The following is a 57,671-nucleotide window of genomic DNA, read 5'->3' as shown; positions in this document are numbered from 1 at the left end:
CTCGAGGTCGATCACCCGGCCGGATTGTACGGTTGGTCCGATGTTCTTAAATTCAATGGCGTCGATCAGGGATGAGCCCGCCAGTGCTTTCCTTTTATCGAAACCGTCCAGTCGGGCCTGGGCCGGAGTAGCGGCCGGAGGCGTCAATTGAGCGGTAAGCAGAATGGTGAAAATTGAAATAAAAATAGCTGTGAGTGTAAAGCGTAGCATACTAATTTTGGTTTTCGATCGCTCAATTTCAGAAAGAATTTCAAAAGATTGAACTATTTTGCGGGAAAATGTTCGCTTATCCGAGTTAGTCTGCCTAGATTGGATATCCTGATATCATGAGAAAATTACATCTACAGCCAACGAAAAGAAAGTAGGGGAAACGATTGAGGTAGAGGTAGGATCCTGCTTTTGTCGGATTGAGATGTTCTAACCAAGCAAAGCTGAATTATGCTCTCGCGGGTTTGTATCCTCTGTGTTATTTTGTTTTTTTGCGGCGATATCACCGCTCAGGTTACCAGCAATGACCTGGTGCGGGATACCATAATTTACCGTACGAACTTCCTCAACCGGACTTATCTGCTGGACGGCAAACCGCTCACCCTACCCGTCATGGCCTTTTTCATGAAAGACTATCCTCTTCCTAACAATGAGATAAAGCTGGCGCAACTGACGGATCAGTTGTGCATTGCGGGCTACAGCATCGGCAGCCTTTTTACCATCGGCGGACTACTGGTCTCCCGTCAGAATAAGGATCTGGGAGGGGATCTGCTCCAACTGGGCCTGGTCGGAGTGGGCTCGGGACTAATTTTTCAGATCATTTCCGGGAGTTTCAAGCTCAGTGCGGTCCGGCATTACAACGAAGAAGTCAAGAAATACTACCAACAGAAGACGTCGGCGATCCGGTTTCGGGCGAGTGCGGATGGTGCGGGGATTGTTTGGTTTATACGGTAGAGGGGGAGGAGGTGTGAGGTTTCAGGAGCGAGGTGTGAGGGGCGAGGTGTCAGGGGTGACTTGGCGAGTGGGTGATTTGGAGAGTGGGCGACTTGGAGAGGGAAGTTTTTTCTGTCAGTACGGGCAATAAAAAAAGCCCTGATCTACCACTAGCGGTGAGATCAGGGCTTTTTGGTTTACCGAATTTTTGATCCGGTAGCTCGCTTTTTACTGGTCGAATTCATTGAAGTCGAACAGCAGGGAGAAGCGGAGCGTATTATCCAATGGGTTACGCTGGTTGGTAGTAGGTACCAGGTAAGAGAAATTGAGGCCGAAAATGTTGTATTTCAGACCTACACCAACGGTCAGGAATTTACGACCGCCCTTGGTAGCGTGCTCGCTGAAGTAACCGGCCCGTACGGCAAATTGCTGGTCGTACCAGTATTCCATACCGAAACTGAACATCAGTTCGCGCATTTCTTCTTCAAAGCCGTTAGGCGCATCACCGAAAGACTGGAAAGCCGCTGCGATGGAAGATTGCTCTTTGTAGTCGGTCTTCTGGTTGTTATCCAGATCACATTCTGCAGCACCGCCCAGACAGGGAGAAGGTACCAGCAGTTTATTGATATCCGTTGCGAAGGTCAGGGTGTTGTATTCATCCAGATTGAGGGTCCAGGCTGCACCCAAGCCGAGGTTGGCGGGAAGGAAGTCCCGGTCCAGTGACTTGGTGTAGGTGATCTTGGAACCGATATTGGAAATGGCCAGACCTACCGTCAGGTCCGAATCCGTTGCGCCCAGGTCGATCTCGTTCTGATAGGTGAAAGAGATATCGGCAGCGCCGGCGAGGCCCGCTTCGATCACCTCACCTCCTTCCAGTTGCTGCCCGGCAGCCAGGTTGGAGTAGATGAATTTACCGGTGATACCGGCAGAGAAGTTTTCGGCCAGACGACGGGAATAACCCACCGCAACTTCAAATTCGTTGGGCCGGCCTTCGTTCAGGTTTTCACCGTTTACGTCGGTGTATTGGATGTTACCCAGGGAAAAATACCGCAAACCGGCGGTAATAGCCTGGTTTTCATCGAGTTTCTTGTATCCGGTTAGGTAGGCCAGATAAACGTCGTTTAAGCCGAGGGCCTGCAGCCAGGGCGAATAAGAGGCAGCAATCGCACCTTCTTCTTCGGAAAATACCAGTTTCGAAGCGTTGAAGTGGATGGCGTTGGCATCCGGAGAAATAGCAATACCTACATCTCCCATTGCGCCGGAACGCGCATCGGAAACAATGCGAAGAAACGGAACCGCCGTTACGATGGTATTGATGCAGTCTCCTCCGTTCAGGCTGACGTATTTACCATCCGGACCTTGGACACATTGTGCCATAGCAGTCTGACTCAAGCTCAGCGCGCAAAAGACTACCATAAAACCAAGAAGTAAGTTCTTCTTCATGAGATTCTTTTATTTATTCAAAAAAGGAATGCAAATCTAGACTTTCTCTGTTAAAGTCCTTAACAAATTCCTTGCCAATATGAATACGCAAAAAAGAGCGGGATATTGTTGGAACGGTATATTTTAGCACAGGAAACGGTGGTTTGATGATCTGGAGATTTAATCATCAGATCATCCCATCATCAAATCATCAGATGATCGGATCATCAACCTATTCTCCGTCGTACTTCCACTGAGCCCCGTACTCTTCGACCAGAATATTATCGTAATAATCCGCTTTTTCGAAAAGGTGGGTGAAAAGTTCGAGGCCGGTCTCTACGTTCAGGTAGCGATCGTAGATCAGCAGCGAAAGGATGACGTCCTGATCTTTGACGCTGAACGTAAGGCTTTCCACGTCGTAGTTCTGCCGCAGCAAATATTCGTAGAGCGGTCCGATCTCCTTCTTGGGGAGGGTGCAGAGGTAGGCATCTCCGGTGATCAGTCCGTTCTTTTCGTAGTAAGCGATCGAGATGCGGGCGCTGCCCTGGCGGATATCCCAGTTGTTGGGACCCCGGCGCGACAACTGAACGTCGTGACCGGCTTTTTCCAGCATGGTCTCAATGGTCTGGGCCACACCGATGGGTTCGTAATCCTCGATCTGACTCGGCAGTTTGACCTTCGAACCGCAGTAGGGGCAGTACTGGCCGTCGATATTGCTTTCGTCCACAATATTCAGACAGGAGGAACAGCGAACGCCAATCTTCCGACCGCTTTTATTGAATTCCTCGATAGCTTCCACGAGGTAGTTGATCGGCAGCGAGAAGCCGATATTATTACCGTCCTTAACGATAAAGGTATTCACTCCGATCACGTCACCCTGCCGGTCGAGTAGGGGACCACCGCTGTTGCCCGGATTGAGGGCCGCGTCGATCAGGTAGTAACTGATGTCGTTGATCTCGTGGGAGGCATTGGAAATGATGCCCTGCGTGGAGGTATACTTGAAACCGAAAGGGTGCCCCAGGGCGATCACCTGATCGCCTTCGGAAAGCAGTTTATCGGTGCCCAGGTGAATATCCGGGAGGTCAGTCTGCACCGGCGCTTCGAGGAAAGCCAGATCGTGCTTGGGATCGCTGTAGATCACTTTGACCAGTTGCTTTTCGATCAGATGACCATCAATGACCACCTGGCGGTTATCCTGTACAACGTGGTCGTTGGTAACGATCAGATCCGCATCGCGCAAATAAAAACCAGTCCCTGTACTGTAAGGGGTTGCAATCTGGATAATTACGCCGCGAAATTGATCAATAACAGCTTTCATGCTTAGACTTTTGTGCCCCTTTTGATTTGGCACGCTGGCAAAAATACACTTCCAGTATCAATAATGGAAGTTTGAAGGCGGAAATATAGTAGTGGTCTCTTATACCGGTTTTCCGGGCCCAGGGCCAGGTAGCCTTTTGTTCCCCACCCCGGTTTGGGAAAATATCTCCGCCGACTGGATCTTAGCTGGTCGGTTGGGGTTTTCGATTGCTGTTTCCCAAACAATAGATTATGGGGTATTTTCTCAAAAAACCGAAGCGGAGCGAAAATTTGCTAACTAAAACGAACAAACGTTCGTTTTTGGCGATAATAATTTGTAGATTTGCCCCCAGACCTGCATGATTGAAGAAAAAACTCAGTCTTAACCAAGCCAAATCAAGAACCAAAGCAGATCAAAAAGCTCTTCTTAGCCAGTCTGAGAAGGGCTTTTGTCATATAGGGCTGCTGGAAGTTCCCTGTGGGGAAAGCCAGGAATCTAGAATACGCCCCGGAATTTCCCATTCTCCACCAGATAGGTATTACCACCAATATCGGTAAAGATCCCCTCGAAGGTACCGACTGCCCGGGAGTCGGAAAGGGAGCTCACCTCGATCTCCACATCCGCCACGTAGATCTGAGTGGTCGCATCCAGGGTAAGCAGTAGCGTGATCGTATTATTGGGATTGACGGTCGGGAAACTACCGGTGCCGTCAATTGGCGTGATAGTCAGTTCGGCCTCGTCGCTGGCAATATTTCCCACCTGCAGCAGGTCGTTGTTGTAACTGCAATCGGCGAGCATTCTCCAGCGGTAGGGGACCCCATCCACGCTGGCGGATATCTGACAATCATCGGCGGGTAGCATGCCGTCATCGTCCTTTTTGCAGGAAGATTGCAAAACGCCGATGCCCAGGCACAGGCAAAAAAGTAAAACGGGAGTTTTCATCGGTTCGGATTTTGGCTCAGAGGATCTGGAAGGTCGTATCGGCATTCAGTCCGTTGAGCAGCAGGCCCGAGATCTCCTCTTCCAGCTGCTCCATGCTGATACTTTTTCCCGGCTGGTACCAGTCGTAGATCCAGCGAATAGCGGAAAATATGGTGTACAGCGCGATATTGGCGTGGAATACCTTGAAAGAGCCATCCTTCATCCCGGCTTCGATAATGGACCGGAATCTCGATTCGTAGGATTTCCGCTGGGCAATAAATTCGCTGAGATGCGGTTCGGTAAGGTGACGCCATTCGTCATTGAAAGCCGTGATCGAAGTAATATCTTCGGTAGCAACCTGAATGTGGAGATGGATCAGTGCCCGTACTTTGGCTTCCGCGCTGTCTTCCCGGATCTCGATCTGATCCAGTTCCCGGTGGAAGCGATGTGCGTTGTTGAAACAGATCTCGCGCAGGAGACCTTCTTTCCCGCTGATATGGTTGTAGAGGCTGGAGGCTTTGAGGTCAACAGCCTGCGCGAGATCGCGCATCGATGTGGCCGTATATCCCTTCTCCCGAAATAGCCGGGCTGCTGCTTCCAGTATCTTTTGCTTTTTGTTCTTCTTGTTCTTGGCCACTATACTGTGAATACAGGTTGGTGTAAAGGCCCCAAGTTAATCATACTTTGGGGTACAGGCAAATAGTGAAGAGACAATCCAACGACAAAAGGGTATACCCATGAGCTACGGATATACCCTTTTTTGCCGTACGATTGTACCGAAATTGGCAAAAATATATAGACTAAGCGTTTTCCAGCTTATTTACGTGTATGGCCAGACTGCTTTTCAGGTTGGCAGCTTTGTTGTCGTGCCAGATATTGCGCTTAGCCAATCCATCGATCATGCTAGCTACTTTAGGCAAAAACTTGGCTGCTTCACCAGCATCTTCCATTTCCCGCAATTTCTTGATCGCAGTACGAGTTGATTTCTTGTAATAGCGGTTGTGCAGACGCTTTTTCTCGTCCTGACGAATTCTCTTTTTTGCTGATTTATGATGTGCCATAAAAAACTAATAATTTACGTTCTTCCAGGTCCTTATTTAAAATAGGACCGCAAAAGTAATGGAAATAACTCGAATAGAAAAGCTTTTGCTATATTTATTGCAGAGAAAAAGTAAAGAAAATGCCTGAAACACCTCAGCTATACGGCCTGCTGGTCGCTATAGACGATTATTCGCTCCCGGTACCTCCGCTCGGAGGCTGTGTTAACGATATTCGCAAAGTAAAGAACTATCTTGAAACTAAACACCAGGATCTGCAACCCCAGCTCCTGGTGCTCGAAAACGAAGCGGCCACCAAAGCCGCTATCGTAGACGGTTTCCGCAAACACCTGGCCCAGGCCGGGCCCGAAGATACCGCCCTTTTTTATTTCTCCGGTCACGGTACCCAGGAGGATGCGGACCCCGGTCTGTGGCCCTACGAACCGGACGGGAAACTGGAATGTCTGGTCAATTACGATGCGATCGTAAAGGAGGGCGAATCGACGACCTATAATCTTCTGGCGGACAAAGAACTCCGGTTCTTACTGCACGAACTGGCCGATACGCAGGCCCACATCATCGTCATTTTCGATTGCTGTCATTCCGGCAGCGGAACCCGGGATTTGGACCATTCGGAAGAAGGTGAAAAGATCCAGCCCCGCAGTTACGAGACTTCCAGACTGACCAAAGCCTGTCCGCAGCGCCCCTGGGAACAGTTCCTGTTTGCCGACCAGATCGACGCCACGGAACTGGCCAAAAAACCACTGCCGCGGGTGCTGCCCGCGGGGCAACACGTCATGATGGGGGCCTGCCGGAGCGACCAGCTGGCCTACGAGGTCAATGGTGGCGGGGTATTTACCAGTACCCTACTGTCGCTGCTGGAAGGGGAGGAGGCCACGATCAGTTATTTCGATTTGCGTAATCGGATCCGGTACATGGTGAAAAATGAATACCAGCAGACCCCGCAGGTCTACGTACAGGGACCCGATAGCCAACAGTTATTCAGCGGCTTTTTGGGGCGGGAGGTGAGTCGCCGGCTCAATGAAGGTAATGTAGTATACAATAAGACCGAAGGCTGGGTCCTGGATCTCGGAGCGATGCACGGTATTGCTCCGGATCTGAAATCGATCCATGTAGATGATGCGGAGGGAGAACCTTTTACCGCGCAGGTCAGTTCGGTAAAGATGTCCCATACCCGCCTCAGTATTTCCGATCCGGAAGTCATGACCCGCCTGAATCCCACGAAAGGTTATCGGACAGCTGTGCCCGGAGCTCTGGCTCAGCCCATCCGGGTTTTGCTGGCCGTCGAGGGGGAGGGACGATCCCACATTGAGCAGGAAATGGCCGGTTTCAAGGATCGCCTGTTGCTGGTAGATACCGAGCAAAACGCCGATTATGTGATCCGGGAACAAAACGACGGCTTTATGATCACCCTGCCCTTTGATCCGGTCCGGGCGGTAGTGCATCCAACCGACAACCTGTCCGCCAAAGCGGCGAAGAATACGATCATTTACCTGCGCAACATGGCCAAATGGCATTTCGTGCGGGAGCTGCACAATCCCAACGTTTTCCTGTTTGAGAAATCACCGGCCGAGCTCGAGATCTATCGGGTGAAAAATGATCTGTCGCAGGAACTCCTGCCTCTAGAGGGGGAAGAAGTCGTTTTGAACTTCCGGAAGGTACCCAGCGGCGACTGGGGGAACATGATCCGGATCAAACTAACCAACCGCTATTCCAGCCGACTCTACTGCTCGCTGATCTACCTTTCGGAAACTTTTCAAATCTATTCCGGCCTCCTGGGCGAACCGGTAGTATTTCTCGAACCCGGGCAGTCGGTCTGGGCCTACAGTGGTAATGAACTCCCGCTGGATTATGCCCGCCACATTCAGGTACAGAACTGGCCGAACAGTTTTTTCTGGCTAAAACTAATGGTGAGTACCCGGGAATTTGATCCGGCTACCTTTGATCAGTCGGCACTGCCGATGGTGACGGATGCGGTCAACCGGGGGATCGCCCTGTCTCTACCCGGTAAGATCGCCGGTTCGGACTGGACTACAGAACTGATCCGTTTCAGAATGCCGAATCCGGAATACCGGGAAGAAAGCGAACCGGAGCAATAGCATAGTTAGCATTTGTAGACTAGGAATTGTACCGTATAAAAGAAAACAGGCTGTAGATCAGAGCGCAAACCATGAAAATGGTCATGATAACCCTGAAGGCACGCATGAAGGTGATCTCACGGGCCAGTTTTGAAGAGTAGTTTTTTTCCAGAGCCTCTTCCTTAGCATCGATCTCCGCCCGGAGATACCGCATCCGGTAGAGCAGGACGGAGATCAGCAATACCGGAAACAGATCCATTAGCGGGTTGATGAGGTGATAGGGCATGGATGATCCTTGAGATTGAGCCTAGGTAGAAATAGTCCATGATCTTCGGTGCAAAGAGCTACTGGCAAGTTTTGGGATAAGGTCATAGGGCAATTGATCAGGCCTTAAATAACCCCCCGATTTCGCAACACCAGCAGGAAAATACACAACACAACTACCGTAGCCGCCAGGCCCATTTGTAGCCACAGCGCCTGGGTATGGCGGATCGTGCTTTCCAGATAATAAGGGTTGGGCAGGTTGGGTGAACCGGTGCCGGGGCGGAGTGCCCAGTTTTCCGGATCAGCATTATCGAGTTCCGGGAGCAGCAGACTCAGAGAGAAAACCGAATCCTGCGGCGGTACTTCGTAGCTGATGCTGTCTACCACAGCGCCGAGGCGCGAGAACAGGGCCAGCGTTTCCTTGCGTTTATTGATCCCGAAATCGGGGCCGACGATGACGTTATAGGAATTCGGGAACTGGGTGAAGAACTTAGCAGAATCCCGGCAGATCACCAGATAATCATTCGGGTCGATCACCGCGCGGGGAAAGGTCCATTCGTTTTTCAGGTCCGTCAGTACCCAGTCGGTGAGGGTAACCCGCTTGTTGGTGCTATTGTACAATTCGATCCAGTCGCCCGCCTTCTTATTGATGGGAGCTATTTCGTTGATCATCACTTTTCCGAGCAGCGGATGCGCAAAAGGCTCAAAAACGGCCTTAAAAACGTACTGTTTTTTCCGAAGCTGGATCTCAAAGGAACGCTGATTATCCTCCAGCGTAATCCCCTCCCAGTGGGAAAAGCGATAGCCGTAATCGGGAATTGCCCGGATGTGGACCGGATAATTTTCAAAGTAGATCCCATCGAAAGCCTTATCCTGCCGGACGCGGACATGCCCATTGATCACGACACTTCCGCCCGGCGTCGTTTCGGCGTGCAGATTGCGCTGCCCACCGGTATTGAATTTGTCCATCAGGTGCATCCGCACGTAATTGGGTCTTTCCGCAGCAAAAGCCCGCATACGATTGATCTGATTTTGCCATTTGCGGTCGCTCAGGCGCCAGCGATCCAGATGACGATCCATTTCCGGCGTGTAGATCTCCAGCAGGGAATCGATGCGGTGCATCACCCGTTCGGATGCAAAGGAGACATTCAGATGGTCGGCAAAGCGGTTAACAAACTCGCGTCGGAAGCCGTCATTCTCCAGAAGCTTGCGCAACAATACCGTACTCCAGGGAGGATTGGGCCAGGCGGGTCCGTCCGCTTCGGTATGGAAGGCCAAACTATTATTCTTGTAGGCATCGTGCTGATGCAGGCCAAAACCCCAGTCGGTATCAAAAAGGATCCAGCGCCAGCGACCTTCTTCCGTCTGGGGGCGCCAAAACTTGATATTACCTCCGGCATCCTGATTGTCGAAATAGATCTGCGCGATCTGGTGGTTCATATAGTTGTCGATCTCCATTTTGCCGGATACGTAGGCATACTGGTCCGGCTGCCGGAGGTCGCTCTGTTCGATATATTCGATAAACCGAAGGTATTCCCGCTTGCTGCCGCGTTTGAGCGTTTGGCGGTGTTCGATCAGGTCGAGGCTATCCTTGTCCACTTCATTGTGAGATTCAATGAAATAGCGGTTCACCTTTTCCCGGATATTGAAGATCCCCCAGTATTTACCGTTGATGTAGACGTGGGAAGCGCGGAAGGCCTGCTTGTCGATATCCCAGTCTTCCACCAGACCGGTCATCAGACCGTCGCGAAAGTGGGTTTTGCCAAAATCACTTCCGGAATTACGCAGCACGAGGTATTTAAATTCTTTGGGACCGTCCTCTCCGAAGATCGGATAGTCAAATCTTTTTTGGCCGTAGCGGTTTCGCGCCACCAGGGCCAGACTTTTCTGTGGGAACAGACGGCTCATTCCGCCAAACAAACGGAAACCACTCATGTTATTATACACGCAGCGACCATCGCTTTCGTAGATCTCGACCTGCAGGGGAAACTCCCGGCGGGTCCAGAAATTAGCGCCGGGCTTCTGCCAGAGGGAATCCACGGCCCGGCTACCCTGCATAAAGATCCCTTTGTAGGGGTCGAACAACAGGTAGGGCGTGATACCGAGGGAAACAATGGGGAAGTCCGTGTCCGGTTCGTCGATGAAATAAGTATTACCCAGCAGGTCGCTGGTGTTATCGGCACTGATGGCGATTGCGCGAATGACGGTCGTTTGCTTCAGGGTGATCGGGCCCCGGTAGGCCTTGCTGCGGCGGGTAGGTTTACTGCCGTCGGTGGTGTAAAAAATGTCTCCCTGCGGAGCGATCAGTTCCACTTCGACCTGCTGGTGGTAGAATCCACCCACCGGTACGAACTGTAGCTCGAGCGGCAGGTCTAGCGAATCTGTAGTCGGGTTTTGGGCCCAGGTAAACAGGCTAGCCAACATACATAATATGGCCAGTGTGTTCCTTTTCAAAGTAGTATCAGTGCAATTTTTCAAGTGTCAAGTTAATCATTTTCTATAACTTACTCATCGGCGGGGGAACAGTGTGTAGCTTTTGTTACAAAAGGAAAACGCAAATTCCCTGTTTTTTGTCTACTTTGAACTCGATTTTTGCTTAAGGGTTACTTATTTAGAAAACTTTTTTGAGACTTTTTCTTTTTAATATCAACTTATGATCCAGGCGGTTAGCAAATTTATCCTGAATACACTAGGCTGGCGATTGGACCTGCATCCAAAGCCCTGGCCGGATAAATACATCATCATCGTGATCCCTCATACTTCCAACTGGGACTTTCCGCTGGGCCTGCTGGTGCGCGAAGCCATGGATGAGGATATTCGGTACGTCGGCAAGGATTCCCTCTTCAAATCTCCTTTTGGTTTCCTCTTTCGCTGGTTGGGGGGCATTCCTGTGGATCGCAGCCGGCGCAATAAGTTCGTGGATGCCGTAGTAGATAAGTTTGAGGAATCCGAGCATATGAAGATCTGCATCGCTCCGGAAGGAACCCGTAAACGGGTGGAAAAACTGAAAACCGGGTTTTACTATATCGCCAAGGGAGCGGAAGTGCCCATTATTTTCTGCAAATTCGACTACGGCAAAAAGGTGATCGGTACCTCCGAGCCTTATTATACAACCGAAAGTATGGAAGCTGACTTTGCCGCCATATACGAATATTTCAAAGGCGTAGAAGGCAAAGTACCGGGGTACAGTTTCAATTAAGTCTCAAGTCCGAATCATTATTTTTCCGAGAAACTGCCTATTTACAGGAACCCTTTTCCCAATCGACTTTCCCTCCGCTCGGACCGCCATTTTTCCGGTTCACCTTGGTTTTTTTCCCATTCGGTTGAGCCGAATACCGGCCCCATCTCTAAATGCCTATCTTTAAGGATCGAGGTCTGACCGGAAGGCTATTGCTACAAAAATGCCGGATATTTGGGAACCCTGTTAAATCCTTTTTGCCGTTGATCAACGTAAATATACTGACCGAAGCGGTTGGAGAATATCCCATACCATTTTGCGTCGGGTATACGGCAGGGTGGTTTAGTTTCAATAAATTGTCATGCAATTATTCAATCGCAATAGCAGTCTGAATTACAACATCAAGGTAAGCCTTATACGCTAACAATTACCTTTTCGCCTGATCTTAAGGTATTGGATTGGTTACCGCTATTGAAATTGTAATTTTTGCATGCAACAATTTGAAAACTGAACGGTCCTCCGGCGGAAAGCGTAGGAACTTCTGTGCTTCCATACGCTGATTTCTGAGAGACTGTTTTATGAAATTTAAGGCTGTAGTGGTTGCCCTTTTCGACGGTACAGCTGATATTTTACGATCACGCTTCTATCTATTTCTCCAAATCAGAAAACCCATTCTTCTATGAAAATTAGAATGCTTTACACTGTATTTTCCCTGATCGCACTGGCTATTATTGGATGGAATGCCTCCGACGGCCCGGCAAAAGCTCAGAAGGCAGACCGGACCATGTCGCCGCTGAGTAACAATTCCTCCTGTAGTACCTGTCACACTTCCGGAAGTTATTCCCCGGCGCTGAATGTTCAGCTGCTCGACGGAGAAGCTGCCGTCACGACCTACGAACCGGGCAAAACCTATACCCTGCGCGTGGCGATCACCGGCGCTGATGACGCAGCGGGCTATGGTTTCCAGAGTGTATTACTCTACGGTGATGACAATCTGAATGCCGGCACCTTTGGCGCTGCGCCCAGCGGTATGCAGGTTACTCCGCTCAACGACCGCATGTACGCCGAGCACAGTGCCCGGAGCAACAGCAATGTATTTACGATCGACTGGACCGCTCCGGCCGGTGGGCTGGGAGATGTCCGGATCTACGCCGGGGGCAATGCGGTAAACGGTAACGGTTCGGTTAGCGGTGATGTCGGGACTTTCCTCTCGGATCCGTTGGTGATCACCGAAGCCGGTACCAGCAATGTCCGCGATCAGGAGCTTACTTTTGATGCCATCCGGATCAGTCCGAATCCCACTCGTTCGGGAGCCCTGCTCAGCCTGGATAATAGTCGGCCCGGCCGCTATTTGCTTACCGTCTACAATGCCGTGGGCCAACTGATCGAACAACAGTCATTGGATCTGGTCATGGGTGAGCAATCCCACTGGATCGATCTGGACGCACAACCCCGGGGCTTATATTTTTTACGCTTAACTAACGGGCAACAACAACTCACAAGAAAGATATTGAAGCAATAAGAGCCCGTAAAAACGAGAAACCGGTTCCCTCCAATCGGTTTTAAAGCAGCAAGCTCGTTTGGAAATTACCAGACGAGCTTTGCTGTTTAAAATGTGCCGACCAAGGCAGGTGGGTCCTGACGTATCATATTACACTCAGGAAAGCCACTTTGGATCGGCTATAAAGCGAAACTCAATTCTGTACCTTTTCGCCGGTAGACATGAGGGCAAAGTCCTCGATCACGACTTCCGGGATGTAACGGTTATTGCCTTCTTTATCCTGGTAGCTGCGGTAGGTGAGCTTACCCGTTACGGCTACTTCCTTTCCTTTTTTGAGCAAAGTGCCGAGCAATTCGGCGGTTTTGCCCCAGGCTACGATATTGTGCCACTGGGTGCTGGTGACCTTATCGCCATTACTGTTGCGGTAGATCTCATTGGTGGCCAGTGAGAATTTGGCCAGCGTTCTTCCGTTTTCAAATTGTTTTACTTCGGGATCTTTTCCTAGGTTCCCGATCAGGGTTACACTGTTGCGAACTTTGTTCATGATGTGTTGAATTTAATGGTTTAAAAAAAGAGCGCGTTTACGGAGACCGGTAGCCGCCGGGCCGGTGCCCTGAAATTCGGGCACCGCCGGGCGTTTACCGTCAACCGTTCATCAACATGAATTCGTTTACTACTACTTCCGAAAAGCGTTGTACCTGCCCGTTCGGGGCATCCAGGTATCGGTGGGTCAGTTTGCCTTCGATCGCCACCTTACGACCTTTTTTGAAAAGCACGTGCATGATCTCGGCGATCTTACCCCAGCCAACGAGGTAGTGCCATTCCGTATCTACTTTCTTTTCTCCCTGAGCATTTTTGTACACTTCCTTGGTCGCTATCGTTACGCGGGCGATAGCGTTGCCGTTGTCCAGTTGTTTAAACTCTACATCCTTGCCTAGATTTCCGATGAGTTGCACGCGATTTTGCAAATGATTCATGACCTTCGATTTTTAATTGTTAGAGAATAAAGCGCTGCGGTTTTGGAGGCAAATCTGAGTCGGTGCAGATCCCGCATTCGGAGCCTATCCGAATTTTGGATACCCGCTTATGCTGTATAAAAGCAGGTGTATTGCTGCGGGCTGAATGACTCTTAAGTTGCTCTCGATCAACCGTCTGGTACAAAGGTATGGGTGGAGCAAGGGGAGACTCGTGTTCTAAACGTTTAATTGCGTTTGTAAACGAATACAAACGTTTTTAAACGTTTACATACGATTATTTCAAATTTTGAGTACTGATATTCAGTGTTTTAGATCTGAGTGCGCCAAAAAATAAATTTCTTGCATCTTTCTAAAAAAGTTAACGATGCTCATAAAATACTTAGCTCTTTTCTTACTGATGACCGCCTTTGTGCAGGCGCAATCCGAATGGCCAGCCTATATTCCTGACCGGGATTTTGAGTGGAGGGAAGGTAACTGCAAAATTCAATTACCCGATAAGCGTATTTATCAAAAGGTAGAGATCGATCCCCGCTTCGGCGAGCTGGATCGCAATACATTTAAGGCGCGACTTTCGGTCCTGTCCGATCGTTTGGCACTGGAAGGAGGGGAGGAAGGCGTGATCAAATTGAAGCTGTTTTTTCCCCTGGAAGGGGCATTTTGTATTACTGGGATCGGACTGCAACAAATCCAAATAAACGAAGATCAGCGGCTCACCTTATTGGGAGAGCTGGCGGCAATGGGACCTTTCACTCCCGGCCAACAGCAGCGGGATGATTTTAGTTGTACCGCTCTGCTCTACCTTTATATTAAGCGTAGTAAAATTGTCGATTACCGGGCTAAAAATTTTAAATTTTCCGACGAGCCGGTGGAGGGGCGTTAGCGCTCAGCCGCGCTAAAGAGCAGTGCTCCATCCGGTGTGGAGAGGGTCAGTTGGTCTTCTTCCAGCGCAATCGTTTCTACCTTTTCCAAACTTTGAAAATACCTCGTTTCTACCTCACTGTGCTCCATACACATCATCTCCGTAGCGGCAACACCCAGAAAGGTTATCCTATTGCCCTTCATCGTATATTCGGAAAAGTAGCGGTTACACACCCCTTTCCCGGCAATCCGGTTGATCTCAAATTGCAGATTGATATCGACGCCGGCGGGCAGGCCTCCCGGCATCCGCTGCAGCGTCCAGGAAGTCCCCGAAAGATCGGAAGGATTGATGGTGGCCTGATCTCCACAGCCCATGCTCAGTTGCAACAGGAAAAGACCGCAGAATAATTTGAAAAGATTGGACATCGTATCAGGATTTAAAAGGTTACTCCGGTGATCGGTTGGCCTTATATGGCATTCATCGAACTATATGACCACTCACCGGATCCGGCGTGGAAGTACATTGATCGGACAGTAACTTTATGCAGAAATCACCCGATTGTATAATATGAACATGTTTAAGTTTTAGTAATTGGGCTGTGAATGCCCATTTTTCACTGACACTTCGTTAGAAAAAGCGGCTTGATAGCTAAGGCTATCATCCACTTTCTCCGCCTAGTTTCAGCCAAAAATGAACGATTCTCGCCTCAAAGACCAAAACATAAACATATTCTTAAAACCTCTTATCGTGATGCGGTATTGTCTCATCAGTTTACTCTTTTTATTCATTTTCAGCGACCGGTTACCGGCCGAAACCACCGATCCCCTTGCCATCGTCATTGGCGATCTGGCGGGAAACGCCGAACAGACTATTTATTTCCCCGGCGGTACTACGTTCCAGGTAACGAACGGCAGTCGACAAACACTGGAACCCCAGATCTCCACTCCCGGAGCTTTCGTTTACGAAGGAGATCTGATCCTGCAGGTCTTTCCCTCTTACCGCCCGGAGCAGGCCCAGGTTTTTGATTTGGAGCAGAAACGATTGCGTATATTTACTAGCGACGAGGCCGCGCGGGCCGCCGGGTTTGCCTACGAAGCCAAACGCCGCAATAACGCGAGCGGAATTACGGATGCCTACGGTCGCTACATCGGAGAGGTGAAGGCTAAGACCGAACTCACCCCGTCCGCCAAAGTACCCGGTACCTATCATCTGCGACTGACCTTCTCCAACGGTCTCGTTTTTACCTACGAGGATGGAACGGTCGGCGCTCAACTGGAGGGCGAGGCCTTGCCGGTAAAATCCAAATACATTATCCGGACTAAACTGGGTACGGCCAAGGTCAGTTTCGATCCGGAAGACGGAGAAGTCTGGTACGTTTTTGATCCGGCAGACCGTTAATGCGGGCGGTGGCGATTGCCGGGAAACTGTTTTTAGGCTAAATTCCCGGCAACCGCTTTCCCTGTCTTCCGGGCGCTTCCACTACTATTGCTAATTTTTGAGAAATGAAAAACTTCCTGCAAAAACGGATCTTCAACATCAGCATACTGGAATACCTTCTGGTCGGGCTGCTTTACTTTTTCTTTGCCGTTTGTTACCACATTACCCTTTGGCTCAACCGGTCGAACGAAGGCCTGATCTGGGAATACCTGTTCAGTCCGGAAGAATTCTTTGCACAGGCCGGACTGGGGTACCTGATCGAACTTCTGCTGACCATTCCTATCTGGTGGCTGATGTTTCGCAAACTGCGATCCTGGCCGCTGCTCTACCGGCTGCCGGTGCACCTGGTGCTGTTGCCGGTCTTTGCGTTTTCCTTCCAGCAGATCTACTACTTTACGGCAGAATCCTTGGGTTATAATCATTTGCAGGGTACGGGTAGTGTGTGGGATATTTTTATCCCGGCCATGTTCTACCTGTTGCAGTTCGGCATCTTTCACGCCTACGAGTACTACCTGGATAACCAGCGCAACCTGAAGTTGAAAGCCGCCCTGAGCGAGGCCGCTCTGAAAAGTGAACTGTCGGCGCTGAAAGCACAACTCAATCCGCATTTTCTCTACAATGTCTTTAATACGATCAGCGCTTCGGTCCCGCCCCAGCAGGAACGCACCCGGGAAATGATCGCTCAGCTTTCCGATCTGTTCCGATATCAGTTGAAAGCTTCGAGATCCGATCTGGTACCGCTGCGGGAAGAGTTGGAATTCGTGCAAAGTTATCTGGAACTGGAAAAGGCGCGTTTTGGCGACCGGCTTCGGGTGCGCATCGACGTTCCCGAAAAGCTCTACGAAGTGATGGTGCCGCCGATGATCCTGCAGCCTCTGGTGGAGAACTCGATTAAACACGGTATTGCTTCCCTGATCGAAGGGGGAGAGATCTCGATCCGTATTCGGAAAAACGGAAATGGTGTTGCCTTTGAAGTATCGGATACCGGGGTAGGAGTGGAGGATACCAGTCAGTTGTTCGATGTGGGACTGGGACTCACCAATACCAAACTGCGCCTGGAGAAACAATACGGCAGCGAATTGAAGATCTCCGATAATTCACCGCGTGGGCTAAAGATCGCTTTTGCTATTTAAAACTGATAAGTAGATCCTGGCCGGCGAACAATCGGCAATAGCTGTCGATTGTAACAATTAGATTTATTATCTATTCCCATATCCCTCAAAATACCAGGAACATGCCCAAAGGAGCTGATCACGGACCCAGTATCAAGAACGACGAACAGTACGAAGCCTTGCGCGAAAAAGGTTACAGCAAAGAAAAAGCCGCCCGCATCGCCAATACGCCGAATGCCGGTGAAAAAGGCGGGGAAGCTTCGAATTACGAAGACCGGACTTTTGATGAGCTGTACGAGCAGGCCAAAAAGGTAGGCATCGAAGGCCGCTCCAAAATGAATAAGCAGGAACTGATCCACGCCCTGCGGAATAATTGATCTACTTTATTAATCAGGCGCGATCTACTTCGCTTTCCAGCTTTAGTACCTGCTGGCCGTCCTCCTGCTCGATGAGCAGGGCCTTGTTGCCGGACTCCCCGTTGCGGGTGATCTTTTCGCCATCGATCACCTTTTCCGTTTTTTCGCTGTAGGTCTTAACGACCTTGCCGGTAGCCGTACCCTGGCCCCATTTCCATTTTACCTGACTTCCTTCCCGGATCATTTCATTTGGTATTGGTTAAAAATCTCTAGTAGAACACGGGCTCCCGATCTGTTGTTTGGGAAAAAAGCATATAGATGGAATTTACAGACATCCACCCGGACCGGGTGCAGGTTTTGAATGATCACGACCTTCAGTCGGATCGCTCCTACGTTTTGTATTGGATGCAACAAAGCCAGCGCGCGGAATGGAACCACGCCTTCGAAGCCGCTATACGTCTCGGTCGCCAACTGGATAAGCCGGTACTGGTCGGTTTCGGCCTGATGGACGATTATCCAGAAGCCAATATCCGACACTATACCTTTATGACGGAGGGGCTGGTGGAACTGGACGAAGCTTTCAAAAAACGCGATTGTAAGCTGGTGATCAAACTCGGACATCCCCGGGCCGTGATCGAAGCACTGGCTAAAGATGCGGCCGCTGTGGTGTGTGACCGTGGCTATCTCCGCCACCAGGAAGCCTGGCGTTCCGACCTGGCCAACTCGATCAGCTGCCCGCTCATTCAGGTGGAAAGTGATCTGATCATACCGGTAGAGGCCGCTTCCAACAAACGAGAATACGCCGCCCGGACCATCCGTTCCCAACTGCAGGAAAAGTATCGGGATTACCTGGAAAAACCGGCCCGCCTGATGCCGCCCAAAAGCTCGGTTTACCTGAATGTCACCGGAGAAGATATCGGAAGTGTGCCCGCCTTTCTGGAAAAATTAAAACTGGACGATTCGGTGCCGGTAGTCAGCGATCAATTCAAAGGCGGCACCTCGGAAGCCAAGCGACGCTTTCGCAATTTCCTGAAAAATCATCTGGATCAGTACAACGATGATCGCAATCAGCCCCACGAAGATCACGTCTCCCATATGAGCCCGTACCTGCATTTCGGGCAGATCAGCCCGGTCTGGCTGATCCGGGAGATCGAGGAAAACCACAGTGGAAAAGATGCGGAGAGTTATGTGGAAGAACTGCTGGTACGGCGGGAACTGGCTGCCAATTTTTGCTTTTACGAAAAGGATTACGACCGATTCAGCGCTCTGCCGGACTGGGCCCGGACCACCCTCAATGAACATAAGGACGATGAACGGAAATACCGCTATACCCGTGAGGAAATGGAAAACGCCGAAACCCACGACGAATACTGGAATGCAGCTATGCAGCAGATGAAAAAGCGCGGCTATCTGCACAACCACATGCGCATGTACTGGGGCAAACAGATCCTCGCCTGGACCAATACTCCGAAATACGCTTACCGCACGGCACTCTACCTGAATAACAAATATTTCCTCGACGGCAGAGATTGCAATTCCTTTGCCAATATCGGCTGGTTATTCGGCCTGCACGATCGGGCCTGGAATGAGCGCGAGGTATTCGGCAAAGTGCGCATTATGACCAAAAGCGGACTGGAACGGAAAACCGATCCGGATAAGTTTATCGATAAAGTGGAAGATTGATTGCCCTGGCTTTCATTGAAAGCTCAATTATGTTCCAAAAAGGCGATCCTTACTGTTCCTTATTGCCTAAAGGAGCGTTACGTGGATCAAAAATGTCCGGTTCTCCATCCGGATAATAGATTTCCGTCCGGAATTGGATCTGCTTGGCTTTGGCGTGCCGGTAGAGTTTCATTTTTATTTTGAAATAATCCCGAACAGGGAGTTCGGAAGAAAAGGCTACCAAGTACTTTTCATTTGGTTCAATTAACGTGATCCGACTACTATCCGACACGTTGTTAATGCTTAACAGCATTCCTCCATCCGAAAGAAATTCTTCTCGATATTGATAGTTTTCCGGCGGTGGTGGTGGAGGTGGATATTTTCCGGTCCGAAAAGCCTGTACATTGGTTTCCCACGGGAAAAGCCGGTAACTAAAAATTTCCCATGGCCGAAAATCTTTTATTTTACTTACCAGCGTTAGTTTATCCCAATAGATGAGCGCTAAATGTTTATGCAATCGGTCCAGTTCGGGCAGACTGATCTTTTCATCCACAAAAAGCAGCAGTTCCGCGTTTTTTCTTTTTCTGGTAAAAAAGAGGGGGAGTTCTTTAAAATTCAGTTGAATATCGTTGACCCGAAGTACCAGGTTCTGTTGGGAATCTTTATAATATTTCAGCGCATAGTCCCAGATAAAGTGTCTTTTGCCGCGGTCAGCGGATAAGGTATCGGTGGTGTTTATGTTCAACAGATCGTAGGTGGTAAGGTCCAGGCTGGCCATTTCCGGTTCCCGAAACAGATTCAGGCTATCATTTATCCGGAGGGTGTCAGCTTCCAGCTCTTGAAAAGGTAGATTGAACCGGGAATTTATGCCTGCCCGGATCCGGATCTCCCGATTCTCGATCTGGAAGGTACCCTTAAACAGCATACCATCCTGAGTTTTTATATAAGCGGTGGTTCCGTCCAGATACCAGTATCGAAAAATTTCCGTCGGTAATCCGTCGTGGTGGTAGTCAAAATCCCAGTACCCGGCCAGATCCTCTTCCTGGACCGCCTGACAGGAAACCAGACACACCCAGCTCACCCAGAACCAGTTAAACCGAAGAAATTTTAAAGGTCGAAAGAAAAGCGCCATTGCCGAAGATTTGATCTAAAGTAAAAGATGCCGCTTTCCCTCCGTGTGGCGGGTACTACAGCCGGATCAGCCGACCGTTCACGATCACATATTCCACCCGATTGTCTTTCCGAAGCACCATACTGGTACTGCGGCCCGGTACGATCTTTTGTTCTGCATCCGCATTTTCCGGTAGGACCTCCAGAAGCTGGGATTCCGAAAAGTGCCGGGGCAGTTCATCGAGGCAGACATCTTCGTTAATATCCCAGGAAAAACCCCGCATCCGCACTGCGGTATAACCTGCCTTCCACAATTCCCGGTGATCGAGCTGTCGGTAATCGCTCCAGCTAGACAGTACCTTCGGGTAAACCTTACCGGCTTCGGCCCGGTGACCGTTAGCGACAAAGTCCTCGTAGGCGTAGCGGTCGGAAAGATCGCCTCTGGCCATGATCATATCGTTGAAATAGAGGAGTTCACCGTCATCGGAATGGCTTTCCCGGCGGATGGTAATATCAACCGGTCCCGGCTCGTCCGCATCTTCCAGCAGGACGTTGCGGATCGCCAGATCGACAAAGGCATTTTTGAGATTGTAGGGGATGGCCTCGTAAGTCTGCAATGGGACACTCCGGTAGCGCTCGGATACGATGGCCTGAAAGGCAGTGAGCAGCGCCACGAAATTCAGTTTGCGGACCTCCTGCTTTTCGGGATCTCCGGGCAGTCCACCGGATTCGATCAGGATGGTACTGGTGCCCCACTTCTGGAAGTTATCACCGAAGGCCCGGGGTTCGAAAGCATCATTGTAGCGGGCTACCTGTCCGGGAATATAGGGCTGGAGGGTCTGGTCGAGCAGTCCGATGAGTTGCATGGACCGTTTCCGAACGGTATTGACTTCCTTTTGGTGATTGTAGGCCGGTGCCAGAAAGGAGATGGTAGCCGGTTTGGGGTTTTCTCCGGCGGCATAGTAGCGGTTTTGGTCGTGCAGGTTGAAGCCCCATTCCGGGCGATGTTGTTCCCACAGGGATTTTAGCAGTCGGGCCTCGGGACTTTCCAGGTTTACCGCATCCCGGTTGAGGTCCAGATCCTGGGCATTGTGGCGCAGGTAGCACTCTGCCCCATCGGGATTGAGCATGGGGACGAAGACCAGGGTCAGTTTTTTCCGGAACTGACGACGCAGCAGGTTGAATTCGTCATCGGCCTGCAGGAAGCGAAAAATATCCATCATCGCCATGGTGGCCGTCGGTTCGTTACCGTGCATCTGGGACCAGAGCATGACCTTCACCGGGCCTTCGCCGTAGGTGACCTCGTAGATATTACGACCCTGATAGGAACTTCCGGCGGTCGATACCCGGAACGGGGCGTCGAGTTGCTGAACGATCCTTTCAATCTCATCGTGTTTTATGCGGCGATTGGTCAGACTGTTCTCTTTGTAGTTTTCGTAGGATCGGTTGAGGGCGCGGTCGAATGAAGCCTGGCCGAAGGCAGAAAGATGCCCCACCAGGAAAAGGGCAAGAAGGAACGATAGTCGCATGGTTCTTTGGGTTTAAGAGGCTCGGGACAATAGTGAAACGCTACCACTACCAACAGGCAAGGTGTAATAATAGTATCACTTCTATTTTCGGGGTAATCACTTTAATTAACCCGCTTTTGCGGATCGGTGTTTGTTTACTCCCGTAATAATTCAGGTGGGGGAAGTATGTTCTCCATTTGAGGGTTAAGTCACCGATCCATCCACGAAAGCATTTGATAAGGGAAAACTCCGCCCGAACCTTGGCATCGACCTAAAACCTTCGAATCATCTCGATCAATTCGCCCGGAGTATAGTGATCTCGTTTACCTTGGCACTGCCCGGTATCTCATTCCGGTCCAGATTGTAATTGGCACTGGGGTAGTCAAGGCCCAGCGCCAGGTTTTGGTAATAAACGCTCGTTCTACTTTCAATTTCCGATCCGTGCACCGCAAAATCCCGGATCAGGGAGGTGAGCTCGGTGTAGGTCATCCCCACTTTCAAGCCGTTTTCAGTCATGGGTAAATCACTGGTAATGACGATATCACCCACCAGCGATCCATTTTGCGGGTCCGGATGAAAATAGCCTAACTCCCGGCCATCTTCGGTGGAAATGCGGTAGATCTCAAACTCACCCTCACCGTTTTGCAGGATGCCTTTTTCCACAGAATCGACAATTTCGCCGATTGGCTGCCCCACCCTAATGCCACGAAAGGATCGATCCCCGATGGGATAATCGGGAGCAGCAGGTTGCTCCTGCCCGGCCGGGGCCGCAGCCGTTTCTTCCGGCGCGGGAGTCTGTTCATCCGGAGTGGTCGAAGTGCCGCAGGCTGTGAGCGCTACGGTCAACGTAATGATGAAGAAAAAAACTTTGTACATATAAAGCGTTTGTATAATGATCAATTACCGCATGCAGAGCGCCGCACCTAGATCAGAACGGCGCTCCGTACCGGGTTAAAGTTCCATCAGGCGGCCTTTTACCACCACGTATTTTACCTGTCCGTCCTTTTTCAGGATGATGCCCGGACTTTGATAGGGGTTGATGGCGTCTTCCGTGGTACCTTTTTCGGAAAGCACTTCCAGGTGGCGGGCGCGATTGGCTTCACCCGAGCGGTTTACCATCTTTACGGCAGTATAGCCCTGCCGCCAGAGTTCTTTGGGATCGATTTTTTGCAAAGCGGCCCAATCCGGCAGCACCTTGGGGTACACTTTGCCGGCTTCCGCCCGGAAACCCTTCCCGGGAAAATTTTCGTAGGCATAATAGGTAGAAAGGTCGCCCTGATCGGCGATATGAGCGCCGGAAAATACGCTTTCTCCGTTTACGATCGTCTCATCCCGGCGGATGCCGATATCGACAGTATACCAGTTGCCGTTGCGTTCGATCTCCACTTCGCGCAGGGCCAGATCCAGAAAGGCTCCGCTGTCGTTAAACGGAATGGATTCGTAAGCGGCGCGATCGGCCGTCTCGTAACGTTTGGCGGCGATGGCCTCCAACGCGGACATGATCACCAGGAAATTCAGTTTGCGGATCTCCTGCTTCTCCGGATCGTCCACCAGTCCACCGGATTCGATCAGGATAGTGCTGGTGCCCCATTTTTGGATGTTATCCCCAAAAGCGCGGGGTTCAAAATCATCGTTGTACCGGGCTACCTTGCCGGGGATGTACTGCTGCAGGGTTTCGTTCATCAGACCGATCAGTTGCATGGAACGGCCGCGAATGGTGTTGACCTCCTTTTCGTAATTGTAGGCCGGGGCCAGGAAAGAGATCGTGGCGGTATTGGGATTAGGGCCGGCGGCGTAGTAGCGACTTTGGTCGTGCAGATTAAAACCCCAGTCGGCTTCCAGTTCGTCGCGGACGCGTTTGAGCAGTTGGGCCTCCGGACTCTGCAGCCGCAGGGCATCCCGGTTCAGGTCGATGCCCAAGGCGTTGCGGCGGGTGAAGCGCTCGGCACCGTCCGGATTGAGCATCGGCACAAAAACGATGGTCAGTTCTTTCAGCAATTGACGGCGCAGGGGATCAAACTGGTCACTGGCCTTGAAGAAATTGAACATGTCCATCAGCGCCATAGTAGCGGTGGATTCGTCGCCGTGCATCTGGGACCAGAGCAGAACGGTAACGGGGCCGTCGCCAATACTAACCTGATAAATATTGCGACCTTCGATCGATGCTCCGGCCGTTTCCACCCGAAAGGGGGCTGCGAGACTTTGCACCAGTTTCTCAATGGACTCGTGTTTGAAGCGGCGGTGGGTAATGCTGCTTTCTTTATACTTCTCGTAGCTTTTGGACAGTTCCTGGTCAAACTGCGCCATGCTGTCGTTACACATTCCCATAGTGAGCAGTAAAGAGAGAATCAATAATTGTCGCATGTGTTTTGGTGTTGGTGTGTTAAAGTGAAATTGATGTTTTGATGTGTTAGAGTGTTGCGGTGTTGCGGTGTTGTGGTGTTGCGGTGTTGCAGTGTTGGTTTGTTGGGGATGACAGGCGTTTGTTATGGTAACTTTAATCGAGCTATTAACAAATTGAATTTTTGGCGCAAAAGTTCATAAACCTGTGCATCCAAACATTAACACCTTAACACATCAAAACCTTAACACTTCGACCTACATCAGCAACAGTCGCTACAAGAGGGGGGCTGGATTAGAACGATGATCTTGGGAGGATTTATTATCGGGCAGGGCTGAATAAAGCCGGTCGGGCTTATTTTCCGGGAAGGTTAAATCTAAGGAAGTTTTTGGATGCATTCAACCGCAATGCGTTCAATTTGTTATTTTGGCACGGAAAAATAAGATTTTAGTCTATGTGTCGAATTTCGTCCGGCTATAGAAAGATCGATTTTGCCGGATCTGTACGACCAAACGAATAACCTCGCCTCATGATCACAAAGACCGATACGACCTATTCTTACGACACTATTCCCAACGATCCGATCGGATTGCAGACTTTTACCCTCACCAACGGCCTACGGCTATTTTTGAGTGTCAATAAAGCCGAGCCGCGTATCCATACCAATATTGCTGTGCGGGCGGGATCCAAACACGATCCGGCCGAAACCACCGGACTGGCGCACTATATGGAGCACATGCTTTTTAAAGGGACCAGCCGGATCGGTACCCTCGACTGGGAAAAGGAAAAAGTGCTGCTGGAAAAGATCTCGGACCTCTACGAACTCCACCGCCAGACCAGTGACATGGATGAGCGCCGGCGGATCTACGGCGAGATCGACCGGCTGAGCAACGAGGCTGCGAAGCTGAGCGCTCCCGGTGAATACGATAAACTGGCGGCCACCATCGGTGCCAAAGGGACCAATGCCTACACCTGGGTGGAACAGACGGTCTACGTCAATGACATCCCGAGTAATGAGCTGGAACGCTGGTTCTATCTGGAATCCGAGCGTTTCCGGATGATGGCGCTTCGCCTGTTCCATACCGAACTGGAAACGGTTTACGAAGAATTCAATATCAGTCAGGATCAGGATGCCCGAAAGGTGAATAATGCGATCCGTACGGCTTTATTCCCCCAGCATCCCTACGGCACTCAGACTACCATCGGTAGTGCCGAACACCTGCGCAATCCGTCGCAAAAAAATATACAGGGCTTTTTCTCCACCTACTATGTGCCTAATAATATGGGCATCCTGCTGTCGGGAGATTTTGACCCGGATGAAGCGGTGCAGTACGCCGAAAAATACTTTGGATCCTATACCCCCAAACCGCTTCCGCCATTCGCCGTAGCGCCGCAGCCGGCCCTGCAGGAAAAATTCCATCTGCAGGTATACGGTCAGTTGACGCCCTACGTGGATCTGGCCTGGCGGTTGGAAGGCGCTCATTCCGATGACCCTTTGATGCTTACGCTGATCGACGGTCTGTTGCACAACGGCCAGGCCGGTTTGCTGGACCTGCACCTCAACCAGCAACAGAAGGTGCTGGAAGCGGAAAGCTGGGCCTGGCTTTACGAGGATTATTCGGTTTTTGGTCTTTACGGCAAACCCCGGGAAGGCCAGATGCTGGAAGAAGTGGAACAACTGATGCTGGGCGAACTGGATCGCCTGCGCCGGGGCGAATTCCCGGACTGGTTGCTCGAAGGGGTGATCCGGGACCAGCAGTTGAGCGAACTACAGGCTTTTGAAAGCAATAAAGGTCGCATCAGCGCCATGACCCAATCGTTCATCCTGGGGATATCCTGGCAGCGCTTTGTCGACCGTTTTGAATGGTTTAAAAACGTAACCCGGGACGATATCGCTAATTTTGTCCGTAAGCGTCTGGGGGATAATTATGTTTTGATCCACAAGTTGCAGGGCGATGATCCGAGTGTGATCAAGGTGGAGAAGCCGCCGATCACACCGGTGGCCATCCAGCGGGATGCACTTTCCGATTTTGCCCGCGATTTTATGCAGCGGCCTTCACCGGACCTGGAACCGGAATTTGTGGATTACAAGCAAGCTATTCAGCATACCCGGCTAAAGAACGGACTGCAACTGGACTACGTACGGAACCGGGAAAATGAACTTTTCCGATTCGATATCATCCTGCCGGCGGGGAAACTGCACGACCTGGAGTTATCCATCGCCATGTTGTACTTCCCTTATCTGGGTTCCGGGAAATACAGCGCCCAGCAGGTACAACAGGAATTATTCCGCCTCGGCCTGAAACTGGATACCCAGTCTAAGAACGAAAAGACCTTTATCACCCTGCGGGGGCTCCAGGAGTCTTTCGAAGCGGGCCTGAAATTACTCGATCATTTGCTGACCGATCTGCAACCGGACGAACGGGCTCTGCAGAATGTGGTCAACGATATCCTGCAAATGCGGGAAAGCGCCAAACGCAACCGACAGGTGATCGTGCGGGAAGCACTGGCCGATTACGCGCTGTACGGCGAGCATTCACCCTTCACCTACCGGATACCCCGGGAAAAATTACTGGCCCTGGAGGCCGGACAACTGACCCAAAAAATAACCAGCATCCGGGCGCAGGAGCACTGGCTCTACTACTACGGTCCGGCACCGATCAGCGATGTGGCCGAATTGCTGGAAAAGCACCATCTGGCGCCGGCTGTCCGGCAACAGCCCGGTCCGCGCATAGAACTCGTGCAACGACCAACGGAAGAGAACCAGGTGTTTTTCCTGGATTTCCCAATCGTTCAGACCGATATTATGCTGGTTTCCCGCGGCACTCCGCATTTCAATCTGGAGGAACACGTACTGCGCGGCTGGTTCAATGATTATTTTGGACTGGGCTTATCATCGGTGGTTTTCCAGGAGATCCGGGAGAGTAAAGCCCTGGCTTATTCCACCTACGCCATTTACGGTTCTCCCCGCCGGGAGGATCAGGCTCATTACCTGCAGGCCTACGTGGGCACCCAGCCCGATAAGATCGGGGATGCGCTGCCGGCCTTGTTCCAGATCATCAACGATATGCCGGTAGACCGGTCTCAGATCGAGCGGTCCCGTCTGTCGGTACTGAAGCAGATCGCCAGCAGCCGGAGTACCCGCAAACGGATCTATTGGGATTACCAGCTCTTCAAAGATCGAGGATTCGAACGGGACCTGGATCAGGATATCTACGAGAAACTTTCGGCTTCTTCGATCGATGATCTGCTGCAATTCCAGCGGGAGTACGTACAGGGTAGCCGGTTCAATATCATGGTATTGGGCAGCCGGGAACGGGTGGATATGGAATATCTGCGCAGTTTCGGTCCGGTGCGGGAATTGACTATGCAGGACGTATTTGGTTATTAGAGTGGGCCCTTTGATGGGGGCCTGATGAGTAGTTAGGAATATTAATCTTTAATAATCGAAAACCAGAAATGACTGAATTTCACCGCGAAGCAGCTAAGCTTTTTTAGTGAATTTGCCGTCGGCAAATCCACTAACCTTTGCGTTCTTAACCGTCAATGTCGCTAAAGATCGAAAAATTTGCATCAGCAAATTTTCTCGAAAGAAGTCATTATGAAACTTTGCGGCTTTGCGTTTTAGCGGTGAAGACAAGCTTTATTAATTTTCAATTTTCGGCCCTAGACATCAAATGCGCATGCCCTACAGGGAGCTATTCATTGGAATCCGGAGCGATTATGCATCCGGAGACTAAAACTCCATGTACAAATTAGCCATCTGCAGAAAAGCCAGAGACAGGAAAAATATGCTGAGGATATAATTGATATTCCGGGAGAAATTTTGCGTACGATTAGCGATATATTGCGCAAAGCGAGCGTATACCAGTAAAAGACCGAAAGCACCAATGGTGGTGCCCAGAATATAGATCCACCGGCAGGGCCAGTCGGCAGAGATCCATTCGCGGGCCCGGAAATAGGCACTGACCGCGAAAAAATAGGGAATCGCCAGCGCATTCATACAGGAAACTACGAAGCCGAGTAGAAAGGATCGGCGTGTTTTATCTTCCGCTTTCTTCACCTGGGCTTTGCGCGCCAGGACAAAAAAGGCAATACTCAATGCCAGAAAAACGAATACCGAAGCCTGCTTCAGGAAATTAAATACGCCGGGATTTTTGCTTAGATAGCCGGTAAAAGCCACGGCGATGAACACCTGAAGAAAAATGGCCACTGATCCCCCTGCACTGTAGCGCACCGCTTCTTTCATCCCCTTGCGGATACTCACATCCACGACCGTCATATTCACGATGCCCGGCAGGATGATACCTACCGTACCCATGGCCCATCCCAGAAAGAATTGATTAAAATATTGCATTTGACTAATGTGAAGTTTTCGCAAGTATTCTTTGAATAAAACCGACAAAGGAAAGGATAAAATGGATTACCGTACGTTTGTCAAGGCCATTTTTTCCTTCTTTCATAACCCGAAAAGCGATATTCAGGTTTTGGAAAACTGTTAAGCAATTCGGTTAACAATGATTTGAATGGGTAATAAAGGATCGGTGAAAAAGGTGCTATAGAGAACGGTTCTACTGGGTTATTAAGTTCATTATCAGTCGTATATTTCTTTTGCAGGCTGCTTGACCATTTATGCGAGAGGAACAGGGCAGCCGGAATACCGTTCGGGGCCGATGACTGGCCCGGAGATGTACCGGTGGCCAGACGGTGGATTGTGACTAGTTTTTTCATAGTTGCAAGGTCACGAATTCAATATGGTTGTGTAGCTGAACCGGAAGGGTGTCGGGAGGTAAACAAAAAATGCCGCAGGAACGGACTATTTACCCGCCTTGATCCCCTCTGATCGCTCTAATTGGCAAGTTGAATATAAGATTTTTTTTCCTTGTGGGTATAGAAGTCGCTCAGAAATCTAACCCGGAGTGGCGCCGCTTTAATTTTTTGTTCCCAGCTTGATCAATCTTTTGGCCTGGTAACGCGCGCCTCCGGAAGTATAGCGGATCAGGTACAGACCGGCGGGCCAGTCACCCACATCGATGCTTAGGTCCGGACATGCGGGCCGGCAGGACTGTCGGTAATAGTTACGTCCCCAGACATCGCTGATCAGCAGCTCTCCCGGAGGGAGTTGGTCCAGCTGCCGAAGGTGCAGGCGGTCGCTTACCGGATTGGGGGCAATAGCCAACGGCAGCTGCGGGATCTCCCGTACCGGTGAGGTGAGCCTTTCGATAAAACAAGCGGTAAAATCGGGATTTTGGTATACGATCCCATCGTTCTCTTTCATACACAGCAAAGCATCCCGGTGGCGTAAATTGGGCAGCATCAGACCGTGTTGGGGCAGCAGGCCGTGGGTAATATCCCCGATGCCTTCTACCCAGATAATATCGGATGGGAAAAATTCATCCGATTCGGAACCGTGCCCCCGAAACCAATAGCCGGTGTACAGGCGTTTGCGCGGAATACCGTCCGCCAGCACCAGGGTATCCACTTCCGTAACGACCTGGATAATGGGTTCTCCCACGTCCGTATTATATTCCAGGATCGTATCGCCGGGAAGCAGATTGAAATCATAGAGGAGCGAATCGTAGTAGTACCGGCCGCGGTAATATACCCGCCGGTCTTCTTCCCAGATGATGCCTATCTGCTGATTATCGGGCGAAAAGTAGTTGAATGCGCTATCGTAATTGATAAAGACCGGGAAACCCAACTGACCTTCCACCAGTACCGGTTCCACGGTGCTGATCCAGTAGTGTTCGGTCAGCGTGTCGATCACATAGGAATCAGGACCGGTAAAGATGACTTCTTCGTGCTGGACCGCCCAAATCTTACTACTGTTGATAAACCGCTCGTAAGCATACTCGTAATGACAACCGTCTAGAACGGAAGACTGGAAGATGAGCTCCTCCTGTCGCTGGTAACAGAGCAATTTGTCAAGCGTGCGGGTATCGGCTCCCAGGTAGGGCGGTAAATACTGGGGAAGCAGACCGTTATTCTGTTCGCCCATACCTTCGATCCAGATACAGTAATCGTAAGCCTGCCAGCGGTCCTCGATGGGATAGTAGATCCCCAGATGAAACCGCCTGCGGGGCAGGTCGTCCAGGAGCCGAACGGTATCGATGGCGTGCACCACCAGGTGCTGGGGCTGCCCGGTATCGTCAAGGGATTTGTGGAAAACATCCCCAACTTCCAACGTAAAATCGTAGATCGGATCATCGATCTCGTGGTACCGGATGAATCCTCCGGCGTAGTACACCCGCTGATCTTCCTCCCGGATAAAACCGGCCAGCTGCAGATCCGGATCATCCCAGCTAAAAACGGGAGCGGTGGAATAATATAATTTTTTCCAGATGAGCCCGTCGTGCAGGGTATCGGATCCGATCCGGTAGTGTTCGGTAAAAGTATCCCGCGCCCAAAAAGAGGAGGGTTCCTGGTGCAGTACCGACCATACGGCATCGGGTTGCAGGAGGGGAAGATAATCCTGGGAACGACTTGCGGTGGCCAGAGCCAGCACGAGCAGAGTGGATAAAATTAATCGCATACTTGTAGAGATGAGGCGTTTAGAAATCTGATCTACAAGTTATAAAATGCCGCGGAAAGTCCGCCGAATGGGCAGTAAGGAAAAGGTCCGACAGACTGCATATAGCTCTTATAGAAAGCCGGATGAAGGGGACCGCAAATGGTAGGCTTCCCGATTGAAAATAGCAGGAATTGCTTCAGGTGGTCAGGTAATCCTCCTGCAAGACCTGATCGAGCGTATCGATCAGAAAGTCTACCTCCCTCCGTCCGAAACAAATGGGCGGCTTAATTTTCAGCACATTGTGCAGGGGCCCATCGGTACTCATCAGGATGCCCAGTTGACGCATACGGTTGGCAATATAGGTCGTCTCGGCGGCAGCGGGGGTAAGGGTCTCCCGGTGCCGGACCAGCTCGATACCCTGAAAAAATCCCGGCCCGCGAACGTCGCCGATGATCTCGTAGCGGTTCTGAAGCTCCAGCAGTCCCTGGCGTAGATAAGCTCCGGTATTCAGGGCATTTTCCTGCAGGCCTTCCTCCCGGATCACCTGTAAAACGGCCCGCCCGATCGCACAGGATACGGGATTACCGCCGAAGGTGTTGAAATATTCCATCCCGTTGGCGAAAGCTTCGGCTACTTCCGGCCGGCAGACGACGGCTGCCAGCGGATGGCCGTTGCCCATGGGTTTTCCCATGGTGACAATATCGGGCACTACTCCCTGCAGTTCAAAACCCCAGAAATGAGAACCGACGCGACCAAAGCCGACCTGCACCTCATCGGCGATGCACAATCCGCCGGCCGCTCTCACCTTGCGGTAAGCTTCCCGCAGATATCCCGCCGGCAGTTCAATCTGCCCGCCGCAACTGAGAATACTTTCGCAGATGAAGCCGGCAACAGCCCGATCCGCCTGCCCGATCCGGTCAATAACTTCGTCCAGGTGAGCGGCGTATTTGGAACCCGCCTGGGGATCATTTCCCCGGTACAGACCGCGGTAAGTGTCCGGGATCGGTACGATCTGGGTATTCGGTGGTACGCCCTGGCCGCCCCGACCGTCAAATTTGTAGGAGCTTACGTCGATCACGGCTCCAGTATTGCCGTGGTAACCGACCTCGACGGCGATCATATCGGTATGTCCCCGCCAGGTGCGGGCCATGCGCAGGGCCAGTTCGTTCGCTTCACTTCCGGAATTGACGAAATGTACGACCGACAGTTCCGGAGGCATAGTGGCCAGCAATTCTTTGGCCAGTGCGGTGATGTTCTCGTGCAGATAGCGGGTATTGGTATTCAGGATACCCATCTGGCGCTGACCGGCCCGGACCACCCTTGGATGTTCGTGTCCTACGTGGGCAACATTGTTGACGGTATCCAGATACCGGCGGCCGTTGACATCGTAAAGATAAGGACCGAAACCCCGAACGATGTGGAGCGGCGCGTCGTAGGATATGCTCAGGCTTTTACCCAGGTGTACGTCCCGGGTGCGCCGGATCTCCCCGCTATCCGCCGCCGTTGTTGCAACGGGCAGGTCCCGGGGCTGGATCAGGGCGGGGTCCGGGCAAATGCTCATCCACACTTCCCGTTGCTCGGGAAAAGCTACGCCCGGAAAGTCGCCTTCCCATTCCAGGAGGTCCAGCATAATCTGAAAGTGCAGATGCGGCGGCCAGTTCCCGTTGACCGGATAATTCCCGATATGGGCGATGACCTGGCCGGCCTGTACTGCGTCCCCGATCTGCTTACCGTCGAGGGAATCGGCGCTGAGGTGTCCGTACAGGGTATAAAAGGTCAGATCTTCCCGGACCTCATGTTCCAGGATGATGGTAGGACCGTAGTCACAATCCCCCTGATTATCCTGAATACTGTGAATTTTTCCGGCTACCGGAGCCACCACGGGTAAACCGGCTTCGCCCCATACATCCAGTCCCAGGTGCACCGTGCGCCATTCCGGACCGTTGTTGCCGGCTACCTGGTAGGCATCAGTAGTGTAGAAAGGCCGTACTTCACCGTAACCGCCGATCCCCAGGTCCGCTTCGGCATCTTCGAGCATCCGTTGAATGGTCCGGTCGAAGCGATCGATCCGGTTAAAGCTCTCGTTATTGCCGAATTCAGAACTTCCCACGCGCAGGTCCAGGGCCGTAATTCGGTTATCAACCGGATCAACATCCAGCACAAAGGGCGCTTCATCGTAAGTAGCCGCCCACTCGCGGAAAATCGCTGCCCGGGGGCAGGCTTCCCAGCCGCAGGTCTGGCGGAAGGTGTAGTGCGCCAGAGCTGCGGGGATGGCGCTCCACTTTTGCAAAAGTTCCCAGGCCGGACGTTCGCTGATGAGCAGGTAGGTATTTTCCGGTTCCACATCTTTGTTGACGGCGGCATTGGTGACCGAAACGGCTAGGCGTCCACCGATCAGATAATACAGCAACTCGACTTCTTCCGGCTCCAGCGGCAGGCTGGCGTGGAACCCCGCTACCATGACGGCCGCGGCTTCCAGCGGATTGGGTTTGTCCATAATGCCGTAGGCAATGGCGATTGCCAGATCGTTCACCGTCTGGGTGTGGATGGCATCACCGAAATCGATAACGCCGTTGATCACCGGCCTCGAACCTACATATCTGACCAGTACATTGTAGTCGTTAGCATCATTGTGGATAATGCTGGTGCGGAGTTGGGGGAGCACCGGCGCTACTTTCCGGTGAAACGCATCGATGAAATATTCTACCAGGGCCCGTCGGTCCGTATCCCTGATCTTGTCCAGATGATCGCTTATCCAGGGCAGCCGGGCCAGGTCCCATTTGAAAAAGCGGTGACCGGCGGGATGGTCAAAACCCTGCAGCGCTTTACAGAGAGCGCCGGATGCTTCGCCCATCTGGTAGAGCAGGTCCAGCGATTTCGGATTGGTTTTGGCGAGTACTTTACCGGGCACCCATTGCACCATTCTCAGCACGCGCTCTTCGCCCTGTTCATCCTGTTCGAGGGTAAGCATCTGATCCTGATGGTTGGGAATGGGGTAGGGGAGTTCAATAGGCAGGGTATGCTGGATCAGCCACTGGAGCGCTTCCTGCTGGAAATCTACGGCTTCCTCATCGGCCTGCGGCCGGCTGACCTTAAAGGTAAAGGCTTTGTCATCTTCAGTTTCCACGTAGAAATTGAGATCAACCTCGCCGGGTAACGGCCTGATGGTCCGTACGGCCAGACTCCAGTGTTTTTCTATCCAGAGTTGAGCGTCTGCGGTGGTAATTTGGTAAGAAGTGGTCATTTGAGCTAGTAGTCGATGTGAATTGCTGAATTCCAGGGACAAAATAGTAATGTTTGCCGGTAAGCGCCAAAACAAGCGGGCGATTTATCCCCGCGGTTTTCGTCGGCAAACGGATACTTTAGGCAAACGGCCTTCCGCGCTGGAATTTTTCGTGAGCTTTGGTCTAACCGTGGATTATCTTATCTTTAATTCGGATTGGAAAAGCAGCGGAATTGCGGCAGTGACAACCGGCAGCGGGCAAAATCCGGCCTCCTGTAGCCGCAAATGATCCGGGGCTTCTGATTCCAAGGTCTACCTAATATTATCCGTTAAAATATCTAAGCCATGCAACTTCTCCGTACCCAAACTGCTTTTTTACTGCTCATTTCCCTGATCTGTTTCTCCTGCAAACAGGAAGCGCCCGATGCGACGGAAAACCACCTGGGGGAGATCCATTTCCAACCGAGTGGTAAGGACGAGGCCCAACCGCATTTTCAACGGGGACTGCTCCTGCTGCATAGCTTTGAATATGACGACGCCAAAAAGGCATTTCTCGAAGCCCAGGCTGCTGATCCGGATATGGCTATGGCCTTCTGGGGAGAAGCCATGACGTACAATCACCCGCTCTGGCGCCGGCAAAAGCTGGAAGATGGCCGGGCAGCCCTGCAAAAGCTGGCCGAAACTCCCGAAGCCCGGCAGGCCAAAACCGGCTCCGAACTGGAAGCGGATCTGATGGCTGCCGCCGATATCCTTTACGGAGAGGGAGAGAAAGTGGTGCGGGATTCGGCTTATGCCGGTCGTATGGAGGAACTTCACCGGAAATACCCCGGCAATCACGAAGTGGCGGCTTTTTACGCCTTATCGCTGCTGGGCGCCGTACCGGTCGGTCGGGATTACGAAGTATACGGCCAGGGAGCGCAGATCGCGAAAGGTATCCTGGAGGAAAATCCCAACCATCCCGGTGCATTGCACTATATGATCCATGCTTACGACGATCCGGAACATGCCGCCATGGCGATCAAAGCGGCCAATAGTTATTCCAAAGTAGCACCGGATGCCGCCCACGCGCTTCATATGCCTTCGCACATCTACGTAGCGATGGGGATGTGGGATGAAGTGGTCAGCGCCAATATCGCTTCCTACGGGGCCAGCGTCAAGCGCATGGAACGGCTGGGGCTCGACAATGACGCCCGCTCTTACCACGCTTTTTCCTGGTTGATGTACGGACATTTGCAAAAAGATCAGCTGGAAGCCGCCGGAGATATTTTGCGGAAAATGGTACAATACACCGAAGAACTACCTTCCGTGTCGGCCCGCTCCTATCTCATTTCCATGAAGGGAAACTATCTGGTGGAATCCGGCGACTGGAAAGGAGCATTCAAGGATATTCAGGTGGATGTTAGCGATCTGTCGATCGTCGATCAGGGCATTCAACAGGTGGTGGAAGGCATGAAAGCCTTTCGGCAGCAGGATAAAGAAAAACTGGAAGGGCTGATCAGGGAACTGGAAGATAAGCGCCAGGCAGCCTCCCTCCAGATCAGCGATCGCGGTACGCCACTGTGCTCGGCAGCTCCCACCGGCAATTACAAAGCCAACCAGCTGGACATCGATCAGGTCCGGGTAATGGAACTGCAATTGCGCAGTTTGTACGCCCGGCTGCTGGAGAAGCCGGAAATGGCCGAGCAACTGATCGCCGAAGCGGCCGATCTGGAGGCAACGCTGGACTATTCCTACGGACCCCCGGTGATCGTGATGCCGTCCTTTGAACTGTACGGAGAGTGGCTGCTGGAGCAGGAACGGCCGGAAGAGGCGATCGCCCAGTTTGATCGCAGCCTGGACCGCGGTCCCCGCCGGGTGCGGGCACTTCGGGGAAAATTATTGGCTGCAAAGCAACTTAGTGATGAAAAAACCGTTAACGAGATTAAGACTATACTCGAAGAAATTACCAACGGGACGGACGAAACATATCTCTAATTACCACAAACTGTACCGGAAAGAATAACAGGTATAAAGGAGCGTGCTAATCATGGTCGATAAAGCAATATATTGCCGGCCAGATTATTGTTTTTGCTACCTCCTGTTTTTTACCAGTGGCCGGTAGATAAACCACTTTAAGCAAACCCAACTGAGTTGTCTTTTAACCCGACATTCTACCGGTAAGCAGGATGATCGGGGGAATATGGGTTGCAAATTGCGGAATTTCGTACACTATGTGCTTTTGGCGATCAGCGCCGGACACCTGGTTTATTAACCGCTGGCGGACAACTTGTGAAATTAGAATTGGTTTAGTATCATTTTTTTTGCAACTTTGTAGTCAGTCGAACACACGCCTCACCAAGTACTATTTTTTGGATCACAATTCATAGCCTAACAAGCTTAGATAGAATTTAGGACAGCCCTATTTATTCTTTGTAATACTACATTTTTCTACAATTAGCTAAAGAACACACACTCAGCCATTTCATTGTTTAATTTGCTAAATGAATGGTTCGCGTCGTTACTATATTCACATTAGGAATATTGAGTTTGACCTTTGCACAAGGACAGACCAATGGCAGTTCTGTAGACATACAGAACGGAGAGGTCAGGCTCGCCACGGAAACGGCGTTGACGCAGATATCCAATCTGGACGGTACCTGGCAAGTCTACTGGGACACCCTCCTCGAACCACAGGATCTGCCGCTGCTGGACCCCGATCTGAAGGAATTGACCCCTTTCCCGCAGATCTGGAACCGTGTCCCGGGGAAGGAAGGTACCCCTCGCTCGGGATTCGGTTATGCAACCTACCGCCTACAGATACATCTGGATCGCCCGACGGATACCCTCCTAGCGCTTTTTATCCCCGATTTTTACTCCGCCTACGAAATGTGGATCAACGGGAAACCCTTCGCGCAGAACGGGCACACCGGCACCACCAAAAGTTCCATGCGGCCGTACTGGCGGCCCCAGGTGAGGAGTTTTGAAGTGGAAGGGCAGGAGATCGATATCCTGCTCCAGATCTCCAACTTTTACCATTATAAAGGTGGCGCTGCCGAATCCATTACCCTCGGTCCAAATAATCTGATGCAGGATGACTGGAATATGAATTTCAATTTCATCCATATCATTTTCGGATTGTTTTTGATGACCGGGTTTTTCCTGTTTACATTCTGGGCAACGGATCAGCGGGATAAAGGGATCCTGCTGTTCGGTATCTTCTGTATGATCCACAGCTATTATATTGTCGGCTCGGAAAACTATCCGATCCACAATCTGCTGCCGTGGATGCCTTTCGAGGTGGGCATTCGGCTGGAATACCTCTCCATCTTCGCGAGTGTCGGTTATTACTGGAAATTCACTCAATTGATCTATCCGAAATACGTCACCGAAAAACTAACCCGCTGGGTGGTGCGTATTTGTCTGGCTTACGGCCTTTTCACCTTACTTACCCCCATTCACTGGTTTACTTTTCTGTTCAATGGGTTCCACGTGCTGATGTTCTTCAGCATCGTTTTTGGCATCTATACCGCGATTGCCAATTGGCGTTCGGGGGATCGGTCTGCGGATTACGCTTCCCTGGCGTTCGGTTTTGTTTTCTTCATAATGGCTTATTCCTCGGGCGATCACCTTGGCCTCTGGCAAACCAATTCCTTGGTGCAGGTCGGACCCTACCTCGGCTTTTTACTTTTTCAGAGCCTGCATTTTGTGACCAAATTCGCAAAAGTGCACAAGGATACCACGGCCTCGGCCGAAGCCGCGAATAAGGCGAAATCCAATTTCCTGGCAACCATGAGCCACGAAATTCGTACACCCATGAACGGCGTGATCGGGATGGCCGATCTGCTGGCCAAAACCGAACTGGATCGAGAGCAAAAGCAGTACCTGAACGCCATTATGGTCAGCGGAAAGAACCTGGTGGCCATCGTTAATGACATCCTTGACCTCTCCAAGATCGAGGCGAATAAGATGAATCTGGAAAACCAGGTGTTCAGTCTGACCGATCTGCTGGACGAGGTGATGGGGCTGATGTGGGAAAGCATTTCCAAAAAGGATATTCGCCTGAATTGCCGGGTGGAAGAAAATGTCCGGGAATGGCTGGAAGGAGACCCCATCCGGGTGCGGCAGGTGCTGATCAATCTGTTGAGTAACGCAATTAAATTTACCGAAGAAGGAGAAGTCTGTCTGACGGTTGAAAAGATAAAAGAGAATCGGAATAAGGTCTGGCTACAGTTCTCTATCAGTGATACGGGGATCGGCATCTCCACGATGCAACTAGATCGGCTGTTTATGCCGTACACCCAGGGCGATGCCTCCACTACCCGCAAATACGGGGGAACCGGACTGGGACTGACGATCACCCAGCAGCTCATCGAATTGATGAAAGGGCACATCCAGGTGCAAAGTGAGTTGGGGCTGGGTTCTACCTTCCGGGCAACGCTGCCCTTCAAGCCCGTTGAAGCTCCCGGGCCGCAGAGCGAAACCAACCTGATCGAGAACGGCAAGGATCTGCTGCGTACCCGGAATATCCTGGTAGTGGAGGATCATCCCATCAACCAGGAGTTGATGAAGGCTATTTTGGCCAAACTCGGTTTCCAGGCTGATGTGGCGGAACAAGGACAGGAGGCTCTGGAATACCTGGAACGAAAAAGATATGACCTGATCTTTATGGATCTGCAAATGCCGGTAAAAGATGGGTATCAGACAACCAAGGAAATAATTGCTACCTATCCGGAACCGATAAGACCAGTTATTATTGCTATGACCGCCAACGCCCTGCGGGGGGAACGCGAGCGTTGTCTGGCCGCCGGAATGAATGCTTATATTACCAAACCCCTGGATATGCAAACCATCGAACAGGTCATCCGGCGGTGGTTGGGATATAGAGAGCAACTCTCTAAAAATGGGAAACAAAAGACGAGATAGAAAACGACTATTAATTGCAGGTTTCGGCCCCGGTAAAGCGATATTCGCTGCTGTCGGCTGCAAACCCTTAGCGTTCTTTTGTCTACTCTTCACCGCTTTTTCCCTTTCCGGCCAGTCCGTGGATATTCACCGGGGGCAGGCTACTTTTTCCACAGAAGATATTTTGGACGCGCCCCGGATGCTCAACGGGGAGTGGGAAGTTTACTGGGATACCCTGCTGTCGCCGCAGGAACTTTCGGGTTCCGCGCAGCTGCCGGCTCCCGAATACGTTAGTTTCCCGAAGGTCTGGAATAATATGGAGCGATTCCACCGGGCGCGGGTCTGTTTCGGGGTCGCTACCTACCGGCTTCGGGTCCGCCTGGATCAGCGGGCCGGATCCTACCTGGCGCTGATGGTCCCGGACTTTTATTCCGCCTATCAGCTCTGGGTCAACGGTGAACCGGTAGCGCACAACGGCCGGGTAGGCGCTACCCGCGCGGAAACCACTCCGCACTGGCTGCCGCAGGTACAGCCCTTCCGCACGCAGGGAACGGATCTGGATATCGTCCTGCAGATCGCGAATTTCCACCATTATAAAGGCGGACCGGCGGAGCCGGTCTGGCTGGGCAGTTATAATAAATTACAGAACCAGCTGGAAAACCGGTATTTCATCCTGTTCCTGATCATGGGGCTTTTCCTGATGACCGGATTTTCCCTATTGGCTTTTGTGCTGGCCGGATACCGGGAAAAAGGATTACTGGTATTCAGTCTGTTTTGCCTGGCCAACGCCTATTACACGGTGGGCTCGGAGCACTACCCGTTGCATCACCTGTTCATGGATTATCCTTTTCAGTGGGCCATCCGTATCGAATACCTGACCTTTTACTGGATCCTCGGGTTATACTGGCAGATCGGCCGGGCGATCTTTCCGGATCGCGTAAAACATTCGGCGGTACGCGCCATATTCTGGATCTGTACGGCTTTTAGCGTGTGGACCTTGGTGGGACCGATCTACGGATTTACCTATACCGTGCGGATCTTTCATCTGGTGACGGTATTTAGTCTGGTCTTCGGTGCCTGGGCTATCCTGAAAACTTCCCTTCGCCATCAGCCCGGTGTATTGTACGCCCGGATCGCTTATGCTTTTCTGTTCTTCACCAGTGTCTACACCTTGGGGGATAACTTCAACGTCTGGGTAGTCAATGCCTATGTGGAGATCATTGCCTATTTCGGCTTTCTGTTTTTCCAGGGTTTATATTTTGTAGCCCGTTTTGCGGCAAGCTACCGGGAAAAGGCCCTGGCGGCAGATGTGGCCAATCGCGCCAAATCCGTTTTCCTGGCTACCATGAGCCATGAGATCCGGACCCCGATGAACGGGGTGATCGGTATGGCTGATCTTCTGGCTAAGACGGATCTGAACTCGGAGCAGAAGCAATATCTGGGAGCCATTAAGCTCAGCGGCCAGAACCTGATGGCCATCGTGAGCGATGTATTGGACCTGTCCAAGATCGAAGCGGACAAAATGAACCTAGAAATGGCTCCGTTTTCCCTGCTGGAGCTATTGAAGGAACTGCGGACCCTGATGCACGAAAGTCTGCAAAAGAACGACATCAAATTTTACTTTCAACTGGATAACGATCTGCCCGATACCCTGGAAGGCGATGTGGGCCGGGTACGCCAGGTACTGCTCAATCTGATCAATAACGCAACTAAGTTTACGGAACGCGGTGAGATCCGGGTTTCGGTAAAGGTGGATAAAAAACAGGCAGATCGGACCTGGATCAGTTTTGAAATAAAAGATACCGGGATTGGTATGTCTGATCAGCAACTCGGCCGGTTATTTATTCCTTTCAATCAGGCGGCTCCCTCAACTTTCCGCAAGTACGGAGGCACGGGCCTGGGATTAGCAATTTCCCAGCGATTGATCCGCATGATGGGCGGGACCATCGAGGTGTCGAGCGAAGAGGGAGAGGGGACCGTGTTTACCGTTACCATTCCTTTCAAACTGTCCCGGGGGCAGATTGTCTCGGTCGATCAGGAATTTTTGTCTCCGCCGGCAGCACCCGAACCCGGCGTCCGGCAGCGTATCCTGGTGGTGGAGGATCACCCGATCAACCAGCAACTGATGCGGGCCATTCTCGAAAAAATGGGTTTCCAGGTGGAGATCGCCGAAAACGGAAAGCTTGCGCTGGAACTCCTGGAAAAGATAAAATATGACCTGATCTTTATGGATATCCAGATGCCGGTGATGGACGGTTACGAAACTACCCGCCAGATCCAGCTCCGGTTTCCGGAGGACGAGAGACCTGTGATAATCGCTATGACGGCCAATGCGATGCAGGGTGATAAGGAGCGTTCTCTGTCGATCGGTATGGATGCCTATATTACGAAGCCGTTACACTCGGATGTCGTTGAAAAAGAGATTATCAAATGGATCGGTCGCCCGAAAAAAGTAAAAAGTGAAACGTGAGCATTGGCCGGTATTCCGGTGAATTTAATAGCCATGTGTTGTATTTCGAATAAATTGTGGATCGCGCTATTCTGTCTGATCAGCATTCCTGCCTTTTCCCAGCAGCAAAAGGCGGAAAACGGACACATTAGCCTCAAGTTACAGCAGTTGCTGAAAACCGGACAGGATCTGGATGGCAACTGGCTGATCTATTGGGATACATTGCTCGACCCCGATGCCTTTCGGGAACCTAACCAATTGCCGGAAGCGGAAGCTATTAAATTTCCCAGCCTGTGGAACGGAAAAATGATCGCCGGTAAAAAGAGAACGGGCCGGGGCAAGGCTACTTACCGTCTAAAGATCAGTCTGGACCAGCAGCCGGATACGTTGCTGGGACTCTTCCTACCCGATTTTTTCACCGCTTATAAAGTCTGGGTCAACGGGCGGGAGGTCGCCGCCAACGGCCAGGTCGGTTGGGACCGGCGATCCAGTAAACCTCACTGGCTGCCCCAGGTGAAAAACATCACAACGAATGCCAGAGAGCTGGACCTCATTCTCCAGATCAGCAATTACCACCATCGCAAAGGAGGCGTGACGGAGTCCATCCGGATCGGAGCCAGTGAACGCCTGGCCGACGATCTGAACCGACGGTTCTTTTTTATTTTCCTGATCCTCGGACTTTTCCTGATGACGGGCTTTTTCCTCTTTGCCTTCTGGTTTGTGGGCAAGAAGGAAAAGGGCGTTCTCTTTTTTAGTCTTTTTTGCATCGTGCACAGCTACTATCTCGTGGGATCGGAGCACTATCCGCTCCACCACCTCTTTCCGAACCTGCCATTTGCCCTGACGGTGCGTTTGGAATACCTGTCGCTCTACTGGAGTTTGGGGTTATACTGGCTGATCGCTGGACTGTTATTTCCCAACGTGATCCGGCGACAGTGGATCCGGGCTACCCTGGTGCTCTGTACCCTATACAGTCTTTGGACCATATTCGGACCGGTATCCTTTTTCTCCAGCACGCTGAACGTTTTCCTGGCAATCATTTTTCTCAGCATGTGTTACGGAATGTGGCAATTCTTCCGAAGTTTTGAAAAGGAAAGGCCCGGGCTGGGATTTGGTCGTGTGGGATTTGCCTGTCTGTTCTTCATGGCCGTTTACAGCATAGGTGATAATATCAACCTTTGGCAGGTGAATACTTTTGTGGAATTCACTTCCTATCTGGGATTCCTGTTGGGGCAGAGTATGCAGTACGTGGCCCAGTTTGCCCAGGAACAGAAACGCACTGCGGATGAAGCTTCGGCGGCCAGTCAGGCCAAAACCGATTTTCTGGCGACTATGAGCCACGAGATCCGGACACCGATGAACGGCGTAGTCGGTATGGCGGACCTGCTTTCCAAAACGCCCCTCAATCCGGAGCAGACGGAATACCTTACCGCCATCAAATCGAGCGGCCAGAACCTGGTGGCCATTCTGAACGATATTCTGGATCTGTCCAAGATCGAAGCGGAAAAAATGCAGTTGGAAAGTCGCCTGTTCAATTTGCCGGATCTCATTCGCGAAGTGGTCGGGGTGTTGCGGGAATCTCTCCAGGAGAAGGATCTGGCCTTTCTGGAAAGGATCGATGAAGATGTTCCGCGCTATCTGAACGGAGACCCGATCCGCCTGCGCCAGATCCTGTTGAACCTGCTGAGTAATGCGATCAAATTTACCCAGAAAGGATCGGTGGGCCTGCACCTGTACCGGCACGGAGTGGGCGAGGGGAAAATACAACTGGGCATGGAAGTCCGCGACACTGGGATTGGAATGTCCGACCAGCAACTGACCCGGCTGTTCGAGCCCTTCACCCAGGCCGAAACCTCCACCTACCGGAAGTACGGGGGTACCGGATTGGGCCTGGCCATCATTCACCGCCTGATCCAGATCATGAACGGTAGTATAAACGTAGAGAGTGAATTGGGCGGAGGTTCGGTATTTACGGTGATCATTCCGTTTAGCTTACCGAATCCCCGGGAATCCGGCCTACCGCCGGAGCCACAGCGGGAGCCGGCAGTCAATGTCCCTACGGAAGCCCTGAGTGAACGCCTGCCGCTGAATATCCTGGTGGCTGAAGACCATCCGATCAATCAGCAACTGATGCGGGCCGTTCTCAGGCGATTGGGCTATCAGGCCAGTTTTGTGGACAATGGTCGCAAGGTGATCGAAGCCTTCGAAGCGCAGGATTTTGATCTGGTCTTTATGGATGTACAGATGCCGCTTATGAACGGACTGGAAGCCAGTAGTCTGCTTCGCGCCGGGGAGAACGGCAGTTCGCCTCCCACCACGATAATTGCCATGACGGCTAATGCGCTGGAGGGCGACCGGGAGAAATGCCTCGCCGCCGGTATGGATGATTATATCGCCAAACCCATTCAGGTGACCATGATCGAGGCCGTGATCCTCAAATGGGGTGCCCGCCGCTGGGTCGGAGGTAAAAAAGTTTAAGTACTCCCACCACCTAATCGACGCCAGGTTTGTCTAATCATTGCATTATTTCTAGCTTTGCGCGCCATTGGGAACGTATTTGCGTACCCGGTGGTTGTTGAACTAAATCAGTCATTCAGTAATCAGTGACCGGCAAGCAGTTTATTAATTAATTCAAGTTGCCATACTTGAATTGTAGAGCGTAGATGGTAAAGCGTAGAGAGACTGCAATCGTTAAAAGGAGAGATTTTGCTCCATTTTAACGATAGGTAATCCTTCTACCCTCTACTTTAACCCTCTACCGAAGTTGCATCGCAACTTAGATTAATTACCAACTGCTTACTGCTGAGCATTTTTTGCTGACCACTAAGTTAACCGTATCATGATTCGAAGAAGTGAAATTGCCAGTATTTTAAAAGAGCCGAAGATCGGCGATCAGGTAACCGTAATGGGATGGGTGCGAGCTTTTCGCAACAATCGATTTATTGCCCTTAATGACGGCTCAACCGCTGGTAATTTGCAGATCGTAGTGGATCCGGATCAGCTACCCGAAGAAGTACTGAAACAGATCAGTTTTCACGCCTGTGTAAAGGCGACGGGGCAACTGGTAGAAAGCCAGGGAGCCGGTCAAAGTGTGGAAGTTGTGGCCGAAACCTTGGAGATCCTGGGCGGTAACAACCTGGAGCAGTATCCGCTGCAGCCCAAGCGGCAGACCATGGAGTTCCTGCGGGATAAAGCGCATTTCCGGATGCGGACCAATACCTTTAGTTCGGTATTCCGGGTTCGGCACGCTATTGCCTATGCGGTACACAAATACTATAACGACCGGGGCTATTACTACCTGCATACGCCCATCATCACGGGCAGCGATGCGGAAGGAGCCGGTGAGATGTTCCAGGTGACGACCCTGCCCATCGGGGATCCGCCCCGTACGGAAGACGGCAGCATCAACTGGAAAGAAGACTTTTTCGGTAAAGCCACCAATCTGACCGTGAGCGGGCAGCTCCAGGGGGAGATCGGCGCACTGGCGCTGGGTAAGATCTATACCTTCGGACCGACTTTCCGTGCGGAAAACTCGAACACAACCCGCCACCTTTCCGAGTTTTGGATGATCGAACCGGAAGTGGCTTTCAACGATATTGAGGACAACATGGACCTGGCGCAGGACTTTGTCCAGTACCTGATCAACTACGTCCTGGAAAACTATCTCGAAGATCTGGAATTCCTGGATCAGCGCATCCAGCAGGCCGAGAAAAATCTGCCGCAGGACAAACGCCGGCCCATGGGGCTGATCGAAATGCTGCGCTTCGTGGTCGATAACGATTTTGAACGTATCACCTACACGGAGGCGATCAATGTCCTGCGTCGCTCGAAGCCTTTCAAAAAGGGTAAATTCGAATTTGAACCGCAGTGGGGCAGTGATCTGCAGGCTGAACACGAACGCTTCCTGGTGGAGAAGCATTTCAAAAAACCGGTGATCGTCCGGGATTATCCCAAAGCGTTCAAGGCTTTTTATATGCGGCTTAACGACCAGCAGGAAGGCGTACCGGGTGAAACCGTCGCCGCTATGGATGTATTATTCCCCTTCATCGGCGAGGTGATCGGCGGTTCCCAACGGGAAGATCGCTACGATGTGCTACTCCGGCGGATCGAGGAGATGGATATTCCGGAAGAAGAACTCTGGTGGTACCTGGAACTGCGGAAATTCGGTGGTGCTCCGCACTCCGGATTCGGCCTCGGTTTCGAACGCATGGTCCAGTTCATTACCGGTATGACCAACATTCGCGACGTGATCCCGTTCCCGCGGGCGCCGAAGACGGCGGAGTTTTAGATAGTAGGGAGATTGCTGATTAGACTTTCTAAGTTTCGAAAACTTAGAAAGTCTTTTAGCAGTCAGTCAATCACTCTAAAACCAACTCCTTCAGTACTTTCCAGTTCGCTTCCGCCCGGTCGTGAAACGCTAAAAATCCAGCTTCATTTTCAAACCAGGAGATCACTTCCCGTCTCGGCAGGCGGGTCGGTTTTCGGCTGAGTATGCTGGCGTAAGAACTCCAGGTATAAGTGCGAAAATCCCTAACGAGATCATGGTGTACCGGATTCCGGTGAATGTACCAGATCAGCCACCTTAAGTAGTCCGTACTTTCTACGCTCTTCCTTTTAAAATATTTCTGAAACAGGCTCCCTTTCCAGCCCATTTGCTTATTCACCGCTTTACTGTAGCTCATAAATAATTTTCGGAATTGCTCGGACACCAGGAAGGCCGTAACCTGGCCGATCAGGTCTTTATCAAGCGTAAAAACTTCTGACAGATCTTTCAGGGAAAAGACCGGACGAACGGAATCGCCGGTAGTTTTCGCCAGATATTTTTCGATAGAATATTCCAGCCGCTTAGGCAGGGTAGGGTAATCCTCCATTGCGGAGGCAATGACCACTTGATCGGGTAAGGGGCGGATTAATAGATGAAAATGGTTCGGGATAAGGCAGTAAGCGAACAGATCGAAATAACCGGATGAATACCTAGCTAATCTTTTGAGAAAGAAAAGGTAGTGATCAGGAGTTTGGAAAAGATTCCCGGCACCGTTGGCCCGGTTGTATAGATGATAATAATGGCCTGGCAGCAGCGGCAGGCCGGTTTGTGAGCGCGTTTCCATAATAAATTGATACCGTAAAACTACAAGAAGGTTAAAATCCCTTCCTAAAGGATAATTTAAGGGAAATGTGGGGCCGAGGCAAGTTTTTGGTGCTAAAGACTTTCCAAGTAAAGACTTTCTAAGTTTCGAAAACTTAGAAAGTCTCGAGTCGTGCATCAACATTGGAGCTAATTCGGAGCCCTACACCTACTCTTCAATAAACATTCAGAAAATAATGGGAAATCCCATTTCTGGATACGTAGGGTATCGGCTTGTGATAGCCAGGATTCAAGAACCTCCCTTATCTATACCGGGATAGAGGTGTAGTGCACCGTTTTATGGTAAACATCGGAAGAACCAAGACTTTCTAAGTTTCGAAAACTTAGAAAGTCTCGGGGCGGTCGGGGTTCTACATATCATCCAAACGCTCGAGCAGCCACTGCCGCTCGGGGTGATTGGAATTTTGGATCTCCTCCCTTAATTTTTGGACTTTCTCCTTTTCGAAGGGGCTTACCCGCAGTAATTTTTTTGTGAACTTGATCAGGCCGAGGTAGCGGTTACGGTGGTAGCCCAACACCTCTTTCCGGCGAATATAGATGCGGAAGCTGTCCAGTAAAGATTCCAGGGCATCCATTTCTCCCTCTTCGTAATACATTTTCAACAGCATGGACTTGGCGTTGATGTTGAAGAGTATATTGTTGTATTCGGCCTGTACCAGGAGGATCATCGCCCGCCGGTAATCTTTTTTCTCAAAGAAGAGTTTAGCCCGGGAGAAATGGCTCAGATTTTCACGTTCGCTCTCCGGAAGCATGGCGTTCCACTCATCAATGAAGTGCTCGGCCCACTCAAACTCTCCAGCCTTAATGGCGGTAGCCACGGTATTATTAAAGGTAATAGGGGAGAGAGTACCCCGATCGATCAGCACTTCGTCCGAAATCCCCAGGCGATACCATTCGAAGGTTTCTTTGGCAAAACCTTCCACCCCGGCGTTCATTTTTCGCACGCAGTAGTTAATGGCCATCAGGTAGATCTCCCTCAGTTGAGAGTGCGGAAAAAGTCTGCTGTATTCATTGATCTCCGAGCGCAGCTTTTCGAAATAAGCCTGATCATCTTTTTCATCCGTGATCGCCTTCAGCACATAGTAATAGATGGCGATCGCCGGATCTTCGGTCATGTGGTTTTTTTCCACTTTGTCCAGTACGGCATCCAATAATCCCAGGTCGTATTGGGTTCGAAAAAGATTCTGGTGAAAATAACCGCGACAACTCCACTGTAATTTTTCAATAATAAAGGTCTTGTCCAAAGCATCGGATACTTCCTGCAGGTTGATTTTTGCATTTTTCGGCTGCGAGGATAAATGGTTGTATTTCTCTTTTTGGTGTTCGTAATTAGTTCGGTAGTAAATTTCATTACGGAATTCAGCTTCGTCCAGTTGACGGTGTACCTGATCCAGATTCTTTTTTACCATTTTTTCGAGTCCTCTGGCCCGGTAACTCTCTACCAGTGAGATCCTGGTGTGGAGATCATTCTGGATATACTGTTTAAAATAAAGGTATTCTTCGAGTGATTTGAACAAGAAATGTACGGTCTGGCGTAACTTTGCGTCATTGTAAGGCTCCTTGCCAAAAATTTTCCGGTAGACCCGTTCTTTTTCCAGAAATTTATCTTCATACAAATGATTACCGGCCATCAGATAATCGAACAACTGCACAACATCCTCCCGTTGGTTATGTATGGGGGATTGCAACCATTTTTTGAATTCTCGGACCTCCGATTTATCCAAAGTTGTTAAAACTTCAATCAATTGGCTTTTTTTCACGGGAGTAAATTATTTTTCGTCAACAGATAATTTGTGAAAATTGAGGCTTAATTAATTGATAATCAAAAATATAAATACTTGAATTTGGTTTTTATTGTCTAAAAATACCCATTTTTTATCAACAAATGCGGATTTTTGTCTTTGTATTTCCTCACCAATCAAATCATATTTGTAATGTCAAACGAAGCGAGCGACCTAAACAACAAACAGATGTTTCAATCCAATGCCAAATATGCGACTCATCTGAAGGGGTTTGGCCAGAAGTGCGCCATGCTGCTCTCGCTTTTAATTTGCTCAACATTCGCTTTCGGACAGGGCTGGGAACTTAGAGTTGGTGGCCCCAAAGAAGACCAGGCACGGGTAGTCATCCCTACGATTGATCAAGGCAATCTCGTAGTCGGTTTTAGCGAATCTTACGGCGATGATAATGACATTGACATTTTGGCAGTTCGTACCGATGTAGATGGTACGATCATTTGGCAGGAAATTTACGATGAATCTTTTACCGAGCAGCCCAGAGGCGTTATCGAACTGGAAGACGGTAGTTTCGTAATTGCCGGCTTGATCAAGGAGAGTTTTAGTGCACCCGTTAACATGTATCTCCTGAAAGTGCACAAAACCGGGCGGAAGATCTGGAGCAAAAGTTATCCCGCAAATATTAACCAGTCCGCACTTGACATCGTGCCGGCCCACGAAGGTGGCTTCGTGTTGGTAGGTGAAACCGAGAACAAAGCAACCGGCGCCAGTGACATCCTCGTCCTCAAAGTTGACGAAGACGGGGAGGAAGAATGGCGAAACGTTTTTGGGAACAGCGAGGCAGAAGACTTTGGTAAATGTATTGTTGCCGTATCCGATGGCTACATCGTCGGAGCAAACGTCAGTGAGAACACTGGCATATACAAGAATGTAGCCCTTTACAAACTGGATCTGAACGGAGATTTCGTTTGGTCCAAATTTTACGGCACCAACGGTACCAGCGAAGAGATCAACGATCTGTTGCTGACCAAAGACGAAAAGATCGTTTTCGTAGGTTCTGCCGGAGACTTTAATCGGGCCTTAATGGCCAAATGTGATCTCAACGGAGACACATTATGGTACCGGGAATTAAATCCCGAACCATACGATGATCTTTTGAATGAAGTGGTAGAACTACCGGACGGCAGTCTGGTAGCAGCGGGTTTCACTTTCCCAAATCCGGCTTACTCTAAAGTCCTGTTAATAAAACTGGACACTGAGGGTAACACCGTATGGGAAAGGCAGATCGGAGATGAAGAGCGGATTAATATCGGTGAAGATCTCGCGCTGGCTCCGGATGGCAGTTTCGTCATCGCCGGATATTCCAGCGGCTCTGCGGATGTTTTCCCCGTCATCAACGATGTAGTGCTCACTAAAGTGGATGCCAGCGGACGTTATCCCAGCAATCACCTTTCCGGTCAGGTCAATCACCTGCTGGACGGTTGCGGAGGCGTAGACGCGGTGCCTCTGCCGGAGTGGCTGATCGAAGTTGAAGGAGAAGAGGTCACCTATTACGGCACCACGGACGAAGACGGGTATTACAACATCAACGTAGATCCCGGATCGTACAAAGTGACGCTGCTGAAGCCTAATGAACACTGGGGAGTGTGTAACCCCGTGGCTTTCTACGCTGAATTCAGAGAACTTTATGACACAACGGTCACGAATTTTTCAGCCTACTCCGCCGAGGATTGTCCCTTTATGGAAGTGGACGTTACCGTACCGTACATTACGAACGGTCTGGTAGCGTGTGAAAACGCCACTTACACGGTCAATTACTGTAACCGGGGACCAGTCGCGGCCGCAGATGCTTACATCGAAGTGAAACTGGATGAAGAACTTCAGTTCGTCGATGCGGACATCATCCCTTCCGCGATCGATCCGGTAGAAAACCTCTGGACTTTCCAGTTGGGCGATGTAGCATCCATGGAATGCGGTAGCTTCAAGATCAAGGTTTCCCGGGATTGCGAAGGGTACGTCAACGGACAGGCAGTAGTCGTCCAGGCCAATATCTTTCCCAACGAGCTCTGTGTGGAGCCCGACCCGAACTGGGACAGATCAACGATCCAGGTGGCTGCGAGCTGCGAGCAGGACTCCGTTATTTTCATAGCGCGGAATATCGGTGACGAACCGATGGAAGTTCCGTCTGAATATATCGTAGTCGAAGATGTGGTCATCTTTTCGCAAGGACCCATCGATCCGCTGGGCGTAGGAGAAGAGCGTATCCTCGAAAAATTCAAAGGTACCGGTTCTACCTATCGGATGATCGCCCGCCAGTCGGAAGGTAATCCGGGTAATAGCCTGCCTACCGTAGCCATCGAAGGATGTGCGGCGGAAGGGATTCAACAAAGTATAGGTTATTACAACAATCTTCCCGAAAACGATCGGGATCCACAAGTTGACATTGATGTACAAGAAGTTATCAGTCCTGAGGAAACTACACTTTTGAAAGGTCATCCCGAAGGGTATAAAGATTATATCCTGGACCAAGAAACCGATATTGAGTATACAGTTGTTTTTAATAACATCTGGACTGATACGATTAATAGAGTTGTGATTCGCGATACCATCTCGCCCCATCTGGATATTAACTCCGTGGAGCCCGGGGCGAGTAGTCATCCCTATGATTTTGAAATTTACAACCACGGTATCGTGAAAATCACACTCAGTGAAATCCAACTTCAACCAGTCGGCAGCGCAGAGGACGCTCCTTCCAGTGGGTTTGTTAAGTTCCGCATTTCCCAAAAACCGAATAATCCATTGGGTACGGAGATTACCAATAGCGCTGCCGTCTACTTTGATTACCAAGCACCGGTAATTACCAATGAGATCAGCTATACGGTCGGCTGTACGAACTATCTGCAGGACGGCTGTCTGGAAATTGTTAATTTTGTCTCAGAAAAATTCCCCGGTGTCGAAATAAACGTAGCTCCTAATCCGTTTTTTAACAAAGCAACGATTGATATTGAAGGAATTACGTTTGACGAGGTCGATCTGGTGGTGTACGATTTGATGGGCCGCCTCGTTCGCACGGAAAAGCACCGTGCCAATAAATTTGAAGTTTATCGGAACAATTTACCAGCCGGAATGTACACATTCCAGATCCTTACGAGGGGACAAACACTTGCCACTGGAAAATTAATTGCCCGATAACCGTAATCCCATAAGCAATCGGTTCCTTGCTCCTCGGCAGGGAACCCCCAAACTTGAAGTCGTTTTTAAAACAACATAAGAATTAGGTCGTCTTATTATTTCATGAGATTATGATTTGTTATTAGCGAGAGGCCACGCCAGAAAGGCGTGGCTTTTTTTGTCATTTTCCCAACCGGCAAAATTTAGAAAGATTTATTTCCACTCCACCATTAATCGGTATCTTCAGGGCTAAACCAACTACAACAAGACCGTGAAATACCTAATCCTATTCCTGTTCGCCGGACTACTGTGGTCCTGCCAGCCGCAAGCAAAAGAAGAACTTGCAGCCGAAAACCTTCCGGAACAACCGAATATTCTTTTCCTTATTGCCGATGACTGGTCCTTTCCCCACGCGGGCGTGTATGGCGATCAGATCGTGCGTACGCCGACCTTTGACCGTCTGGCCAGAGAAGGCGCTGTATTTTCCAATGCTTACTGCGCGGCTCCGTCCTGCGCTCCCTCGCGGGCGGCGGTGCTTACCGGGCGCTATCCACACCAGTTGGAAAGTGCCGGCAACCTGTGGTCGATCATACCGGACAAATTCCCGAACTGGGTGAGCCTGCTGACGGAGGCCGGATACTTCTCCGGCAAAACCCGGAAAGGCTGGGCGCCGGGAGATTTCGAGCGGGGCGGTTATACCCATAACCCGGCGGGTAAAGATTTCGGGAGCTTTCGCGAATTTTTCACCGCCAGACCCAAAGGGCAGCCCTTCTGCTTCTGGTTCGGCAGCACGGATCCGCATCGGACCTATGTGCCCAACACGGGCATCCATACAGGTATGCCGCTCGAATCGGTGCAGGTGCCCGGCTTTATGCCGGATGTCGATTGTGTACGCAATGACATCCTCGATTACTATTTTGAAGTAGAACGTTTTGATCGCGAATGCGGGCAGATCCTCCAAATGCTGGAAGCGGCCGGTGAACTGGATAACACCATCATCGTTATGACCAGCGATAACGGCATGCCCTTTCCCCGGGCGAAAGCCAATTTGTACGATTACGGTACGCGCATGCCCCTCGCCATTCGTTATCCCCCCAGAGTGTCGGGAGGGACAGATGTGGATGCCTTCGTTAATTTCGTGGATTTTGCGCCATCCTTTCTGGAGGCGGCCGGTCTGGAAGTACCGGATATGGTAAGCGGGGAAAGCCTCTGGCCGCTACTGTCCGATCCGACCGATCGCACGGGCCGCGAGCAGGTTTTTCTGGAAAGAGAACGCCACGCCAATGTCCGAAAGGGAGATCTCAGCTATCCGATGCGCGCCGTGCGCAACGATGAGTTTCTGTACATCCGGAACCTGATCCCTGACCGCTGGCCGGCGGGCGATCCTTCGGTCTACCAGTCCGTGGGGCAGTGGGGCGATGTCGATAATTCCATTTCCAAATATCTCATCATGGATATGGAAGGCCAAACGGTTGCCGGGCAGGCGGATTTCTTCCAGCTGACTTTTGGCAAAAGGCCGGAGGAGGAATTGTACGCCGTATCGGAAGATCCCTTCCAGCTCAAAAATCTGGCTACGGATCCGGCGTATGCGGATGTACTGGCCGGTTTGCGTACTACATTGGACGAATGGATGACTGCCACCGATGATATCCGCGCTACCGAACCCCAAAGTATTTACTGGGATACGGTATTGTATACACCCAATTACCAGTTCAAAAACTTTGAACTGGCCGCTGAGATCGATGCCTATAAGATCGATCCACTGCGGGGACCGGATATTCCCTGCAAATAAATTATACGGGCCCTTTGATATGATGGGAGAACGGGTAGAGTATATCCGTTCTCCCGCCAGATACCATAACGATACCGGCTGGAAGCCTGGTAAACTTTAGCGGAAACCTACTTAATGATCTTCCATCACCTTGAGCATCCGCCGGGCATTGGTGCCGGCCGGTCCTTTCGGGTCCATGGCAATGACTTTGTTGTACAGTTCCACGGCCTTTTCCCGTTTGCCCGCTTTCCAGTGTCCTTCGGCCAGACTGTCCCAAACGTTGGGAGAATCCGGATAGATACTGGCGTTGAGCTGGAATACGAACAGGGCGGCATCAAATTGTTTCTCCCCCATGAGATTGTAGCCGGCGCGATTGAACTGCGATTCAAAATCATAGTAGCTATAGCGGGGATCTTTAGCCAGCCGTTTGGCTTCACTGCTCACTTTTTCCATATCGCCGGCCACAAACAAGCCCTCCAGGTAGGTCATTGGGCTGATAATGATCCCTTCGTCACCTTCGAAAGACCAGATGGCTTCCAGCACGGGATCCTCATTGGACTGGTACTCGGCAAAAGTCTGGGAAATGGCGATCTGCGGCGGCAGATAGGGACCGTCTTCCCATTGGGGTTTATCCTGCCACCAGGCGAAGGAAAGCCGCGGACTGAGTTTGCTGTTCGGCAGTTCTATTAAGCGGTTGTCGCCGTAGAAGTTGATATTTTCACCGGTAGGTTCTCCGATGAATATGGCATTGGTATAGTTGTGCAGTTCGTTGACGAGATTTTGGCAGGCGGAAAAGGTGCGGCCACTGGTAATGACAAAAAACTTGCCTAGCTGGTTGATCTTTTCCGAACGGATGATGCCGGTTACGACGGGTTTATTTTTGTAATTGTTGCCGCCGCCGTTCAGACGAACGTCCAGGACCAGTTTTTCCACGTCGTTTTCCTCAATAAAATTAAACACCCGCTCGTAAAATGCCGGGATGTTCTCCGAAGGATCGTCCTGGATCTGACTTTGGCGAACGTAAACCGTTTTTTGTTCCGGCAGATATTTGAAATAGTAGATCTTCTCCAACTGATCGAGCCAGAGCGGTGTTTCGCTTTGCTCCCGGGCGTCGAGCCATTCGCCTTGCTGCTGAATGAAGCCGTAGCGTCCGGGAAAGTGATCCGTTTCCATTCCACGGAAGCTCAGGTCAAAAGTTTTTCCATCTTTTTCGAGCTTGAGCGTGATCTCAGACCGGAGTTCATCGGTAATACCCTGAGCGTGCAGCACGGCCGGGTTCCCCAGCAGGTGCAGACCGTAGGCCCGGAAGTAAAAATCGTTTTCCGCCGGGAAGGCTTTTTTAACCGCTTCCAGAGCCGTTTCTATCGGAGTGCCGGCCACTTCCAGGATCTTCGCACCCAGAGCACGGGCGTAATCCTGATGGGTGCCCTGAATGAAAATACCATCCTTAAAGGCTACCGCATTGAAGGGAAGCTGCACCCCATTCAGCGGATTGTGCTTGTACCAGGCATTCAGCCTCAATCCGGTGTGGCCGTATTCGAATAGCGAAAGGATGCGGGAAAAGCCCACGATCACTTCGTGCGTCTCCAAGCCGGGGATCGCAGCGTGGAATTTCTCTACTTCGGCGTCAAAAACCTCCGCCGTAACTTTTTTAAACAGAAAAGGATAGTCCTGATGTACGGTGTGTTGTAAAAAACGCAGGTCTTCCTGCCAGGCCTGCGCATCCAGATCGGGTTGAGCACAGGTGAATAAACTTAGTGAACAGAGTAATAAAGTACACAGTGTACGCATAGTCGGGAATTTTTGTTTTTAGACGGTGATCATTGTATACAGGTCGCATTCTGGACCCGATTTATAGCAGCGCGTAAATTTAAAGACTTGATTTTCAGATAGAAGTTGCAGAATGCCCTTAGTTTCCTGCCACGAAATCAATACCTTTATTCAGGTGATTTCCCAAAAGCTAAAAATATAACTCTGATGAAAATATGCACGCTTATCTTCCGGCTGTTCCCGCTCTTTTTATTGTTGACGGTGAGCTCTCGGTCGGTGACTGCTCAAAGACTGGTGGAAGAAGGAAAGCAATGGAATATGTCAGCCAGTTCGGGCTTTTCTCCTAATGTATGGAGTTACTCCCTCCGGCTGTCGGGAGATACCACCGTAGCGGGAAATACCTTCCTGAAGGTCTGGAGATCAGATGATTCCTTGCAGCAGAGCCGGTATTTTACCGGACGTCTGTTGCGGGAAGATGAGCAGCAAAGAGTCTGGATGAAGCAGGGAGAAGAGGCGGAAACCCTACTTTACGATTTTGGCCTGCAGCCGGGAGATTCCATCACCTTTGCGGGGCTGTGCACGGCCTATCTGATGGAAACGGATACCGTAGTGCTCAACAATGGGGACCGGCGCCGGCGAATGCATTTCAAGTATAAACAGGCCGTTGGAATACCGGAACAATTCTGGATCGAAGGCATCGGGAGTCAGTTTGGTTTGTTAGAACATTGGGCTTCGTCCTGTTACACGGATGTGGGAGATTGGCTACTTTGTCACTTTGAAGAAGGATCGCTGGTTTATCCTGACAATCCGACCAGTTGTTTTCTTGTTTCGGCCCCGGAGCCTTCTCTTTCGGCTAACCTGCGGGTCTACCCCAATCCCACTACCGGACCTCTGACAATTGATCGAGAGATCAACAAGCTGAAAGCAGTAACATTACTGGACCTGCAGGGGCGGGTGATCCGGAATTGGAATCCAAAAAATCGGGACCATAAGCTGGATATTTCCGAACTACCGTCAGGAATGTACTTTCTGCAACTGAACATTGGAAACAGCTTGCGCCCTACCCTGAAAATAGTGAAACAGAATTGACTACATATCCAAAATTCCGACCGCTAACCATCAGTGATTAATTCAAAACAAAACGCAACGAAATGAAGAAACCAACCAATCGGCGACAGGCCCTGCAACGTATGGCCGCTTTGCCCCTGCTATCGGGCACTGCTTTTATGAACTCCGGTACAGCCGGAGAGCAAACCGTCCGGGAAGGCCGGAAAAACCTGAAGACCAGTCTGAATGCCTACTCCTTCAACCGTCCGCTGAGCGACGGCACCATGAGCATGGATGAATTGCTCGAATTCTGTTCGGAAACCGGATTTGAAGCCGTGGATATTACGGCCTACTACTTTCCGGGCTATCCAGAAGTGCCTTCCGATGAATACCTGTACAATGTGAAACGCAAAGCTTTCCGGCTGGGACTGGAGATCAGCGGTACAGGGGTACGGAATGATTTTACCCATACCGACCGGGCCAAACGGGAGGAAAGTATCCAGTTGGTTAAAAACTGGGTCATCGCCGCGGAAAAGATCGGCGCTCCGGTTCTGCGCGTATTTGCCGGACATCTCGACCATCCGGGATATTCCTGGGAAGCCGTTTCGGAGTGGATGATCGAAGATTTGAAAACCTGCGTCGAATTCGGAAAACAACACGGCGTGATGATCGGTCTGCAAAACCACAACGGGTTTCTCAAAACGGCCCGGCAGGTCAAAACGATCCTCGATGCGGTAAATGACGAATGGTTCGGTCTCATTCTGGACATTGGCAGTTACCGCCGGGGAAACCCATTTCAGGAGATCGCCGATACCATTGACTACGCGGTCAGCTGGCAGCTGAAAGAAAAAATGTATGTCAATGATGAGGAAGTCGATACGGATATTTCCCGGCTGATTAAGATCATCAAATCTTCTGATTATAAGGGCTACATTCCCATTGAAACGCTGGGGCCCGGCGATCCGAAAGAAAAGGTACGTGCTTTATTTTCCGAGGTGAAACGGGCTCTGGGATAAAACCCTTCCGCCATGTTGCGTATCCTCTTTGCCTCCTTTATCGCCATTCACGGACTTATCCATTTGTTGGGCTTTCTTAAAGCTTTCGATCTGGCTGCGATCACTCAGCTCAATCAGGACATTTCCCGGGCCAGGGGAATCGGATGGCTGTTGGCTAGCATTCTGATCGTTGGCGGAGCCCTGTTGTTTGCCCTGCAGCAACCCTGGTGGTGGATACCGGGAATGCTCGGTGCCTTTCTTTCACAGGTACTGATCTTTATGGCCTGGAGTGATGCCCGGGCCGGTACCCTGCCCAATGTATTGCTGATCCTGGTGGCCGTTCTGGGTTTTGGGGCCTGGGAATTTCGGCAGTCGGTCAAAGGACGGGTCGTTGATATCTGGCCGGAGGAGTCGGTGCAAACGGAAAAAGTGCTCGCCGAAGAACTGCTGACCCTGCCGGAGCCGGTGCAAAAATGGCTGCAGCGCACCGGTGTGCCGGATCGGGATCGGGCCAAAAAGATCTACCTTCAACAAAAGGGGCAAATGCGGACCGCTCCGGGTGGGAAATGGATGGATTTTGAAGCTGAACAGTGGTTCCTGACGGAACAGCCGACCTTCCTCTGGCACGCCAAGGTAGGGGCGGGGTCGCCCGTTCGGCTGAACGGCCGGGACCAACTCATCGGAGGACACGGTCGTATGTTGATCAAATTGTTCGGATTGATCCCCATTGTGGATGCCGATGGTCCCACGATTGATCAGGGAACATTACTGCGCTACCTGGCGGAGACGATCTGGTTCCCGTCCGCAGCGACCGAACCTTATATCCAATGGACGCCCATCGACAGTCTACGGGCCCGGGCGACCCTGACTATCGGTCAGAACCAGGTCAGTGGTGTTTTCTTTTTCAATGAGGCCGGAGATGTGGTGGGCTTTGAAGCCCTGCGCTATTACGATCGCAAAGGCACCTCT

General features: G+C 50.9%; 43 protein-coding genes (2 of these 43 only partly in view). 20 read left to right on the top strand and 23 right to left on the bottom strand.

Annotated elements, in window-relative coordinates; translation table 11 throughout:
• Positions 1–210 carry the 5' end (the start) of a VPS10 domain-containing protein gene (locus CRP01_RS03060; protein ID WP_099148519.1) on the bottom strand. 2,685 nt of this gene lie to the left of the window's left edge, so 210 of the gene's 2,895 nt are visible here — the first part of the coding sequence; the start codon lies at positions 208–210; its stop codon lies off the left edge, out of view.
• Positions 211–438: 228 nt separating this feature from the next.
• On the opposite strand from CRP01_RS03060, the gene CRP01_RS03055 reads away from it, so the two are divergent.
• Complete coding sequence (locus CRP01_RS03055) at positions 439–942, top strand: hypothetical protein (protein ID WP_099148518.1); 504 nt, start codon at positions 439–441, stop codon at positions 940–942.
• Between the two features lie 207 nt (positions 943–1,149).
• Here the strand turns inward: CRP01_RS03055 and porV are convergent, their stop codons facing one another.
• The 5 genes from porV to rpsT form a co-directional block, all read right to left on the bottom strand.
• The gene (gene porV / locus CRP01_RS03050; protein ID WP_099148517.1) at positions 1,150–2,364 is read right to left on the bottom strand and encodes a type IX secretion system outer membrane channel protein PorV; all 1,215 of its coding nucleotides are present in this window, start codon (positions 2,362–2,364) and stop codon (positions 1,150–1,152) included.
• A gap of 211 nt (positions 2,365–2,575) precedes the next feature.
• Positions 2,576–3,661, bottom strand: a complete 1,086-nt coding sequence (locus CRP01_RS03045) for a trypsin-like peptidase domain-containing protein (protein WP_099148516.1) — start codon at positions 3,659–3,661, stop codon at positions 2,576–2,578.
• 474 nt (positions 3,662–4,135) lie between these two features.
• On the bottom strand, positions 4,136–4,582 hold the full coding sequence (locus CRP01_RS03040; RefSeq protein ID WP_099148515.1) for a hypothetical protein: 447 nt from the start codon (positions 4,580–4,582) through the stop codon (positions 4,136–4,138).
• A 16-nt stretch (positions 4,583–4,598) separates the two neighbouring features.
• Entirely contained in the window at positions 4,599–5,198 is a 600-nt protein-coding gene (locus CRP01_RS03035) for a TetR/AcrR family transcriptional regulator (RefSeq protein ID WP_233752613.1), read from the bottom strand.
• Positions 5,199–5,361: 163 nt separating this feature from the next.
• The gene (gene rpsT / locus CRP01_RS03030; protein WP_099148514.1) at positions 5,362–5,622 is read right to left on the bottom strand and encodes a 30S ribosomal protein S20; all 261 of its coding nucleotides are present in this window, start codon (positions 5,620–5,622) and stop codon (positions 5,362–5,364) included.
• A 119-nt stretch (positions 5,623–5,741) separates the two neighbouring features.
• Here rpsT and CRP01_RS03025 point away from each other — a divergent pair, with 119 nt between their 5' ends.
• Positions 5,742–7,718 carry a caspase family protein gene (locus tag CRP01_RS03025; protein WP_099148513.1) on the top strand — a complete coding sequence of 659 codons (1,977 nt, stop codon included), beginning with the start codon at positions 5,742–5,744 and terminating at the stop codon, positions 7,716–7,718.
• A 19-nt stretch (positions 7,719–7,737) separates the two neighbouring features.
• On the opposite strand, the gene CRP01_RS03020 is transcribed toward CRP01_RS03025, so the two are convergent.
• Both CRP01_RS03020 and CRP01_RS03015 read right to left on the bottom strand, forming a co-directional pair.
• Entirely contained in the window at positions 7,738–7,983 is a 246-nt protein-coding gene (locus tag CRP01_RS03020) for a hypothetical protein (protein WP_099148512.1), read from the bottom strand.
• A 104-nt stretch (positions 7,984–8,087) separates the two neighbouring features.
• Entirely contained in the window at positions 8,088–10,415 is a 2,328-nt protein-coding gene (locus tag CRP01_RS03015) for a CotH kinase family protein (RefSeq protein ID WP_143473242.1), read from the bottom strand.
• Between the two features lie 199 nt (positions 10,416–10,614).
• Between CRP01_RS03015 and CRP01_RS03010 the strand changes: the two genes are divergently transcribed.
• On the top strand, positions 10,615–11,160 hold the full coding sequence (locus CRP01_RS03010; protein WP_099148510.1) for a lysophospholipid acyltransferase family protein: 546 nt from the start codon (positions 10,615–10,617) through the stop codon (positions 11,158–11,160).
• Between the two features lie 658 nt (positions 11,161–11,818).
• The gene (locus tag CRP01_RS03005) at positions 11,819–12,661 is read left to right on the top strand and encodes a choice-of-anchor V domain-containing protein (RefSeq protein ID WP_099148509.1); all 843 of its coding nucleotides are present in this window, start codon (positions 11,819–11,821) and stop codon (positions 12,659–12,661) included.
• Positions 12,662–12,833: 172 nt separating this feature from the next.
• Here CRP01_RS03005 and CRP01_RS03000 read toward each other — a convergent pair whose 3' ends face one another.
• Together CRP01_RS03000 and CRP01_RS02995 are read right to left on the bottom strand one after the other, a co-directional pair.
• Positions 12,834–13,184: a single-stranded DNA-binding protein gene (locus tag CRP01_RS03000; RefSeq protein WP_099148508.1), complete on the bottom strand. Its 351-nt coding sequence runs from the start codon at positions 13,182–13,184 to the stop codon at positions 12,834–12,836.
• A gap of 100 nt (positions 13,185–13,284) precedes the next feature.
• Positions 13,285–13,617 carry a single-stranded DNA-binding protein gene (locus tag CRP01_RS02995; RefSeq protein WP_099148507.1) on the bottom strand — a complete coding sequence of 111 codons (333 nt, stop codon included), beginning with the start codon at positions 13,615–13,617 and terminating at the stop codon, positions 13,285–13,287.
• A 364-nt stretch (positions 13,618–13,981) separates the two neighbouring features.
• Here CRP01_RS02995 and CRP01_RS02990 point away from each other — a divergent pair, with 364 nt between their 5' ends.
• Entirely contained in the window at positions 13,982–14,497 is a 516-nt protein-coding gene (locus CRP01_RS02990) for a hypothetical protein (RefSeq protein WP_099148506.1), read from the top strand.
• On the opposite strand, the gene CRP01_RS02985 is transcribed toward CRP01_RS02990, so the two are convergent.
• Positions 14,494–14,901 carry an META domain-containing protein gene (locus CRP01_RS02985; protein WP_099148505.1) on the bottom strand — a complete coding sequence of 136 codons (408 nt, stop codon included), beginning with the start codon at positions 14,899–14,901 and terminating at the stop codon, positions 14,494–14,496. The two genes, CRP01_RS02990 and CRP01_RS02985, sit on opposite strands and share 4 nt — an antisense overlap.
• Positions 14,902–15,223: 322 nt before the next feature.
• Between CRP01_RS02985 and CRP01_RS02980 the strand changes: the two genes are divergently transcribed.
• The 3 genes from CRP01_RS02980 to CRP01_RS02970 all read left to right on the top strand — a co-directional run bounded on the left by CRP01_RS02980 (position 15,224) and on the right by CRP01_RS02970 (position 17,402).
• The gene (locus CRP01_RS02980; RefSeq protein WP_143473241.1) at positions 15,224–15,874 is read left to right on the top strand and encodes a hypothetical protein; all 651 of its coding nucleotides are present in this window, start codon (positions 15,224–15,226) and stop codon (positions 15,872–15,874) included.
• A gap of 104 nt (positions 15,875–15,978) precedes the next feature.
• Positions 15,979–17,046 carry a sensor histidine kinase gene (locus CRP01_RS02975; protein ID WP_099148503.1) on the top strand — a complete coding sequence of 356 codons (1,068 nt, stop codon included), beginning with the start codon at positions 15,979–15,981 and terminating at the stop codon, positions 17,044–17,046.
• A gap of 101 nt (positions 17,047–17,147) precedes the next feature.
• Positions 17,148–17,402 (top strand): DUF7218 family protein, encoded by a 255-nt coding sequence (locus CRP01_RS02970; protein ID WP_099148502.1) that lies wholly within the window; start codon positions 17,148–17,150, stop codon positions 17,400–17,402.
• Between the two features lie 13 nt (positions 17,403–17,415).
• Here the strand turns inward: CRP01_RS02970 and CRP01_RS02965 are convergent, their stop codons facing one another.
• Positions 17,416–17,625 carry a hypervirulence associated TUDOR domain-containing protein gene (locus CRP01_RS02965; RefSeq protein WP_099148501.1) on the bottom strand — a complete coding sequence of 70 codons (210 nt, stop codon included), beginning with the start codon at positions 17,623–17,625 and terminating at the stop codon, positions 17,416–17,418.
• A gap of 74 nt (positions 17,626–17,699) precedes the next feature.
• On the opposite strand from CRP01_RS02965, the gene CRP01_RS02960 reads away from it, so the two are divergent.
• Positions 17,700–19,064 carry a deoxyribodipyrimidine photo-lyase gene (locus CRP01_RS02960; RefSeq protein ID WP_099148500.1) on the top strand — a complete coding sequence of 455 codons (1,365 nt, stop codon included), beginning with the start codon at positions 17,700–17,702 and terminating at the stop codon, positions 19,062–19,064.
• 49 nt (positions 19,065–19,113) lie between these two features.
• On the opposite strand, the gene CRP01_RS02955 is transcribed toward CRP01_RS02960, so the two are convergent.
• The 4 genes from CRP01_RS02955 to CRP01_RS02940 form a co-directional block, all read right to left on the bottom strand.
• Entirely contained in the window at positions 19,114–20,175 is a 1,062-nt protein-coding gene (locus tag CRP01_RS02955; protein ID WP_099148499.1) for a hypothetical protein, read from the bottom strand.
• A gap of 55 nt (positions 20,176–20,230) precedes the next feature.
• A complete protein-coding gene (locus CRP01_RS02950) occupies positions 20,231–21,682 on the bottom strand; it encodes a M14 family metallopeptidase (protein WP_099148498.1) in 1,452 nt (483 codons plus the stop codon).
• A gap of 273 nt (positions 21,683–21,955) precedes the next feature.
• Entirely contained in the window at positions 21,956–22,537 is a 582-nt protein-coding gene (locus CRP01_RS02945; RefSeq protein WP_099148497.1) for a hypothetical protein, read from the bottom strand.
• 75 nt (positions 22,538–22,612) lie between these two features.
• Complete coding sequence (locus tag CRP01_RS02940) at positions 22,613–24,025, bottom strand: M14 family zinc carboxypeptidase (protein WP_099148496.1); 1,413 nt, start codon at positions 24,023–24,025, stop codon at positions 22,613–22,615.
• Positions 24,026–24,531: 506 nt separating this feature from the next.
• Here CRP01_RS02940 and CRP01_RS02935 point away from each other — a divergent pair.
• Complete coding sequence (locus CRP01_RS02935) at positions 24,532–27,393, top strand: insulinase family protein (protein ID WP_099148495.1); 2,862 nt, start codon at positions 24,532–24,534, stop codon at positions 27,391–27,393.
• Between the two features lie 345 nt (positions 27,394–27,738).
• Here CRP01_RS02935 and CRP01_RS02930 read toward each other — a convergent pair whose 3' ends face one another.
• The 4 genes from CRP01_RS02930 to CRP01_RS02920 form a co-directional block, all read right to left on the bottom strand.
• Positions 27,739–28,359: a LysE family translocator gene (locus tag CRP01_RS02930; RefSeq protein WP_099148494.1), complete on the bottom strand. Its 621-nt coding sequence runs from the start codon at positions 28,357–28,359 to the stop codon at positions 27,739–27,741.
• Between the two features lie 80 nt (positions 28,360–28,439).
• Complete coding sequence (locus CRP01_RS41805; RefSeq protein ID WP_143473240.1) at positions 28,440–28,733, bottom strand: hypothetical protein; 294 nt, start codon at positions 28,731–28,733, stop codon at positions 28,440–28,442.
• Positions 28,734–28,932: 199 nt separating this feature from the next.
• Positions 28,933–30,534, bottom strand: a complete 1,602-nt coding sequence (locus CRP01_RS02925) for a T9SS type A sorting domain-containing protein (protein WP_099148493.1) — start codon at positions 30,532–30,534, stop codon at positions 28,933–28,935.
• 175 nt (positions 30,535–30,709) lie between these two features.
• Entirely contained in the window at positions 30,710–33,757 is a 3,048-nt protein-coding gene (locus CRP01_RS02920) for an aminotransferase class III-fold pyridoxal phosphate-dependent enzyme (RefSeq protein WP_099148492.1), read from the bottom strand.
• Positions 33,758–34,081: 324 nt separating this feature from the next.
• Between CRP01_RS02920 and CRP01_RS02910 the strand changes: the two genes are divergently transcribed.
• The 5 genes from CRP01_RS02910 (at position 34,082) to asnS (ending at position 45,354) form a co-directional block, all read left to right on the top strand.
• Positions 34,082–35,710, top strand: a complete 1,629-nt coding sequence (locus CRP01_RS02910; RefSeq protein ID WP_099148490.1) for a tetratricopeptide repeat protein — start codon at positions 34,082–34,084, stop codon at positions 35,708–35,710.
• 552 nt (positions 35,711–36,262) lie between these two features.
• On the top strand, positions 36,263–38,638 hold the full coding sequence (locus CRP01_RS02905; RefSeq protein ID WP_170110196.1) for an ATP-binding protein: 2,376 nt from the start codon (positions 36,263–36,265) through the stop codon (positions 38,636–38,638).
• The gene (locus tag CRP01_RS02900; RefSeq protein ID WP_170110195.1) at positions 38,616–41,087 is read left to right on the top strand and encodes an ATP-binding protein; all 2,472 of its coding nucleotides are present in this window, start codon (positions 38,616–38,618) and stop codon (positions 41,085–41,087) included. Before CRP01_RS02905 ends, CRP01_RS02900 begins: the two co-directional genes overlap by 23 nt.
• Positions 41,088–41,120: 33 nt before the next feature.
• Positions 41,121–43,544, top strand: a complete 2,424-nt coding sequence (locus CRP01_RS02895; RefSeq protein ID WP_143473239.1) for an ATP-binding protein — start codon at positions 41,121–41,123, stop codon at positions 43,542–43,544.
• 361 nt (positions 43,545–43,905) lie between these two features.
• The gene (asnS, locus tag CRP01_RS02890) at positions 43,906–45,354 is read left to right on the top strand and encodes an asparagine--tRNA ligase (RefSeq protein WP_185154547.1); all 1,449 of its coding nucleotides are present in this window, start codon (positions 43,906–43,908) and stop codon (positions 45,352–45,354) included.
• A 70-nt stretch (positions 45,355–45,424) separates the two neighbouring features.
• Here the strand turns inward: asnS and CRP01_RS02885 are convergent, their stop codons facing one another.
• Positions 45,425–46,174, bottom strand: coding sequence for a hypothetical protein (locus CRP01_RS02885; protein WP_099148485.1), 750 nt, complete (start codon positions 46,172–46,174; stop codon positions 45,425–45,427).
• Positions 46,175–46,562: 388 nt separating this feature from the next.
• The gene (locus CRP01_RS02880) at positions 46,563–47,900 is read right to left on the bottom strand and encodes a hypothetical protein (RefSeq protein ID WP_143473238.1); all 1,338 of its coding nucleotides are present in this window, start codon (positions 47,898–47,900) and stop codon (positions 46,563–46,565) included.
• A 246-nt stretch (positions 47,901–48,146) separates the two neighbouring features.
• Between CRP01_RS02880 and CRP01_RS02875 the strand changes: the two genes are divergently transcribed.
• Positions 48,147–51,140 carry a T9SS type A sorting domain-containing protein gene (locus CRP01_RS02875; RefSeq protein ID WP_099148483.1) on the top strand — a complete coding sequence of 998 codons (2,994 nt, stop codon included), beginning with the start codon at positions 48,147–48,149 and terminating at the stop codon, positions 51,138–51,140.
• 250 nt (positions 51,141–51,390) lie between these two features.
• Positions 51,391–52,911: a sulfatase family protein gene (locus CRP01_RS02870; protein ID WP_222845649.1), complete on the top strand. Its 1,521-nt coding sequence runs from the start codon at positions 51,391–51,393 to the stop codon at positions 52,909–52,911.
• A 111-nt stretch (positions 52,912–53,022) separates the two neighbouring features.
• Here CRP01_RS02870 and CRP01_RS02865 read toward each other — a convergent pair whose 3' ends face one another.
• Positions 53,023–54,681, bottom strand: a complete 1,659-nt coding sequence (locus CRP01_RS02865) for a hypothetical protein (protein WP_099148482.1) — start codon at positions 54,679–54,681, stop codon at positions 53,023–53,025.
• A 186-nt stretch (positions 54,682–54,867) separates the two neighbouring features.
• Between CRP01_RS02865 and CRP01_RS02860 the strand changes: the two genes are divergently transcribed.
• The 3 genes from CRP01_RS02860 to CRP01_RS02850 form a co-directional block, all read left to right on the top strand.
• Positions 54,868–55,749 carry a T9SS type A sorting domain-containing protein gene (locus CRP01_RS02860; protein WP_099148481.1) on the top strand — a complete coding sequence of 294 codons (882 nt, stop codon included), beginning with the start codon at positions 54,868–54,870 and terminating at the stop codon, positions 55,747–55,749.
• A 62-nt stretch (positions 55,750–55,811) separates the two neighbouring features.
• A complete protein-coding gene (locus CRP01_RS02855) occupies positions 55,812–56,723 on the top strand; it encodes a sugar phosphate isomerase/epimerase family protein (protein WP_099148480.1) in 912 nt (303 codons plus the stop codon).
• A 12-nt stretch (positions 56,724–56,735) separates the two neighbouring features.
• A protein-coding gene (locus CRP01_RS02850; RefSeq protein ID WP_099148479.1) for a DUF6544 family protein crosses the window boundary here: on the top strand, positions 56,736–57,671 show its 5' portion. It continues 168 nt past the right edge of the window; only the first 936 of its 1,104 coding nucleotides appear in the window; its start codon is at positions 56,736–56,738; the stop codon falls past the right edge of the window.

The sequence above is a fragment of the Flavilitoribacter nigricans DSM 23189 = NBRC 102662 genome, from assembly GCF_002646595.1.
Lineage (GTDB): Bacteria > Bacteroidota > Bacteroidia > Chitinophagales > Saprospiraceae > Flavilitoribacter > Flavilitoribacter nigricans.
Note: the sequence above shows the minus strand (reverse complement) of the source record. Positions and strands in the feature narration are given on the sequence as shown.

Excerpts from the sequence above, each read along its gene's own strand:
- CRP01_RS02855 (WP_099148480.1), top strand. The coding sequence starts at position 55,812 with ATGAAGAAACCAACCAATCGGCGACAGGCCCTGCAACGTATGGCCGCT.
- CRP01_RS02945 (WP_099148497.1), bottom strand. The coding sequence starts at position 22,537 with ATGTACAAAGTTTTTTTCTTCATCATTACGTTGACCGTAGCGCTCACA.
- CRP01_RS03045 (WP_099148516.1), bottom strand. The coding sequence starts at position 3,661 with ATGAAAGCTGTTATTGATCAATTTCGCGGCGTAATTATCCAGATTGCA.
- CRP01_RS03040 (WP_099148515.1), bottom strand. The coding sequence starts at position 4,582 with ATGAAAACTCCCGTTTTACTTTTTTGCCTGTGCCTGGGCATCGGCGTT.
- CRP01_RS03010 (WP_099148510.1), top strand. The coding sequence starts at position 10,615 with ATGATCCAGGCGGTTAGCAAATTTATCCTGAATACACTAGGCTGGCGA.
- CRP01_RS02940 (WP_099148496.1), bottom strand. The coding sequence starts at position 24,025 with ATGCGACAATTATTGATTCTCTCTTTACTGCTCACTATGGGAATGTGT.
- CRP01_RS03000 (WP_099148508.1), bottom strand. The coding sequence starts at position 13,184 with ATGAACAAAGTTCGCAACAGTGTAACCCTGATCGGGAACCTAGGAAAA.
- porV (WP_099148517.1), bottom strand. The coding sequence starts at position 2,364 with ATGAAGAAGAACTTACTTCTTGGTTTTATGGTAGTCTTTTGCGCGCTG.
- CRP01_RS02885 (WP_099148485.1), bottom strand. The coding sequence starts at position 46,174 with ATGGAAACGCGCTCACAAACCGGCCTGCCGCTGCTGCCAGGCCATTAT.
- CRP01_RS02970 (WP_099148502.1), top strand. The coding sequence starts at position 17,148 with ATGCCCAAAGGAGCTGATCACGGACCCAGTATCAAGAACGACGAACAG.
- CRP01_RS02955 (WP_099148499.1), bottom strand. The coding sequence starts at position 20,175 with ATGGCGCTTTTCTTTCGACCTTTAAAATTTCTTCGGTTTAACTGGTTC.
- CRP01_RS02950 (WP_099148498.1), bottom strand. The coding sequence starts at position 21,682 with ATGCGACTATCGTTCCTTCTTGCCCTTTTCCTGGTGGGGCATCTTTCT.
- CRP01_RS02960 (WP_099148500.1), top strand. The coding sequence starts at position 17,700 with ATGGAATTTACAGACATCCACCCGGACCGGGTGCAGGTTTTGAATGAT.
- CRP01_RS02900 (WP_170110195.1), top strand. The coding sequence starts at position 38,616 with ATGGGAAACAAAAGACGAGATAGAAAACGACTATTAATTGCAGGTTTC.
- CRP01_RS02990 (WP_099148506.1), top strand. The coding sequence starts at position 13,982 with ATGCTCATAAAATACTTAGCTCTTTTCTTACTGATGACCGCCTTTGTG.
- CRP01_RS02965 (WP_099148501.1), bottom strand. The coding sequence starts at position 17,625 with ATGATCCGGGAAGGAAGTCAGGTAAAATGGAAATGGGGCCAGGGTACG.
- CRP01_RS02865 (WP_099148482.1), bottom strand. The coding sequence starts at position 54,681 with ATGCGTACACTGTGTACTTTATTACTCTGTTCACTAAGTTTATTCACC.
- CRP01_RS02985 (WP_099148505.1), bottom strand. The coding sequence starts at position 14,901 with ATGTCCAATCTTTTCAAATTATTCTGCGGTCTTTTCCTGTTGCAACTG.
- CRP01_RS02925 (WP_099148493.1), bottom strand. The coding sequence starts at position 30,534 with ATGCGATTAATTTTATCCACTCTGCTCGTGCTGGCTCTGGCCACCGCA.
- CRP01_RS02975 (WP_099148503.1), top strand. The coding sequence starts at position 15,979 with ATGAAAAACTTCCTGCAAAAACGGATCTTCAACATCAGCATACTGGAA.
- rpsT (WP_099148514.1), bottom strand. The coding sequence starts at position 5,622 with ATGGCACATCATAAATCAGCAAAAAAGAGAATTCGTCAGGACGAGAAA.
- CRP01_RS41805 (WP_143473240.1), bottom strand. The coding sequence starts at position 28,733 with ATGAAAAAACTAGTCACAATCCACCGTCTGGCCACCGGTACATCTCCG.
- CRP01_RS02895 (WP_143473239.1), top strand. The coding sequence starts at position 41,121 with ATGTGTTGTATTTCGAATAAATTGTGGATCGCGCTATTCTGTCTGATC.
- CRP01_RS03005 (WP_099148509.1), top strand. The coding sequence starts at position 11,819 with ATGAAAATTAGAATGCTTTACACTGTATTTTCCCTGATCGCACTGGCT.
- CRP01_RS03055 (WP_099148518.1), top strand. The coding sequence starts at position 439 with ATGCTCTCGCGGGTTTGTATCCTCTGTGTTATTTTGTTTTTTTGCGGC.
- CRP01_RS02935 (WP_099148495.1), top strand. The coding sequence starts at position 24,532 with ATGATCACAAAGACCGATACGACCTATTCTTACGACACTATTCCCAAC.
- CRP01_RS02860 (WP_099148481.1), top strand. The coding sequence starts at position 54,868 with ATGAAAATATGCACGCTTATCTTCCGGCTGTTCCCGCTCTTTTTATTG.
- CRP01_RS03020 (WP_099148512.1), bottom strand. The coding sequence starts at position 7,983 with ATGCCCTATCACCTCATCAACCCGCTAATGGATCTGTTTCCGGTATTG.
- CRP01_RS02930 (WP_099148494.1), bottom strand. The coding sequence starts at position 28,359 with ATGCAATATTTTAATCAATTCTTTCTGGGATGGGCCATGGGTACGGTA.
- CRP01_RS02995 (WP_099148507.1), bottom strand. The coding sequence starts at position 13,617 with ATGAATCATTTGCAAAATCGCGTGCAACTCATCGGAAATCTAGGCAAG.
- CRP01_RS02875 (WP_099148483.1), top strand. The coding sequence starts at position 48,147 with ATGTCAAACGAAGCGAGCGACCTAAACAACAAACAGATGTTTCAATCC.
- CRP01_RS02910 (WP_099148490.1), top strand. The coding sequence starts at position 34,082 with ATGCAACTTCTCCGTACCCAAACTGCTTTTTTACTGCTCATTTCCCTG.
- CRP01_RS02920 (WP_099148492.1), bottom strand. The coding sequence starts at position 33,757 with ATGACCACTTCTTACCAAATTACCACCGCAGACGCTCAACTCTGGATA.
- asnS (WP_185154547.1), top strand. The coding sequence starts at position 43,906 with ATGATTCGAAGAAGTGAAATTGCCAGTATTTTAAAAGAGCCGAAGATC.
- CRP01_RS03025 (WP_099148513.1), top strand. The coding sequence starts at position 5,742 with ATGCCTGAAACACCTCAGCTATACGGCCTGCTGGTCGCTATAGACGAT.